The sequence below is a fragment of the Bradyrhizobium sp. 18BD genome (genome assembly GCF_054185225.1).
Genome location: NZ_JAVAYL010000007.1, coordinates 1 through 57,349 on the forward strand (window position 1 = coordinate 1; position 57,349 = coordinate 57,349).

Here is a 57,349-nt window from a genome sequence, read left to right on the forward strand (position 1 = left end):
TTGACCGACGTCTCAGGGTTCTGCTTCCACCCTTGCACGATCATCCCACTCACACTTCTTTCGGACGTCCGGGAGACAACCCTTCCTCATGCCTCCCCCCTTGACTTGGGACATAAGAGGATGACGGATCGGGTTAGCCCCATCGAACCCCCTCTCCCTCCACCGCGACCAATCACCGGGCGGCATCACCGCCCGGAGCCCTTCATGGACTGGACCTCGTACCTTTTCCGTTTCAACGGCCGCATCAACCGCGCTTTGCTGTGGCAGGCGCTGCTGATCGTTGCGGTACTGGCAGCGCTTCTCGGGGTGATCGGTCAGGTGATTCATCTCGTCAGCGTTGAAGGCGCGTTGAAGCTGTCGCTGAAGCTCGATTTCGACTTCGGTCTCGACGACCTGTTCAAGCTGGTCGATCCTCGGGCCTATCGTTCGCTGGCGTCCCTTGATCGCACCAATCTGATCCTGAAAGCGGTCGGCCTGTCGCTGTTCTTCTGGATCTATCTGGCGAGTACGATCAAGCGGCTGCACGATCGCGACAGGAGTGGCTGGTGGCTCGTTCCGTTCTTTTTCCTGCCCGGCCTCTACAGCCAGTTCTCGGACCTGCTCCCCGACCCCAACTGGATCTTTCCGTTCTACCTGGCGGCATCCGGCCTGTGGCTGTGGGGCATGGTCGAAATGTTCTGCCTGCCCGGCAGCACGGGCGATAACCGGTTCGGTTCTGATCCCTTGGCCAAGACCGAGGACAGTCCTTCCCCTGCGAAAAGCTGGGACCAGAGCCGCGAGCTCGAATTCGTGCCGCCCAGTGCTAGCCCACCCGGCGGCATGCATGTTAAGCGGGGCGCATGACCGATGCTCTCTCGATTGCCCGCGATCTCATCCGTTGCCCCTCCGTAACCCCGGCCGATGCCGGTGCGCTCGGGGTGCTTGAAACAGCCCTCACCGCGGCCGGCTTCACCTGCCACCGCGTGACGTTCTCCGAAGCCGGTACCGCCGACGTCGACAATCTCTATGCGCGGCTCGGCACCGAAGGGCCGCACATCACCTTTGCCGGCCACACCGACGTGGTGCCGCCCGGCGACGAGAGCGCCTGGAGTGTCGGCGCGTTCTCGGGCGAGGTGAAGGACGGCTTTCTGCACGGCCGCGGTGCGGTCGACATGAAGGGCGGTATCGCCTGCTCGGTCGCAGCTGTCCTGGAGCACCTCGCCGCCAATGGCGGCAAGCCGCGCGCCGACAGCAAGGGCTCGATCTCGTTCCTGATCACGGGCGATGAGGAAGACGTCTCGATCAACGGCACCATCAAGCTTTTGAAGTGGGCCGCCGAGCGTGGCGAAAAATTCGATCATTGCGTGCTCGGCGAGCCCTCCAATGTCGAGACGCTCGGCGACACCATCAAGGTCGGCCGCCGCGGCTCGCAATCCGGCACGCTCTATGTCGACGGCGTGCAGGGCCACGTCGCCTATCCGCATCGCGCCGCCAATCCGGTGCCAGACATTTCGCGGCTGATCGTTGCGATCTCCGACGAGCCGCTCGATCACGGCAGCGCGCAATTCCAGGCCTCCAATCTTGAGTTCACGTCCGTCGACGTCGGCAACAAGGCGAGCAACGTCATCCCCGGCGAGGCCCGCGCCAAGTTCAACATCCGCTACAACGACAACCATACGCAGGCGAGCCTGCGCGAGCTCGTCGAGACGCGTCTCGCCAGGGCCTGCGGCAACCGCATCAAGGCCCGCATCGTCTGGGAGCCGTCGAACTCGAACGTGTTCGTCACCAAGCCGGGGCCGTTCACCGATCTCGCGGTCTCCGCGATCGAGGAGGTGACGGGCCGCAAGCCGGAGCTGTCGACGTCAGGCGGCACGTCGGATGCGCGGTTCATTTCGAGCTATTGCCCGGTGATCGAGTTCGGGCTGGTCGGGCAGACCATGCACCAGGTGAACGAACGGGTGCCGGTGGTGGATCTGGAGAAGCTGACAAAAGTGTATCGCGGGATTCTGGCGCGGTATTTTGCGTAGGCGCCCAACCCTTCGCCGTCATGCCCGGGCTTGTCCCGGGCATCCACGTTCTTTGCCGCGGCCAACAAGAAAGATCGTGGATGGCCGGGACGGAGCCCGGCCATGACGATGCGGTGAGAGCTCGGCACGACCTACTGAACGATCGTGTCGTAGAGGTCCTTCCATTCAGGATTATCTCTGAGGATCAGCCTGACCTTCCACGTCCGCGACCAATGCTTGATGTTGTGCTCGCGCTGGATTGCCGTTTGGATGTCTTCATAGCGCTCGAAATAGACGAGTAGCTTGACGCCGTACTTCTTGGTGAAGCCAGGCACGAGCCCATTTCGATGCTCGTAGATGCGACGAACAATATCGCTCGTCACGCCGACATACAAAATGCCGTTCGCGGCGCTCGCCAGGATGTAGACCCATCCACCATGCATGGTCGCATGTTGACGCACGTGGATGGCCGGGACAAGCCCGGCCATGACGATGTGGCGACCTCAAGCGCTAATAATCCACCTTCATCAAATACAGCCCATCCGGCGGCGCAACGATGCCGCACGCGGCACGGTTGCGTGCGGCGAGTGCGGCGGAGAGATCGTCCCCGGTCCAGCGTCCTTCGCCGACCCAGACCAGCGAGCCCACCATCGAGCGCACCTGGCTGTGCAGGAACGAGCGCGCCGAGGTAACGATGGTGATCTCGCGGCCGTCGCGGAGCACGTCGAGCTGGTCGAGCGTCTTCTCCGGCGACTTGGCCTGACACTCGGTGTCGCGAAAGGTCGTGAAATCATGCTTGCCGAGCAGGCGCTGGGCAGCCGTATGCATCGCATCGGCATCGAGCCGGCGCGGCACGCGCCAGGCATGGCCGACGTCGAGCGCGAGATTGGCGCGGGTGTTGATCACGCGATAGCGGTAGTGGCGCTTCACCGCCGAGAAGCGCGCCTCGAAAGTGTCGGGCACGATCTCGGCCTCGAGCACCGCGATCGGATGCGGGCGCAGATGTGCGTTGAGACCATCGCGAAAACGGCCGGGTGGAAACTGCTTCTCAATGTCGACATGCGCAACCTGGCCGCGCGCATGCACGCCGGCATCGGTGCGGCCGGCGCCGTGCACGCGCAAATCCGCACCGGTCATCGCCTTCACCGCAGCCTCCAGCGCGCCCTGGACCGAGGGGAGCGTGTCCTGGATCTGCCAGCCGAAGAACGGCCTGCCGTCATATTCGATGGTGAGCTTGTAGCGGGGCATCAGGCGAGCCGCATCGGTGGCTCGACCTTCACACCGCGCAAAAAGTCCGCCGCCTGCATCCGGCCTTTGCCTTCGCGCTGCAGCTCGATGATGCGGATCGCGCCCTCGCCACAGGCGACGGTGAGTTGGTTATCGAGCACCTCGCCCGGCGCACCCGATCCTTTCGCCAGCTCGCAGCGCAGAATTTTGACGCGCGCATTCTCAAGCTCGGCCCAGGCGCCTGGAAACGGCGACAGGCCGTGAATGTGGCGCAGCACCTCGCGCGCGGGTTTGCTCCAGTCGATCCGCGCCTCGGCCTTGTCGATCTTGGCAGCATAAGTGACGCCGTCCTCGCTCTGCTTCCTGAGTTGGAGGCCGCCCCGCGCGAGCGCGGCCATCGCGCGCACCATGAGATCGGCACCTAACCGCGAGAGGCGATCGTGCAGGTCGACTGCGGTCATGGTGTCGGTGATCGCGAGACGCTCGGCCATGGCGACGTCGCCGGTGTCGAGACCGACATCCATCTTCATCACCATCACGCCGCTCTCGGCATCGCCGGCCATGATGGCGCGGTTGATAGGGGCCGCACCGCGCCAGCGCGGCAGGAGCGACGCATGCAGATTGTAGCAGCCGAGCTTCGGCGCATCGAGGATCGCCTGCGGCAGGATCATGCCATAGGCGACGACGACGGCGGCATCGGCGTCGAAGGCGCGAAATTCTGCGAGCGCTTCCTCGGTCTTCAGCGTCTTCGGCGTCAGCACGGGCACGCCGAGTTTTCGCGCGGCCTCCTCGACCGGGGTCGGCTGCAATTGCAGCCCCCGCCGCCCGCCCGGCTTCGGCGCGCGGGTGTAGACGGCCACGATCTCGTGGCCGTGCGCGACCAGCTCGAGCAGCGTCGGCACGGAGAAATCGGGCGTGCCCATGAAGATCAGGCGGAGGGGCATGTGACACGACAATCCTCGGAGGCGAGCAAGGTACTCGTCATGGCCGGGCTTGTCCCGGCCATCCACGTTCTTCTTGCTCGCGGCGGCAAAGAACGTGGATGCCCGGCACATTAGCTTGAAGACGCGCTCCGCGCTTTCGGCCGGGCATGACGGCGAAGGACGTGGCTACTCCGCGCGCTTGGCAGCTTTCTCGAACTTCTTCATCACGCGGTCGCGCTTGAGCTTGGACAGATAGTCGACGAACAGCACGCCGTTGAGATGGTCGATCTCGTGCTGGATGCAGGTGGCGTAGAGGCCTTCGGCGTCCTCCTCATGCACCTTGCCGTCGAGATCGGTGAAGCGCACGCGCACCTTCGCGGGACGTTCGACCTCCTCGTAATATTCGGGGATCGACAGGCAGCCTTCCTCGTAGACCGACAGCTCCTCGGACGAGGCGATGATCTCCGGATTGATGAAGACGCGCGGCAGCGGCTTGGTCTCGCCGTTCTCGTCGCGCTTGGCGAGGTCCATGGTGATCAGCCGCAGCGGCTGCGCGATCTGGATCGCCGCCAGCCCGATGCCGGGCGCGTCGTACATGGTCTCGAACATGTCGTCGGCAAGCTTGCGGATCTCCGGCGTGACCTTCTCGATCGGCTTGGAGACCAGACGCAGCTGCTTGTCGGGCAGGATGATGATTGCTCTGAGGGCCATGGCCGCGATTTAAGCCCCATGCCGGATGCGGTCAATGCGCCCAGGAACCCCGTTAACCCTCCGCTAACCATAAAACTTCAGGTTTCGTTAACCATAGAAATTAGGGGGCCGTTAACCGGTCGCGTTCCCTCTTCGTTCGCGCAACCCTGCGAATCGGCTAGAAGGACAGCCATGAACGAGATCATTTTCATGCTGGGCGACTGGCCGGTGCGCACCATCGATGCGCTGATCGGCTTCGGCGCCCTCGTCCTCATCCTGCTGGTAGTGATTGCGGTCGTGATCGCGCGATCCGGGCGGCGCGGCGCGGAACTCGCCATGGCGCACGCGATCCGGGCCGACGAGCTCGAGGAGCGCCTTGCCCAAGTGCTGCACGCCCAGAGCGAGGCCGCCGGCCGAGCCGACGCCATGACCCAGGCGCTGGCGGGACGCCAGGCCGAGATGGCCCGCGCGGTCAACGAGCGGCTGGATTCGGTCACCCATCGCGTCGGCCAGTCCATGGAACACTCGACCCGCAACACCATGGAGAGCCTGCGCGCGCTGCACGAGCGGCTTGGCATCATCGACAGCGCCCACAAGAACCTCACCGACCTCACCACGCAGGTGACGACGCTCCGCGACGTGCTCGCCAACAAGCAGTCGCGCGGCGCCTTCGGCCAGGCGCGGATGGAGGCGATCGTCCAGGACGGACTTCCTAAAGGGTCCTACGAATTCCAGTTCACGCTCTCGACCGGAAAACGGCCCGACTGCGTCGTGTTCCTGCCGGACCAGCGCCCGCTCTGCATCGACGCAAAGTTTCCGCTCGAGGCGATGACCGCGCTGCACGACGCCCGCACCGACGAGGAGCGGCGCGTCGCCACGCAGCGGCTGCGCGGCGACGTGATGAAGCATGTCAGCGACATCGCGGAAAAATATCTCGTCGCCGGCGAGACCCAGGAGATGGCGCTGATGTTCGTGCCGTCGGAATCGGTCTACGCCGAAATCCATGACGGTTTCGACGACGTGATCCAGAAGGCCTATCGCGCCCGCGTCGTGCTGGTGTCGCCCTCGCTCCTGATGCTCGCGATCCAGGTGATGCAGCAGATCATGAAGGACGCGCGCATGCGCGATGCCGCCGACCAGATCCAAACCGAAGTGATCAAGCTCGGCGACGATCTCGGCCGCCTGCGCGACCGCGTGGTCAAACTGCAGAAACATTTTTCCGACGCGAACGAGGACGTCCGCCAGATCCTGATCTCCGCTGACAAGATCGAGAAGCGCGCCGGGCGAATCGAAGAACTCGATTTCAGCAAGACCGACGCAACTGCCGAGGGCCCGCGGCTGGTGGCGGCCGACGCGCCGGAGCTGTTCCCGAGGAAGCTCCAGGCGGGGGAGTGACTTGCTTACCTCTCCCCGCTTGCGGGGAGAGGCCGGATTGCCCCCGGCGACGCGAAGCATCGTCCGGCGCAATCCGGGTGAGGGGGTACAGGTCTCGCGGCCGCCGCATGTGTGGAGAGAGGCCCCTCACCCCGCCCTCTCAGTGCGAGCGAAGCTCGTCGCGGCCCGTAAGAACGGGAGAGGGAGACGAGGCATCACGGCCAGAATCTGCTAACACCTCCCCATGACCGCACCCGACGCGACCTCCTCCGCCGCGACTTCCGCCCCTGCGACCTCATGGCGCGACAGCCTGGCTGTTTACCTGCAGCCGCGGGTGCTGATCGTGTTGTTCCTCGGCTTTTCCTCGGGGCTGCCGCTGGCGCTGTCGGGGTCGACGCTGCTGGTGTGGATGCGGGAGGCCGGGGTCGATCTCAAGACCATCGGGCTGTTTGCGCTGGTCGGCACGCCCTACACGCTGAAGTTCCTGTGGGCGCCGTTGGTGGATGCGCTGCATGTGCCGCTGTTCACCCGCGCGTTCGGGCGGCGGCGCGGCTGGCTGGTGTTCTCGCAATTGCTGCTGATCGTCGCGATCCTGCTGCTGGCGCTGACCGACCCCGCGCGTTCGCCGTTCTATGTCGCGCTCGGCGCGCTGCTGGTGGCGACGACATCGTCGACACAGGACATCGTGGTCGATGCCTTCCGCGTCGAGAGCCTGCCCGAGAGCGAGCAGGCCGCCGGCATGGCGGCTTACGTTGCCGCCTATCGCATCGGCATGCTGGTCTCGACCGCGGGCGCGCTGTTCATCGTCTCGGGTTTCGAGAGCTCCGGCATCACGCGCACGTCGGCATGGATGTGGGGCTATGTGGTGATGGCGTCGATGGTGCTGATCGGAACGATCACGGCGCTGGTCGCGACCGAGCCCGAACAATCCGCGCGCGCCGATGCCGCGACACACGCCGACAGCGCGTTCAGGCGCGTGCTGCACGCGGCGATCGGCGCCTTCTCGGAATTTTTGACGCGCAAGGATGCGCTCGTCGCGCTCGCTTTCGTCGTGCTGTTCAAGTTCACCGACGCCTTCTCCGGCACCATGACCGCGCCGTTCGTGATCGACCTCGGCTTCACCCGCAACGATTATGCGACGATCGTGAAGGGCGTCGGCCTCGCCGCAACGCTGATCGGCGGCTTTGCCGGCGGCTTCGTCGCGCGGCGCTATTCGCTGGCGACCTCGCTCTGGATCGGCGGCGTGGTGCAGGCGCTGGCCAATCTGTCCTTCTCCTGGCTCGCCGTGGTCGGCACCAACCAATGGGCGCTGGCGCTCGCCATCTGCGCCGAGAATTTCACCAGCGCCATCGGCACCGTGATCTTCGTCGCTTATCTCTCGGCGCTGTGCCAGAACCCGCTGCACACGGCGACGCAATACGCGCTGCTCACCGCGCTCGCGGCGGTGGGGCGAACCTATCTGTCGTCGGGTGCCGGTTTCGTGGCCGAGACGACCGGCTGGGCGGTGTTCTTTGTGATTTGCGTGCTGGTGACGATCCCGAGCCTGGTGCTGCTCGCCTGGCTGCAGAAGCGCGGGCACTTTGATGCGCTGGGGCCGGTGAGGGTGTGATCCCCGGTCTCGTAGGGTGGGCAAAGGCGCAACGCGCCGTGCCCACCATCACGCCATAAATTCGAAAGGCTCGTGGGCACGCTTCCGCCTTCGCTCTTCGAGCTACGGCGGACAGGTCGCTTTGCCCACCCCTACCGCAGCTCGCTCAGGCCTCTCCTTCGTCATTGCGAGCGAAGCGAAGCAATCCAGAAATCTCTCCGCGGAAGCAGTCTGGATTGCTTCGTCGCAAGTGCTCCTCGCAATGACGGCGGGGAGAGTTGCTTGCCCCCTACTGCTTCTTGATCAGGCTCCACTTCGTGATCACGGCCTCGCTCATCTGGCCGGGATCGCTGGCGCAGGCGACCTCATCGACCTTGACCGAGATCGCCTTGCCGACGAACGACTTCAGCTGCACGGCCTGCGCGTCGCTGGAGGTGACGAGCTGGAAGGTTTCAGGCCCGGTCTCGAGATTGCACAACCCGTTCGGCGCCGGCAGACGGCGCGGCTCGGAGGTGATCTGGTACATCGCAATCCGCTTGCCCGCGTTCTTGACGTCCCGCACCTTCATGGCGTTCAGCTCGCCCGAGAGCACGTCGCCATTGGCGATCGGCTTGCCGGGCTTCGAGGGCGGCGGCGCCCCGTCGTCCTGCTGGGCGGAGATGGCGGGGGTCCCCACTGCCATCATCATCGCCACCAAAGCCAGCCGTTTGGCGAATCGTTTCGTCATGTCGTCCGTTCCGTGAAGTCTGGATTGCTAGAACAGGGTCCGCTGCCGCATGGCGGCCGATAGCGTACCTTCATCAAGATAATCAAGCTCGCCACCGACCGGCACACCATGGGCGAGGCGGGTTACTTTTACGTTGGCGTCCTGGAGCAGGTCGGTGATGTAATGCGCCGTGGTCTGGCCGTCGACTGTCGCATTCAGCGCAAGAATGATCTCGTGCACCTCGGCCGCGTGGGCCCGCGCCACCAGCGCGTCGATGGTGAGGTCCTGCGGACCGACGCCGTCGAGCGGCGACAATGTCGCGCCCAGCACATGATAGCGCCCCTGGGTCGCATTGGCCCGCTCCAGCGCCCAGAGATCGGCGACGTCGGCGACCACGACGATGATGGCGGGATCGCGCTTCGGATCGGTGCAGACCGTGCAGGGATTTTGCGTGTCGATGTTGCCGCAGGTCTTGCAGACCTGAACCTTGTCGAGCGCGACCTGCAGGGCCGACGACAACGGCATCATCAGCGCTTCGCGCTTCTTGATCAGGTGCAGCGCCGCGCGCCGCGCGGAGCGCGGACCGAGGCCCGGCAGCCGTGCGAGAAGCTGCACCAGCCGCTCGATTTCGGGACCTGCAACCGCGCCCATCTTACTGGCCGAACAGCCCCGGCGGCAGGCCGAGCCCGCCTGTCAGCGACTGCATCTTTTCCTGCACCGCTGTCTCCGCCTTGCGGCGGGCATCGCCGAGCGCAGTGACCAGCAGGTCCTCCAGCACCTCGCGCTCTTCCGGCTTCATCAGCGAGGGATCGATCTTGATGCCCTTCACATCCATCTTGGCGGTCATGCGCACGGTGACGAGACCGCCGCCGGAGATGCCTTCGACCTCCACGTTGGAGAGCGCATCCTGCATCTCCTGCATCTTGGATTGCAGCTGCGCCGCCTGCTTCATCATGCCGAGAAAATCAGCCATGGGTGCTTGTCCTTGTTGGCGCCATAAGTCGTCATCGCGCCGTAGCTTGTTGTTTGAGCATGATCTGATCGGAAAACCGCTTCGCACTTTGCGCTACACGGCCCTTCGGGTCCGGATCATGCTCAGAGATCGTCCTCGGCGTCGGAACCGTCGGGCGGATCATCGCTGCCGTAGTCGGCGTTAATATTGGATTCCGGCGCCTCGGGGGCAAGCCTGCGGACCTCGACGACCTTCGATCCGGGGAAGCGCGACAGCACCTCCTGCACGCGCGGATCGGCCTCGGCGGTGCGCGCATGCTCCTGCTTCGCGGCCTGGTTCACCGAGCGCAGCGTCGGCTGGCCCTGCTCGTTGGAGACGATCACGGTCCAGCGGCGGCCGGTCCAGAGCTCGAACTTGCGCGCAAGCTCGGTGATCATGGTCTTGGAGGCGTTGGGCTCGAGCGCGACCTCGAGCCGGCCCTCCTCGAAACGAACGAGGCGCATGTCCGCCTCGAGCGCGCCCTTGGTCATGAGATCGCGCTTCTGCCCGGCAACAGCGACGAGCTGGGTGAAGCTGGTGATGCGGAGCTGGGGCGCGGCACCTTGCGGATCCGGCGCGGGCGCTGCCATCTGCGGACGGGCTGCGCCGCCGCCGAAGCCCGACGGCGGGCCTGGTGCGCGCACGGGCGCCGCAGAGCCAGCAGGCGCTGCGGAGCCCATCGGCGCGGCCGGCGCACTGCTGCGCGCGGCACTTCCGCCGGTCACGACCGGCGAGCCGCCTCCGTTCTGCTCCAGCATCCTGATCGCCTCGTCCGGCGTCGGCAGGTCGGCGACATAGGCGATGCGGACCAGCACCATCTCGGCGGCCGCCGCAGGGCGCGTCGCGGCCTGTACCTCGGTGATGCCCTTGAGCAGCATCTGCCACATCCGCGACAGCACGCGCATCGAGATTTTCGAGGCGAAATCCTTGGCACGGACGCGCTCGGTCTCACCATAAGCGACGTTGTCGGCGGTCGCCGGCACGATCTTCACGCGGGTGACGAAATTGACGAACTCAGCAAGGTCCGAAAGCACGACGATGGGATCGGCACCGACATCGTACTGGTCGCGGAACTCCTTGAAGGCGGCAGCGATGTCGCCGCGCGCCAGCGAATCGAAGAGATCGATGACGCGGGTGCGGTCGGCGAGGCCCAGCATCTGCCTGACGGCGTCAGCCTTCACCTGGCCCGCCGCATGCGCGATCGCCTGGTCGAGCAGCGACAGAGAGTCGCGAACCGAGCCTTCCGCCGCGCGCGCGATGATGCCGAGCGCCTCGGGCTCGATCTCGACGCTTTCCTTCGCGGCGATGTTGGCGAGGTGCTTCATCAGCACGTCGGCCTCGACGCGCCGCAGATCGAAACGCTGGCAGCGCGACAGCACCGTGACCGGAACCTTGCGGATCTCCGTCGTCGCGAACACGAACTTGGCGTGCTCCGGCGGTTCCTCCAGCGTCTTCAGGAAGGCGTTGAACGCCGCCGTCGACAGCATGTGGACTTCGTCGATGATGTAGACCTTGTAGCGGGCGCTGGCCGGCGCGTAGCGCACGCTGTCATTGATCTGGCGGACGTCGTCGACGCCGGTATGCGAGGCCGCGTCCATCTCCAGCACGTCCATGTGCCGGCTTTCCATGATCGCCTGGCAATGCACGCCGAGGGTCGGCATGTGGATGGTCGGCCCCTTCACCGAGCCATCCGGCATCTCGTAGTTGAGCGCACGGGCGAGGATGCGCGCCGTGGTGGTCTTGCCGACACCGCGGACGCCGGTGAGGATCCAGGCCTGCGGAATGCGCCCGGTCTCGAACGCATTGGAGACGGTGCGGACCACGGCCTCCTGGCCGATCAGGTCGTCGAAGGAAGAGGGGCGGTATTTGCGCGCCAGCACCCGGTAGGGCGTGTTGCCGGCCTGGCCGGCGCTATCGGGGTTCGGAGGGGCGCCAGCGTCGGTCATCGGTCGATCCGCAATGAAATGTCTCTCGGCCGGCTTTTGCGGAAAGGAGCGCGCTGGCGGGAGACCCGCCGGCGCAATTCGCTCGAAAAAACAGGTAGGAGACTGACGAGCGACCCGATCCGGACCTCGTTAGGGCTGCTTCCTTCCGGACCTGACCCGGTTGGCGAGTGGCTCGTCCACCGCCAATCTCCCGGTCCCTATTTGGGGCCAAAAGGTCGGGAAAGCAAGCGGGTATCCACCGATCCCGTCCTCCCCCGGAGGGACGACCGCCGGCCTGTTCGGATGGCAGAAGGCGCCTCAGCGCCGGCCGCCTGGAACTTCCGTGATTCGCGCAAATCGCTTGCGGTACTCGGCAGGCGTCACGCCGACATGGCGATGGAATGCCCGGCGCAGCGTGTCGGCATCGGCAAAGCCACAATGCAGCGCCACCTGCTTCGGTGCTTCATTACCGAACTCCAGCAGCCGCCTCGCCGCATTGACGCGGGCTTCCTCGACCCAAGTCGCGGGCGTGACGCCGACCTCGGCGCGGAACAGCCGGGCGAAATGCCTGGGGCTCAGCTCCATGCGCGTCGCCAGGCCTGCAACGCTGTGATCGAGCCCTGGATTGGCGGCGACCCAGCGCTGCAGCTCCTGCAACGCAGCGCGGCCGGCCGGAACAGCCTCGCCCTTGCGGGTGAACTGCATCTGCCCACCGGGGCGCTTGAAGAACATCACGAGCTGGCTTGCGACCTTCATGGCGGTGTCGCGCCCGAGATCTTCCTCGACCAGTGCCAGCGCGAGATCCAGCCCCGCGGTCACGCCCGCGGCGGTGCGGAGCTTTCCGTCGGTGACGTAGAGGGCGTCCTTGTCCACCGTGACCGAGGGGAATTTCCGGGCCAGCATGTCCGCGACAGCCCAATGCGTCGTGACCCGCCTGCCATCGAGAAGACCGGCGGCGGCAAGGAAGAAGGCCCCACTGCACACCGAGCCGAACCGGCGGGTCCGCGACGCCCGCCGCCGCAGCCAGTCGATCACGATGCCATCCGCCGGGACTTCGGCGGCGTTCGGGCATCCCGCCACCAGCAAGGTGTCGATCGGCTCCTGGAAATCGCGATCGACGATACGATCAGGCATCAGCCGAACGCCTGAGGAGCTGCGGATCGGCCCCGGCTCCGCGCCCGCCACGAACAGCGCGTAGGCGGGATAGCCGGCCTGCAAATTCGCCTCGGCGAACACATCGAGTGGTCCGGCAACGTCGAGCAGCTGCACCCCGGGCAGCGCGACGATCACGACCGTTCTTGGTTTTGGCTTCGCGCCCATGTCCGCTCCAATCCGGATTTGTCCGTTTTTGATGTATTACGTCGATTCAAGACAAACTAGCCGAAATCTACGATGTAGGCGACCTCAATTTCAGGAGCTGCTCATGTCGAAGATCACCGAAGCCGCCATCATTCCCGACAGCAAGCTGGCGCGTGCCATCACCGAATACATCCGCGATACCGAGACCGACCTGCTGTTCAATCATTCCAGCCGCGTCTACCAGTTCGGCGCGATGGCCGGCGTCCGCCGCGGACTGACATTCGACTGCGAACTGCTTTACGCCGGCGCGATGTTTCACGACATCGGCCTGATGCCGGACCATGGCAGCAAGCACGAACGGTTCGAGGTCGACGGCGCGCATGCCGCGCGCGACTTCCTGCGCAGCCACGGCATTTCGGAGGCGGACGCCTACACGGTCTGGACCGCGATCGCCCTGCACACGACACCTGGCGTACCCCAGCATATGCACCCCGTCGTCGCGCTGGTGACCGCGGGCGTCGAGATGGACGTTCTCGGGCTCACCTACGGCGAATATTCCGACGCGGAGCGCGAGGCGGTCGTGACGGCGTTTCCGCGCACGCCGCACTTCAAGGAAGACATCATCCAGGCCTTCTACGACGGCATCAAGTATCGGCCGGATACGACGTTCGGCAACGTCAAGGCCGACGTCATCGCCGACAAGGAGCCGCATTTCCATCGCGGCAATTTCTGCAGCGTCATCCGCAACTCCCATTGGCACGGCTGAACGCGAGTTCGTGCCCGCTGCAAATCCCTTCTTCAATCATCGACCAGGAATCACGACATGAGCGACAAACGCCAGCATCTGACGCACGCAACGGGAGCACCCGTCAGCGACAATCTCAACATCATGACCGCCGGCCGCCGCGGCCCCGCCTTGTTGCAGGACGTCTGGCTGATCGAGAAGCTCGCCCATTTCGACCGCGAGGTGATTCCCGAGCGGCGCATGCACGCCAAGGGATCCGGCGCCTTCGGAACCTTCACGGTCACGCATGACATCTCCCGCTATACCAAGGCGAGGATCTTCTCGGAGATCGGCAAGGTCACGTCGATGTTCGCACGCTTCTCGACGGTGGCCGGCGAGCGCGGCGCAGCCGACGCAGAGCGCGACATCCGCGGCTTTGCGCTGAAGTTCTACACCGAGGAAGGCAATTGGGACTTGGTGGGCAACAACACGCCCGTGTTCTTCTTCCGCGATCCCTTGCGCTTTCCCGACCTCAATCATGCGATCAAGCGCGACCCCAGGACCGGGATGCGCAACGCCGACAACAATTGGGACTTCTGGACGCTGTTGCCGGAAGCCCTGCACCAGGTCACCATCGTGATGAGCGAGCGCGGCATTCCGAGAAGCTTCCGGCACATGCACGGCTTCGGCAGCCATGCCTACAGCCTCATCAATGCCAGTAACGAGCGGTGCTGGGTGAAGTTTCACTTCCGGACGCAGCAGGGCATCGAAAACCTGACCGACGCCGAGGCCGAGGCCCTCATCGGCAAGGACCGCGAGACCCACCAGCGCGACCTGTTCGACAGCATCGAGCGCGGCGATTTCCCGCGCTGGACGATGTTCGTGCAGATTATGACCGACGACCAGGCCAAGGCGTTTGCCTTCAACCCGTTCGACCTCACCAAGGTCTGGCCGAAGGCGGACTTCCCGCTGATCGAGGTCGGCTATTTCGAGCTGAACCGCAATCCGGAAAACGTCTTCGCCGAGGTCGAGCAGGCCTCCTTCTCGCCGGCCCATGTGGTCCCGGGGATCGGCTTCTCGCCCGACAAGATGCTGCAGGCGAGGCTGTTCTCCTACGGAGACGCGGCGCGCTATCGCCTCGGCGTCAACCACCATCTGATCCCGGTCAACGCGCCGAAATGTCCGTATCACAGCTACCATCGCGATGGCGCGATGCGGACCGACGGCAATCTCGGGGGCACGCCCACCTATTTCCCGAACAGCCGCGGCGAGTGGACCGACCAGCCTGATCTCAACGAGCCGCCGCTCGAGATCGATGGGGCGGCGGCACATTGGGATCACCGCATCGATGACGATCATTACCGGCAGCCCGGCGACCTCTTCCGCAAGATGAACGCTGCCCAGCGGCAGGCCCTGTTCGACAACACCGCGCGCGCCGTGGGAGCGGCGGCCGTCCCGATCCAGGAACGGCACGTCGCCAACTGCAGCAAGGCCGATCCCGCTTACGGCGCCGGCGTCCGCGACGCGCTGACGCGGCTTGCGACGGTCCGCGCCGAGGCCGCGGAATAGGATCAGGACCAACCTCTTGTCGTCTCTTGCGAACGGCGCCGATCAGGTGCCGTTCGCCTGACGCCCCCGACCACGGGCGACCGCTCGCATTTTTAAAGCGAGCTGCCGAAGCCTCTCAATTTCTTCGCGAAATAGCCGCTCGCCGACCCGCTTGCGCCGCCGCGCCTGACGCATCGCCGCCGTACGCCCGCTGCGGCGCGCGGACGCAGACGTTCGCCTCGGAAAGCGTCATCGCCGATAGGCTTCGTGCCCATCTTCGAGGCCACGCACATCCCTGAGGCAATCGAGTCTTGACAGGGCCCGCCCGGCAGCGCCTTGCTATCAAAATCCCGCCAGAGGCGAAACAAAGGGTGCGCGAAAATCCGATCCAGAGCATTTTTCAGCCGGCTGACGCCGATTGACGGGTGAAATTTTTCGCACGAGATCAACCACACACCTTCATCCAACCAGAAAAGCGATTCCTCAAAATGGTTACACGTCGTGATGTCGCATCGATTGTCGGACTTGGCGCGATGACTGCCGCCGCACTGGCTGCCCCGGCTGTCGCGCAGACCGCGGCCGATCCCAACGAATCGACCTTCGCCCGCATCCGCCGCACCAAGAAGATGCGCATCGGCGCGGTCGGCGGCGGCGCGCCCTATTACATGAAGGACCTCGCCAGCGGCCAGTGGAAGGGCTTCTACATCGACATCGCCAAGGGGCTCGCCGACGACATGGAGGCCGAGCTCGAGATCACCGAGACCACCTGGGGCAATTCGGTGCTCGATCTGCAGTCCAACAAGATCGACATCTTCTTCGGCCTCAACCCGACGCCGAAGCGCGCGCTGGTGGTCGACTTCTCGGTGCCGGTGTTCAACAACGCCTTCGGCATCCTCTGCAAGAAGGACTTCAAGCCGAAGAGCTGGGCCGAGCTGAACTCGCCCGACATCAAGATCGCGGTGGACCAGGGCTCCTCGCATGACCAGGTCGTCAGCCGCCTGACCCCGAAGGCGCAGATCTCGCGGCTGAAGACCGCCGACGATGCCACCGCCGCGCTGCAGACCGGCCGCGTCGACGCGCAGTGCCTGATCACCATGCTGTCGCTGACCGTGCTGAAGAAGAACCCCTCGCTCGGCCAGTTCGTACTGCCGACGCCGATCTTCGCGACCACGTCGAATGCCGGCTTCCGCCGCGAGAACGACAAGACCTTCCGCGACTACGTCAATACCTGGATCGACTTCAACAAGGGCCTCGGCTTCATCCGCAACGCGATCATCACCAACATGGAGCTGGTGGGCGTGACCGAGGCGGACATTCCGCCGGGCGTTTCGTTGTAAGAGCGCTTCGCGCATCCGCACCGTCATGGCCGGGCTTGTCCCGGCCATCCACGTCTGACCCGCGGCACCAAGAACGTGGATGCCCGGGACAAGCCCGGGCATGACGACGAGTTTCTGAACTGACATCGGGTACGAGTTAAACACGCATGTATCAGTGGGACTTCGGCATCCTCTGGAGCTATCGCTGGCTCTTTCTCAACGGGCTCGGCGTCACCGTCGGCTTCACCGTGGTCATCGTCGTGCTGGGCCTCGTGTTCGGCCTGTTCGGCGCCTTCGGCAGCCTGTCGCGCTTTAGGACGGTGCGCCTCACCGCCCTCGCCTTCATCGAGGCGTTCCGCTGCACGCCGATCCTGGTGCAGCTGATCTGGTTCTATTACGCGCTGCCGATCCTCGCCGGCGTCGAGATGACACCGATCACGGCCTCGGCGCTGGCGCTCTCGCTCTATGGCGGCTCGTTCTATTCCGAGATCATCCGCGGCGGCATCATCTCGATCGACAAGGGCCAGTCGGAAGCCGGCGCCGCGCTCGGCATGACGCCGGGTCAGAGCATGCGGCGCATCGTGCTGCCGCAGGCGATCAAGCGCATGATCCCGGCGCTGATGAACCAGTCGATCATCCAGTTCAAGAACACCTCGCTGGTCTCCGTGCTGGCGGTGCCTGATCTGGTCTATCAGAGCCAGGTCGCGGCCCATGACAGCTACCGGCCGCTGGAGACCTATACTGCGGTTGCGGTCGCCTATGCGGCGATCCTGATCCCGCTCACCATCATCGTCCGCCGCGGCGAGAAGCGACTGGCGGTCAGCGAATGAGCGAGACGCAAAAGATCGAGATCCGCAGCCTTCGCAAGAGCTTCGGTAGCAACGAGGTCCTCAAGAACATCAATCTCGACGTCGCCAAGGGCGGCGTGGTCGCGCTGATCGGCCCGTCGGGCTCGGGCAAGTCGACGCTGCTCCGCTGCATCAACCTGCTGGTCGTGCCCGACGGCGGCAGCGTCCGCGTCGGCGATACGCGCTTTGCATTTGGCGACGGATCAAAACTCCCCGACGTGAAGACACTGGCAAAATTCCGCGCAACCACCGGCATGGTGTTCCAGCACTTCAATCTGTTCCCGCACATGACGACGCTTCAGAACGTCATGGAGGGACCGGTCACGGTGCGGCGCATGGCCAAGGCGGATGCCGAGAAGCTCGCGCGGGCGCAGCTTGCCAAGGTGGGCCTCGCCGAGAAGGCCGACCAATATCCGGCGACGCTCTCCGGCGGCCAGAAGCAGCGCGTCGCGATCGCGCGTGCACTCGCGATGGAGCCGGATGTGATGCTGTTCGACGAAGCAACCTCGGCGCTCGATCCCGAGTTGGTCGGCGAGGTGCTCAACGTGATCCAGCAACTTGCCTCCGAGGGCATGACCATGGTGATCGTGACCCACGAGATCGCCTTCGCCCGCGAGGTCGCCGACCGTCTCATCTTCATGCGCGACGGTGTCGTGGTCGAGGAAGGCCCCGCACGGCAGGTGATCGACAATCCCAAGGAAGCCGCGACGCGCGCCTTCCTCAGCCATTTCCACCGCACCGGCGCGCTGCCGCCGGCCACCACAGCATCCTGATGTCCAATATCAATCGTGTCTATCTCGTCACCGGCGCCGCCAGCGGCATCGGTCGCGCCACCGCAAAGCTGCTCGCCGCACCCGGCACGGCACTGCTGCTGCATACGCGTTCCAACGCAGAAGGTCTCGACGCCACCGCGACGGAAGCCGAAGCGAAGGGCGCCGTGGTGGCAAAGTGCCTCAGCAATCTCGCTGAAGACACCGCGGCCGCCGCTGCCATTGCCGCTGCGCAGGCCGCATTCGGCCGGCTCGACGGACTTGTTCTCGTCGGCGGCCACGCCCGCCGCGGCAGCGCGATCGGCACGCCGGCGGATCAATTCCGGCAGGCGATGGATGAATCGGCACTGGCGTTCACGCGGATGGTCGAAGCTGCGCTGCCGCTGCTGCGCGCGGGGCAAGACGCGCGGATCGTCGCGGTGTCGTCCTTCGTGGCGCACGCTATCCGCCCCGAATTCGCGCCGTTTGCGGCGACAGCCGCGAGCCGTTCCGCGCTCGAAGCTCTGGTCCGCCTCACCGCGATCGAGCTCGCCAAAGACGGCATCACCGTCAATGCGGTTGCGCCCGGCCTCATCGTCAAAGACAAGCCGAGCGAGAGCCGGTTGTCGCCCGAGCAGATCGCCGCGACCGAGGCGCTGATCCCGATGCGCCGCCGCGGGCGGCCGGAGGAGGTCGCCGAGATCATCGCCTTCCTGGCATCCCCGAAGGCGTCTTACGTCACAGGCCAGGTCTGGCACGTCAATGGAGGCCTGACATGACCGAAGCGACCATCGAACGTATCCGCCTGTTCCTGATCGAAAGCCCGATCAAGATGGCGCGCCTGCAGGGCGTCGGCAACGTCAAGGGCACGGTGAAGCGCGTGCTGATCGAGCTGACGTCGAGCGACGGCGTGATCGGCTGGGGCGAAGCCGCGCCGTGGGAAGTGTTTACGGGAACGCCGGAAGCCGCGTTCTCCGCGCTGGACATTTACTTGAGGCCGATCGTGCTCGGCAAACCCGTGCGCCGCATCCGCGCGCTGATGGCCGAGCTCGACCGCGCATTGGTCGGACATGCCGAAGCCAAGGTCGGAATCGAGACGGCGCTGCTCGACATCGTCGGCAAATCGTCGGGGCTGTCGGTCGCCGACCTGCTCGGCGGCCGCGTGCGCGACACCATCCCGCTGTCGTTCTCGATCGCCGATCCGGATTTCGCCGCCGATCTCGAGCGCATGCGGAAAATGGTTCCGGAAGGGAACGTCATCTACAAGGTCAAGACCGGTGTCAAACCGCATCGTGAGGACCTCGACCATCTCGCAGCAATCCGGAAAGAGTTCGGCGACAAGGTCGATCTGCGCGTCGACTACAACCAGGCGCTGGCGCCGTTCGGCGCCATCAAGATTTTGCGCGATGTTGAGGAATTCGCGCCGACCTTCATCGAGCAGCCGGTGCCGCGCAAATTTCTCGACGTGATGGCGCAGCTCACCGCGGCGCTGGAAACGCCCGTGCTCGCCGACGAAAGCTGCTTCGACCGCCGCGATATGATGGAGGTGGTGCGCCGCGAGGCGGCCGATGCCGTCTCGATCAAGCTGATGAAGGCCGGCGGCCTGTTCGAGGCGCAGGCGATCATGGCGATCGCCGACATTGCCGGCCTGCCCGGCTATGGCGGCACGCTGTGGGAGGGCGGCATCGGCCTTGCCGCCGGCACGCAATTGATCGCGGCCACACCGGGCATCTCGCTCGGCTGCGAGTTCTATATGCCGCACCACGTGCTGACCGAGGACGTGCTGGAGGAGCGCGTTGCCAACCGCGCCGGTCACGTTGTCGTGCCCGATGGCCCGGGGCTCGGGATTAGCGTCAGCGAAGCCTCGATCCGCGCCAATGCGCGGGTGCTGGCGGAGGCGTAGTTGCCGTCATTCCTGGGCGCGCGCAGCGCGAGCCCGGAATCCATAACCACAGGATCGAGTTTGGCGAGGACTCGGAGCCGCCAGCTCGCGCAATAGCTATTCCCTGTGGTTATGGGTCGCCGCCCCCGTGCGCAATTGCGCACTAGGCGGGGACGATGATCGAGTATGCATAAGCAGCGGAGCCCCAACCTTCCCCTCGCCAAATCCGTATCGTATGGTCGGACCAAACGAGCCCCGTTCCCGCGCGGGCCATCCGGAAACGCATATGCCTGAACCCGCCTGGTCGCTGCACTCCCGCCTGAAAGAGGACACCATCGACATCGGCGATCTGCCGCTGTCGAAGGTGCTTGTCATCAAGGACGCACATTATCCCTGGCTGTTGCTGGTGCCGCGGCGCGCCGATGCCGTCGAGATCATCGATCTGGATGAGGTGCAGCAGGCGCAATTGATGACGGAGATATCCCGCGTCTCGCGCGCGCTGAAAGAGATCACCAAATGCGACAAGCTCAATGTCGCGGCCCTCGGCAACCTCGTGCCGCAGCTTCACGTCCACATTATCGCGCGCCGCACCGGTGATGCCGCCTGGCCGCGGCCGGTCTGGGGCGTGATGCCGCCGTTGGCGCACGATGCCGCCGAGGTGCAGAATTTCATCAGCGCGCTTCGCAAAAAGATCTGGTTGGGTTGAAAGAACAAGAAATGTCAGCATTCGACTCGTTTCCGCTGGGGCAGCCGGCCTTCGTCACCAACGTCCTCGATCGTGCCGCGCATCTGCGCCGCGACGACGAAAAGCTGTTCGCGCTCGAGCAGAAATCATCCTCCCGCGCCTACGTCGTGTACCGCGACTCGCTGCTGGTGAAGCGCGAGGGCGACAAGGTGCGCGCGCTGCTCTCGATCGACGAGGCGCTGAAATGCGGCGCTAATCCCGGCACGATTTTCCTCGGCCTTCGCGACGGCGCGGCCCTGTTCGGCATGGGCCTGGCGCAGGCCGCGGCCGAGAAGCTGGTCGGGCGCGAGGACTACACCGTCACCGAGCTGCGCGGCATGGCGATGCAGGGCGCGATCCCGCCCGAGGAGCTGTCGGCGATCGCGATGGCGAAGTCGATGGTCGGCTGGCATCAGCGCCACGGCTATTGCGCCAATTGCGGCGCCCGCAGCGGGATGAAGGAAGGCGGCTGGAAGCGCGAGTGCCCCGCCTGCAAGGCCGAGCACTTTCCGCGCACTGATCCGGTCGTGATCATGCACGTGGCATCCGGCGAAAAGTGCCTGCTCGGCCGCCAGAAGCAGTTTCCGCCGGGCATGTATTCCTGCCTTGCCGGCTTCGTCGAGGCCGCCGAGACCATCGAGGACGCGGTGCGCCGCGAGATCTTCGAAGAGTCCGGCATTCGCTGCACCGACGTGCAGTACTACATGACCCAGCCCTGGCCCTATCCGTCGTCGCTGATGATCGGCTGCAGCGCGCGGGCGCTGAGCGAGGACATCATCGTCGACCACTCGGAGCTGGAGGATGCGCGCTGGTTCACGCGCGAAGAGGCGGCCCTGATGCTGAAGCGGACGCATCCGGACGGGCTCGCCGGCCCGCATCCGTTCGCCATCGCGCACCATCTGCTCGGCCGCTGGGTGCACAGCAAGAGCTGACCGCCGATGGCGCTATCCGGGACCGCGCCGCGCATCCTCTGCATCGGCATTCCCGTGCGCGACCTCACCTTTCGGGTCGAGGCCGTGCCGGAGCGCGGCAGCAAGGCCAACGCCACGCATCTCGCCGAGATCTGCGGCGGCAATGCCCTCAATGCCGCAATCGCGATGGCGCGGCTCGGCGGCCGCGTCTCGTTTGCAGGACCGATGGGCGATGCGCGGGAGACCTCGAGCGGGTTCATTCTCGAGCGGATGGCCACCGAGGGGATCGATATCAGCCATATCGTGCGCATGGGGGGGGCGGCCACGCCGGTTTCTGCGATCATCATCGACGCGGCCGGCGAGCGGACGCTGACGATCTATCGCGATCCCGCATTGTGGAGTGTGACGCTGCCTGACGCCGACGAGCTGCTCGCCGATTGTCAGGCTGTCCTGGTCGAGAGCCGCTGCGGCGCCTTTTGCATCGATCTCTGTGCCGAAGCACGCCGGCGCGGCATTCCCGTCATCGTCGGCGTCGATCGCGCAATGGCGCTGAACGACAGCCTGCTCACCGCCGCCTCGCATCTGCTGTTCTCAAGCGAGCAGGTGCAGGAGACCGCCGGCGTCGCCGAGGACGGTGCCGCGTTGAAGCACCTCGCCGGGTTGACGCCCGCCTTCCTCGCCGCGACCCGCGGCCCGCGCGGCACCATCTGGCTGAACGAGGCCGGCGCGCTGGAGGAGACGCCCGCCTTCCCCATCGAGGCCGTCGATACGCTCGGCGCCGGCGACGTCTTCCACGGCGCCTTCACGCTTCGGCTGGCCGAGGGTGGCGAGGTACGGGAGGCGCTGCAATTCGCCGCGGCTGCCGCAGCCCTGAAATGCAGTCGCCATGGCGGCGGTCAAGCCGCGCCGCAACGCATTGAAGTTGAAGGGTTTTTACAAGACAGGCTTTAGAGCCATTCTGCTCGGGCGCCGAGATTATGGGCTTGCGGTAGAAGATTTTCCTCTATACGACGGAAATCAGCCCTCATATTGGAACAAAGTTCTTCAAATGACCGACGTCGCTGTCCAGATCCCCGAGACCAACCGCCGCCTCGACGCCATCGACCGCAAGATCCTGATGGTGCTCCAGGACGACGCCTCCCTGTCCGTCGCCGAGATCGGCGACCGCGTCGGCCTGTCCTCGACCCCCTGCTGGAAACGTATCCAGCGCCTGGAAGCCGACGGCGTGATCCTAAAGCGGGTGGCGTTGGTCGATCAGAACAAGATCGGGCTCGGCATCTCCGTGTTCGTCTCGGTGGAGAGCTCGGATCATTCCGACGCCTGGCTGAAGAAGTTCGCCGAGGCCGTCAGCGCCATGCCGGAGGTGATGGAATTCTACCGCATGGCCGGCGACGTCGACTACATGCTGCGCGTCGTGGTCGCGGACATGCAGGCCTATGACATCTTCTACAAGAAGCTGATCAGCGCCGTGCCGCTCAAGAACGTCACCTCGCGCTTCGCGATGGAGAAGATCAAGTCGGTCACCGCGCTGCCGATCCCGGCCGTGGTGGCGGCGTAGCCTTCACCTCTCCCCGCTTGCGGGGAGAGGTCGGATTGCGAAGCAATCCGGGTGAGGGGGTACAGGTCTCGCGACATGCGCATGCGCGGAGAGAGGCCCCTCACCCCAACCCTCTCCCCGTAAGAACGGGGCGAGGGAGCCCCCGCCAATGACGCGGCGGATCGCCTCCAATCAAATCGTCTGATTGTACTCGCCGACTTCCGGATGGTTACGCAGCACGCCGTTCACCATCTCGAACATGTCGTGCATGCGCTGCTCCGAGACCGGGCTCTCGACCACGACGACGAGCTCCGGCTTGTTGGAGGACGCCCGCACCAGGCCCCAGCTGCCGTCCTCGACCGTGACGCGCACGCCGTTGACGGTGACGAGATCGCGGATCGACTGACCGCCGATCTTGGCGCCCTTGGCTTGCAGGCCTTCAAAATGCTTCACCACCTTGTCGATGACGCCGTACTTGGTCTCATCAGCGCAATGTGGCGACATGGTCGGCGACGACCAGGTCTTCGGCAGCGCGATCTTCAAGTCCGCCATCGACTTGCCCGGCGCGCGGTCGAGCATGTCGCAGATCGCGATCGCGGAGACGAGGCCGTCGTCATAGCCACGGCCATACGGCTTGTTGAAGAAGAAGTGGCCGGACTTCTCGAAGCCCGCGAGCGCGCCGGTCTCGTTGGTGCGGCGCTTCATGTAGGAATGGCCGGTCTTCCAATAAGCGGTCCTGGCGCCCTGCTTCTGCAGCACCGGATCGGTGATGAAGAGGCCGGTCGATTTCACGTCAACGATGAAATGTGCGTCCTTGTGGATCGCCGACATGTCGCGCGCCAGCATCACGCCGACCTTGTCGGCAAAGATCTCCTCGCCGGTGTTGTCGACGACGCCGCAGCGGTCGCCGTCACCGTCGAAGCCGAGACCGACATCGGCCTTGTGCTGCAGCACCGCGTCGCGGATGGCGTGCAGCATCTCCATGTCTTCGGGGTTCGGATTGTATTTCGGGAAGGTGTGGTCGAGCTCGGTGTCGAGCGGGATCACCTCGCAACCGATCGCCTCCAGCACCTGTGGCGCGAACGCGCCGGCGGTGCCGTTGCCGCAGGCCGCGACGACCTTGAGCTTGCGCTTGAGCTTCGGACGATTGGTGAGGTCGGCGATGTAGCGCGCCGGATAGTTCTCGTGGAACTGGTAGGAGCCGCCGGCCTTGTTCTTGAAATCGGCGTTGAGCACGATCTCCTTCAGCCGGGTCATCTCGTCGGGGCCGAAGGTCAGCGGGCGGTTGGCGCCCATCTTCACGCCGGTCCAGCCATTGTCGTTATGCGAGGCCGTGACCATGGCGACGCAGGGCACGTCGAGATCGAACTGCGCGAAATAGGCCATCGGCGTCACTGCGAGCCCGATGTCGTGCACCTTGCAGCCCGCCGCCATCAGGCCGGAGATCAGCGCATATTTGATCGAGGCCGAATAGCCGCGGAAATCGTGGCCGGTGACGATCTCCTGTTTGACGCCGAGCTCGGCGATCAGCGCGCCCAGGCCCATGCCGAGCGCCTGCACACCCATCAGGTTGATTTCCTTCTGGAACAACCAGCGCGCGTCGTATTCGCGAAAACCGGTGGGCTTCACCATCGGCTCGGATTCGAAGGCGTAAGTGTTCGGCAGCAAAACGGATTTCGGCTTGGGAAACATTGAGACGTCTCGTGAAAAGGGCAGGAATTGATGCAGCCTTAGCGAATGCCGGGCCGCAGCGGAAGGCGGGAATGAAGGCTTGTGGCCGATAATTGCGGCCGTTTGGTAACAGGAAAACGTGACCTGCAGCGGGGCTCGCTCAGGGCAATATCAAATTATCGAGCCGTAATCCGCCCGAATTTACTGCTCCAGCACCATCTGGCCGTTGGCGTACTCAAAACGCTTGAGGCGGGACAGGAAGGAGAGGCCGAGCAGGTTCTCCGACAGCGCCTCGTCGGGCAGCACCATCGCATCGACGTCGCGCACGATGAGGCCGCCGACATCCAGCATCGCGATCCGGGTGCGGGCGGCCTTGATGGTGCCGTTGGCGGTCGAGACCGTGGCGTTGTACTCGCCGCGCGAGGGGCGCAGGCCAAAGCGCGCGGCCGAGGTCTCGTTCAGCGCCACCACGGAGGCGCCGGTGTCGATCATGAAGCCGATGCGCTGGCCGTCGATCCGGCCCTCGGTCTGGAAGTGGCCGCGCCCGTCGCGGGGGATGTTGAGGCTGCGGCCGCCGGCCGGCGCGGTAGCCGCGACTGCGACCGTCGTGCGCGGCGCCGATGTCGCTGAAGCGGAGCTCATCTTGTCCGCCATCTGCGCCATGAAGGTGCCGAGGCCCATCATGACGGCCGCGATGATCACAATGTTACGCATCACACCATTTCCGAGCCGAACGCCCGATTTCACCACGCGACACGCCGGGCCGCGAGCGATGCCGCGATCAGCGCGGTGCTATTTTGACGAAAAGGATGAGTGAACGGTTAATCGGGCTTCACGTCCCGCGCGGCTTGGCCCGCCGGGTCGGCGCCGCGCTGGCGGGATCGTCCGGCCAGGGATGGCGCGGGTAGCGGCCGCGCAGGTCGGAGCGCACAGCAGCGTAACTGCCGCGCCAGAAACCGGGGAGATCGCGCGTCACCTGCACCGGGCGCTGCGCCGGCGACAGCAATTCCAGCACCAGCGGCACCTTGCCCGCCGCGATCGACGGATGGGTGTTGAGCCCGAACAATTCCTGCAGCCGCACCGCGATGGTCGGCCCCTGTTCGGCCTCGTAGTCGATCGCCAGCACGCTTCCCGTGGGCGCCTCGAAATGCGTCGGCGCTTCGCGATCCAGCCGCGCGCGCATCTCCCAGGGCAGCAGCGCCATCAGCGCGTCGGAGAGATCGCCGGGCGAGATATCCTTCAGCGCGATCTTGTCGTAGAGCGCCGGCACCAGCCAGTCGTCACGCCGCGCGATCAGCCCGTCGTCCGTCAGATCCGGCCAGCTATCGCCTTCGGCCTTGCGCAAGAACATCACGCGGTCGCGCCACTGCTTGGCCGCCTTCGACCAGGGCAGCCGGTCGAGACCTGCGGCGATCAGCCCATCGGCAAAAATGCGCGCAGTGTCCTCGGAGGGCGACACGGCAAGCGTCGCTTCGGACAGCGTGATCGCATGCAGCACGCGTTTGCGCCGCGCGCGCAGTGCCATCGCGCCGCGATCGAAGGAGATCTCGTCGACGCTCTCGATATGCTCGGCGAAGTGACGTTCGATCTCGTCCTGCGTGATCTGCGCGGCGAGCAGGATGCGGCCGCTCGCCGCCGTTCCGGTCATCTCGCCGATCGCAATGTAGGGCGCGCGGGCAAGCGACGAGGTCTGCTCGACGGCAGCGCCGCGGCCGTTGGCGAGCACAAAGCTGCCATTGCCGCGATTGCGCGCGACGCGGTCCGGGAAGGCGTAGGCCAGCATCAGGCCGGTGGAGAGATCATCCGGCTGCCCCGCCTTCTCCGACGCCGCCACCTGCGAGGCCCAGCGCCGGGCGAGATCGCGCGCGCTCGCGGCACGCGGCGAGCGATCGCGGCGGAACTGGTCGCGCCGATGCTCGAGATCGACGCTGTCACCGCCGAGCCCGCGCTCGGTGATGATCGCCGCGATCTCGGCCGCGGCTTCACCCTCGCCGGCGCGGTGCGAATCCACGATCATGCGCGCCAGCCGCGGCGGCAGCGCCAGCGCACGCAGGCTTTTTCCCTCGGCGGTGATGCGGCCGTCGCCGTCCAGCGCGTTGAGCTCTGACAGCAGGCTCTTGGCTTCCTTCCAGGCCGGCTGCGGCGGCGGGTCGAGGAACGACAGCGCGGCAGGATCGGCGACGCCCCATTGCGCGAGATCGAGCACGAGCGAGGACAGGTCTGCGCTCAAAATTTCCGGTTGGGTATAGGGCGCAAGCGAAGCGGTCTGCGGTTCGTCCCAGAGCCGATAGCAGACACCGGGCTCGGTACGGCCGGCGCGGCCGCGGCGCTGGTCCACCGCAGCGCGTGCGGCGCGCACGGTCTCGAGCCGGGTCAGGCCGATGTCGGGTTCGTAGCGCGGCACGCGGGCGAGACCGGAATCGACCACGATGCGCACGCCCTCGATGGTGAGCGAGGTTTCCGCGATCGAGGTCGCGAGCACCACCTTGCGCATGCCTTTGGGTGCGGGGGAAATGGCGCGATCCTGCACGGCGGCGTCGAGCGCACCGAACAGCGGCACGATCTCGATGCTGGCATCCTGCACGCGTTCGCCGAGGAAATTCTGGGTGCGGCGGATTTCGGCGGCGCCCGGCAGGAACGCCAGCACCGAGCCGCTGTCGGCACGCAGCGCCGAGGCAATCGCATCCGCCATCTGCCGCTCGATCGGCGCATCCGCCTTGCGACCGAGATAGCGCGTCTCGACAGGAAAGGCCCGGCCCTCGCTCTCGACGACGGGCGCCTCGCCCAGCAGCTTTGCGACGCGTGCGCCATCGAGCGTCGCCGACATCACGAGGATGCGCAGGTCCTCCCGCAGGCCCGTTTGCGCATCGCGCGCCAGCGCAAGACCCATGTCGGCATCGAGCGAGCGCTCGTGGAATTCGTCGAACAGGATGGCGGCGACGCCGGAGAGCTCGGGATCGTCGAGGATCTGGCGGGTGAAGATGCCCTCGGTCACCACCTCAATGCGCGTCGCGCGCGAGATCTTCGAGCCGAAGCGGACGCGATAGCCGACGGTTTCGCCTGCGCGCTCGCCCAGCGACTTGGCCATGCGGTCGGCGCTGGCCCGCGCCGCGATGCGCCGCGGCTCCAGCACGATGATCTTCTTGCCCTTGGCCCAGGGAGCATCGAGCAGCGCCAGCGGCACGCGCGTGGTCTTGCCCGCGCCCGGAGGCGCCACCAGCACGGCCGCGTTATGCGCCTCCAGCGTGCGCGAGAGGTCGTCGAGCACGGCATCGATCGGGAGGGGCGTGTCGAAGGTAAGGGGCAAGTATTTATCCGTTCGTCATGCCCGAACAAAAGCGCGAAGCGCCTCTCCACACAATGGTGCCGGGCACCCACGTTCTTTCACCCGCGAGTGAACAAGACGTGGATGGCCGGGACCGAGCTCCGCGAGTGCTTCGCCGGGCTTTACAGAATCGGGCCGGCGAAGCCTAGGCGAAGACCGCAAGCCCGGCCATGACGGAATCATGCGCGATAGTGGATCGTCAGCCCTGGGCTGGCGGGCGGCCGACGCTCTCATAGGTGAAGCCGGCGGCAGCCATGTCTTCGGGGCTGAAGATATTGCGCAGATCAACGACGACGGGCTGCGCCATGACGCTCTTCAGCCGGCCGAGATCGAGGCCGCGGAACTGCACCCATTCCGTGACGACGACGAGAGCATCGGCGCCTTGAGCGCAGGAATAAGCGTCCTCGCTATAGGCGATGCTGGGCAGCTCACTCTTGGCCTGCTCCATACCGACGGGATCGAAGGCCCTCACGTTCGCGCCCATGTCGAGAAGGCCCGTCACCAGCGGGATCGACGGCGCATCGCGCATGTCGTCGGTATCGGGCTTGAAGGTGAGGCCGAGCACGGCGATGGTCTTGCCCCGCAGCGAGCCGCCGAGCGCCTGGCTCACCTTGCGCGCCATCGCGCGCTTGCGGTTCTCGTTGACCGCGAGCACGGATTCGACGATGCGCAAGCTCACATCATAGTCCTGCGCGATCTTGATCAGCGCCTTGGTATCCTTCGGAAAGCACGAGCCACCGAAGCCGGGACCGGCATGCAGGAACTTGGTTCCGATGCGGTTGTCCAGGCCAATGCCGCGCGCGACTTCCTGCACGTTGGCGCCGACCTTCTCGGAGAGGTCGGCGATCTCGTTGATGAAGGTGATCTTGGTGGCGAGGAAGGCGTTGGCGGCGTATTTGATCATCTCGGCGGTGCGGCGCGCGGTGAACATCAGCGGCGCCTGGTTCAGCGACAGCGGGCGATAGATGTCGCCCATCACCTTGCGGCCGCGCTCGTCGGAGGTGCCGACCACGACGCGATCAGGAAACTTGAAGTCGCGGATCGCGGCGCCCTCGCGCAGGAATTCGGGATTGGAGGCGACGACAACGTCGGCCTTCGGATTGGCTTCGCGGATAATGCGCTCGACCTCGTCGCCGGTGCCCACAGGCACGGTCGACTTCGTCACCACCACGGTGAAGCCGGTGAGCGACTGTGCGACCTCCTTGGCGGCGGCGTAGACATAGGAGAGATCGGCATGGCCGTCACCGCGACGCGAGGGCGTGCCGACCGCGATGAACACGGCGTCCGCATCCGCGACCGGCTTCGACAGGTCGGTGGTGAAGTCGAGCCGCTTGGCCTTCACATTGGTCGCGACCAGTTCGTCGAGGCCCGGCTCGTAGATCGGGATCTCGCCGCGATGAAGCGCCGCGATCTTCTTCTCGTCCTTGTCGACGCAGGTGACGTCGTGACCGAAATCCGCAAAGCAGGCTCCGGACACCAGTCCCACATAGCCCGTTCCGATCATCGCGATGCGCATGGAAAACCCTGTTTTAGCTTGGTTAACGAAACCCCAATCCTGAGGTCGGTTTAGCATTTTCCCCGTGGAAGGGAACCGTCAGCATCGCAAAAACCGGCACGCGAATTGAACCGGTAAAGAAGTCGGAAACCGCAAGGCTTCAAACTGCCCCACGCCCAGACAGGGCCGGGCGGAACATGGCTCGAAAAGGGACACCATGGCCTCATCAGGCACAATCGCTGCGGGCGGGCTTTCCAGGGGCCCTGCTGCCGCGCGTGTCGACTGGGTCGACTATGCCAAGGGCATCTGCATCGTCATGGTGGTGATGATGCATTCGGTGCTGGGGGTCGAGCTCGCCGCCGGCGAGACCGGTTTCATGCATGTTCTGGTGGCCTTCGCAAAGCCGTTCCGGATGCCGGATTTCTTCCTGATCTCGGGCCTTTTCCTGCCGCTCGTGATCGACCGCGACTGGCGAACCTATCTCGACCGCAAGGTGGTGCATTTCGCTTATTTCTATGTCGTCTGGGTGACAATCCAGTTCGGCTTCAAGGCCCCCGCTTTCGCGGCGGAATCGAGCTGGCGCGATGCGGGCCTGCTGTATCTGGAATCCTTCATGGAGCCGTTCGGCACACTCTGGTTCATCTACCTGCTGCCGATCTTCTTCGTCGTCACAAAATTGACACGACGAATCCCCGCGCCGGCGATCTGGTTCGTGGCGGCCGCGCTGGAGACGGCGCGCATCACGACCGGCTGGACCGCGATCGACGAGTTCTGCGCGCGCTTCGTCTATTTCTATTCGGGCTATCTGTTCGCACCTTACGTGTTCGCGCTGTCGGATCGCGCGCGCAATTATCCGGCGCTCGCGCTTGTTGCGCTTGCGGCCTGGGCGCTGGTCAATGCCGGTCTCGTTTCGCTTGGCGTCAGCGAATGGAAGATCGCGTCGCTCGTGCTCGGCTTTGCCGGCGCCTGCGCGATCATCACGATGGGCACGCTGCTCGCGCGCGCACATTGGCTGAACTTCTTCCGCTTCTGCGGCGAGCATTCGATCGTGATCTATCTCGCCTTCTTCCTGCCGATGGCGGCGACGCGCTTGCTGCTGCTGCACACCGGCATCATCCCTGACATCGGCACGGTGTCGCTGATCGTTACCGTCGTCGGCGTGATCGGATCGCTTGCGATCTGGCAGGCCGCGTTGCGGCTCAATGCGCACTTCCTGTTCGAGCGGCCGGATACATTCTGGATCGCGCCGAAGAAGGCCGGGCCGGTGTTGCAGGCGGCGGAGTAGCTCCATTCTCGGTGTCGTCGCCCGGCGACCGGGCGCCCAGTACGCCGAGGCGCCAGTGACTGAGCCGAGAAGCCGCGGCGTACTGGATTCCCCGTTTCGCCGGGAATGACAGCGGGGATGTGGAGAATGACAGTGGGGATAGTGGCGCCAGCAAGCCAAAAATCCCCGTCCCAAGGCTGTCAAAACCCGCAAAAATTCATACATTGCGGCCATGCCCAAAACATCCCCGAAGACCTCCGCCAAAGCTGACACCAAGGCTGCCGTCGACGCCAAACCCGCCGCGGCGACAGCTGCTGCCAAACCGGTTGCGGCGAAGGCGGCCGGCAAGGGTGACCACATCTTCCTGGTGGACGGTTCCGGCTACATCTTCCGCGCCTATCACGCTCTGCCGCCTTTGAACCGCAAGTCCGACGGGCTGCAGGTCAACGCGGTGCTCGGCTTCTGCAACATGCTGTGGAAGCTGTTGCGCGACATGCCCGCCGACAACCGGCCGACGCATCTGGCAATCGTGTTCGACAAGTCGGAAGTCACCTTCCGCAACAAGATCTATCCCGAGTACAAGGCGCACCGGCCGCCGGCGCCTGACGATCTGATCCCGCAATTCGCGCTGATCCGCGAGGCGGTGCGCGCCTTCGACCTGCCCTGCCTGGAACAGGGCGGCTTCGAGGCCGACGATCTCATCGCAACCTATGCGCGGCAAGCGAGCGAGCGCGGCGCCACAACGACCATCGTGTCCTCCGACAAGGATCTGATGCAGCTCGTGAACGACAAGATCTTGATGTACGACACCATGAAGGATCGCCGCATCGGGGTTCCCGAGGTGATCGAGAAGTTCGGCGTGCCACCGGAGAAGGTGGTCGAGGTCCAAGCACTCGCCGGCGATTCCACCGACAACGTGCCTGGCGTGCCCGGCATCGGCATCAAGACCGCTGCGCAATTGATCGTCGAATATGGCGACCTCGAGCAGCTCCTGTTCCGCGCCACCGAGATCAAGCAGCCGAAGCGGCGCGAAGCGCTGATCGAGAATGCCGAGAAGGCGCGGATCTCGCGCCAGCTCGTGCTGCTCGACGACAAGGTCGAGCTGGAGGTGCCGCTGGACGATCTCGCCGTCCACGAGCCCGACGCGCGCAAGCTGATCGCCTTCCTGAAGGCGATGGAATTTTCCACGCTGACGCGCCGTGTGGCCGATTATTCGCAGATCGATCCATCCAATGTCGATGCCGATCCCGGCTATGCGAGCGGCGCCAGCGTATTCTCGCCGCTGCCGCCCTCGGACGTCGTGCCCGCACCGGGCGCCAGCACACCGGCGCAGGCCCGGCCGGGCGAGCGCAACACATCGGCAAGCAAGGAAGAGAAGGCCGCGAGTCCGAAAGGCGGGCCGGTCTCCCTCGCGGCTGCGCGTGAGGAAGTGCTGCGCAAGCTTCCTGTCGATCGCAGCAAATATCAGACGATCAAGTCGCTGAAGGAACTCAACGCCTTTATCGCCCGCATCCATGATGCCGGCCACGTTGCGATCGAGATGCGAGGAAACTCGATCGATCCCATGCAGGCCGATTTCTGTGGCCTCGCGCTGGCCGTGGCGCCGAACGAGGCCTGCTACGTGCCGCTGGCACACAAGCAATCCGGCGGCGGCGCTGGCCTGTTCGACGCCGGTCCTGCGCCCGACCAGGTCAAGCATGCCGATGCCATCGAGGCGCTGCGGCCCGTGCTGGAATCGACGGGCATCCTCAAGATCGGCTTCGACGTCAAATTTGCCGCCGTGATGCTGGCGCAGCACGGCATCACTCTGCGTAACGTCGACGATGCGCAACTGATCTCCTACGTGCTCGATGCCGGGCGTGGCTCGCACGCGCTGGAATCGCTATCCGAGCGCTGGTTCGGCCACGCCATGCTGAAGGAGAGCGAGCTGCTCGGCAGCGGCAAGGGCAAGATCACCTTCGACCAGGTCCCGATCGACAAGGCTGCGCCGCTGTCAGCGGAAGGCGCCGACATGGCTCTGCGCGTCTGGCGCGTGCTGAAGCCGCGCCTGGTCGCCGAGCACATGACCACCGTCTACGAGACGCTGGAGCGGCCGCTCGTCTCCGTGCTCGCGCGCATGGAGCGGCGCGGCATCTCGATCGACCGCCAGGTCCTGTCGCGTCTCTCCGGCGACTTCGCCCAGACCGCGGCGCGCGTCGAAGCCGAGATCCAGGAGATCGCCGGCGAACCCGTCAATGTCGGCAGCCCCAAGCAGATCGGCGACATCCTGTTCGGCAAGATGGGATTGCCGGGCGGCAGCAAGACCAAGACCGGTGCGTGGTCCACCACCGCGCAGGTGCTCGATGACCTCGCCGAGCAGGGCTACGACTTCCCGAAGAAGATCCTGGAGTGGCGCCAGGTCTCGAAACTGAAATCGACCTACACCGACGCCCTGCCGACCTACGTCAATCCGCAGACCCATCGGGTGCACACGACCTACGCGCTGGCCGCGACCACTACGGGCCGGCTGTCGTCGAACGAGCCGAATTTGCAGAACATCCCCGTGCGCACCGAGGACGGCCGCAAGATCCGTCGGGCGTTCATCGCGACGCCTGGGCACAAGCTCGTCTCCGCCGACTACTCGCAGATCGAGCTGCGGTTGCTGGCGGAGATCGCCGACATTCCTGTGCTGAAGCAGGCGTTCCGCGATGGCCTCGACATTCACGCCATGACGGCGTCCGAAATGTTCGGCGTGCCGATCGAGGGCATGCCGAGCGAAGTCCGCCGCCGTGCGAAAGCGATCAATTTCGGCATCATCTACGGCATCTCGGCGTTCGGCCTTGCCAACCAGCTCGGCATCGCCCGCGAGGAAGCCTCCGCCTACATCAAGAAGTACTTTGAGCGCTTCCCCGGCATCCGCGCCTATATGGACGAGACGCGCGATTTCTGCCGGCAGCACGGCTACGTCACCACACTGTTCGGCCGCAAGTGCCACTACCCCGATATCAAGGCGTCCAATGCCTCGGTGCGCGCGTTCAACGAGCGCGCCGCGATCAACGCTCGACTTCAGGGCACCGCCGCCGACATCATCCGCCGCGCCATGACACGTGTGGAGGATGCACTCGCTGCGAAGAAGCTCTCGGCGCAGATGCTGCTGCAGGTGCACGACGAACTGATCTTCGAAGTGCCGGACGCCGAGGTCGAGGCGACGCTGCCCGTCGTGCAGCACGTCATGCAGGACGCGCCGTTCCCGGCCGTGCTGCTGTCGGTGCCGCTGCATGTCGACGCCCGCGCGGCGAAGAATTGGGACGAGGCGCACTGATCTTCTTACCTCGCCCCGCTTGCGGGGAGAGGTCGGATCGCATCGTCAGATGCGATTCGGGTGAGGGGGTACAGGTCTATCGACAGACAACGCTAGCGGAGAGAGCCCCTCACCCCAACCTCCTCAGCGCGAGCGAGGCTCGTCGTGCCCCGTAAGAACGGGGCGAGGGAGTGCATCGGCGCGAGAAGGCAGAGCTGCGCCCGGGACACGAGAGCTGAATTGTCCTCCGAGCAATTGCGCGATGGCCCGGCGCAGCCGCACCTATTAGAACCGGCGCGTCTCCCGCATTGGTTCAATCATGCCTCACACCCCCGCCTTGCTCGGCTTTGCCCTCGTCTGCCTTGGTCTCGTGCTCACGCCCGGGCCGAACATGATCTATCTGATCTCGCGCTCGATCACGCAGGGACCTGCGGCAGGAATCGTCTCGCTCGGCGGCGTGGCGCTGGGCTTCGTGTTCTACATGCTGTGCGCAGCGTTCGGCATCACGGCGCTGCTGCTCGCGATTCCCTTCGCCTATGACGCGCTGCGCTTCGCTGGCGCCGGCTACATGCTCTGGCTCGCCTGGCAGGCCGTGAAGCCGGGCGGACGTTCGCCGTTCCAGGTGAAGCAGGTCGCGATCGACAGCCCGTCCAAATTGTTCGCGATGGGGCTCGTCACCAATCTGCTCAATCCGAAGATCGCGATGCTGTATCTGGCGCTGCTGCCGCAGTTCATCGATCCCGCCGCCGGCAGCGTGCTGACGCAGTCGGTGGTGCTGGGCGCGATCCAGATCGCGATCAGCGTCAGCGTCAACGCGATCATCGCGCTCGCCGCAGGATCGATCGCGCTGTTCCTGGCGAGCCGGCCGAGCTGGATGCTGGTGCAGCGCTGGCTGATGGGCACGGTGCTGGCCGGGCTCGCCGTGCGGATGGCGGTGGAAGCGAAGAAGGTGTGACCGAGGTCGCGCGCCGCGCGCTCGTGTCCCGGACGCGCTGCAGCGCTCTTGCGCTGCTGCGCAGAGCCGGGACCCAGAAGGTTAAGAACGAGATCACAGGGGCGGGCATGGGCCCCGGCCCTGCAGCGCACCGCTTACGCGCTGCGCTGCGTCCGGGGCACGAGGCGGCGGGCTAATCCAGCTTTGCCTCCATGCCCCGCTTCACGGCCGGGCGCGCCATCAGGGCGTCGTACCAGCGCTTGACGTTGGGGAAGTCGGCCAGATCAACCTTGTGGCGAGGGTGGCGCCAGGCCCAGCCCAGGATGGCAAAATCGGCGACCGAGAGGTCACCTGCGACGAAGTCGTGGTCGGCGAGCCGGCGGTCCAGCACGCCATAGAGCCGGCGCGTCTCGGCCATGTAGCGCTTCAGGCCGTAGGCGCGGTCCTGCTCATTCTCGAGTGCAATGAAATGATGGACCTGGCCGGGCATCGGGCCGAAGCCGCCCATCTGCCACATCAGCCATTCGTAGACGGGGACGCGGGCGCCGAGCGATTTCGGCAGGAATTTGCCGGTCTTTTCGCCGAGATAGAGCAGGATCGCGCCGGACTCGAAGATACCGACGGGCTTGCCGTCGGGGCCTTCCGGATCGAGGATCGCCGGGATCTTGTTGTTCGGGGACAGCTTCAGGAACCCGGGCGCCATCTGCTCGCCCTTGGTGATGTTCACCGGGACCACCCTGTAGGGCAGCCCCATTTCCTCCAGCGCGACCGAGATCTTGCGGCCGTTCGGCGTGTTCCAGGTGTGCAGCTCGATGGTCATGCCAGTTTCCTTGCCGAGTTTCTTTGCCCGATTTCCTTGCTTCCGTCCCCAACGGGAGGCCCCTCCACTACTCCAGAAGGTTGCACCCCCACAACCGGCGGACCGGGATGGCCGATCCCTGTTGACGGGAGATGCCCCCTCTGGAATGTCGCGGCGGTCGCGGATAAATTCCGCCACCTTCAAGAACGCTCCCGAGGGACCGCCGTGTCGAAATCTGCCTCCCGCGCCCGCCTGTTCGAAATCATCCGCCGGCGCTCTTTCGGCCGCGGCGAGGTGACGCTCGCGTCGGGCCGCAAGAGCGATTTCTACTTCAACCTCAAGCCGACCATGCTCGACCCCGAGGGCGCGACGCTGCTGGCCGAGCTCACCTACGAGGCGCTGAAGGACGACCAGCTCGATTTCATCGGCGGGCTCGAGATGGGCGCGGTGCCGCTCGCCGGCGCGCTGGCGCAAATCTCCTGGATCAAGGGCCATCCGATCGCGGCCTTCTTCGTGCGCAAGAAACCGAAGGAGCACGGCGCAAAGCTCGCGATCGAGGGCCTGCCCAAAGGCGAGACGCTTGCCGGCAAGCGCGTCGTGATCGTGGAGGATGTCACCACAACGGGCGGCTCGGCGATGAAGGCGGTGGAATCCGTACGCGAGACCGGCGCCGAAGTCGTGCTGGTGCTGACCATGGTCGATCGCGAGGAAGGCGCCACCGACACATTTGGTGCGGCCGGGTTGCCGTTCCGCTCGCTGTACAAGGCGTCGGAATTCTTGAAGGCGTGATCTCATCGCAAGCGGGGCGAGGTGAAGCCTCAACCGCTCATTTACCATCCCGCTCTATGGTGAAACATGTGCTGAGACCTGACGGTCCCGGCCGGTTCAGTAGCGTCGGGTGGAGTAAGCGTTGCGTACAATCATGTTCCATGCGCGGCGGCGGCGTCGCGCGATGCTTGTGGCCGCCACCCTCGCAGCACCGCTGCTGGCAGCTCCCGCTCCGGCTTCGGCCGAAGGCCTGTTCGACTTCTTCTTCGGCGGCATGCAGCAGCAGCGCCCGCAGCGCGAGGTGCCGCAGCAGGCGAACTCCTACGCCGATCCCTTCACCGGCCAGCAGAATGCCGCAACCCCGCAATATGTGCCGCCGACGCGTGCGGCGGCGGCGGGGGGCTCCGGCCCGGCCTTCTGCGTGCGCAGCTGTGACGGCAAATATTTTCCGCTGATGCGCGGCCTCGCCTCGCCGGCCCAGATGTGTCAGGCGTTCTGTCCCGCCACCGCGACCAAGGTCTTCTTCGGCTCCTCAATCGAGGGCGCCTATGCACAGACCGGCGAGCGTTACGCCGACAGCGAGAACGCGTTCGCCTATCGCAAGGCGCTGCGCTCGGACTGCACCTGCAACGGCCGCGAGCCGGTCGGCCTTGCCCCGGTCGATCTCGCGCTCGACTCCTCGCTGAAGGCCGGCGACGTGATCGCAACCAGCGACGGTCTCGTCGCCTATACCGGCGTTCGCCTCGGCAACGACCAGACCGCGGAGTTCACTCCGGTCGCCTCCTATCCCGGCCTCACCGCGCAGGTCCGCGCGCGCCTCGGCGAGATGAAGGTCGCGCCGGTGCGGGCGGAGACGGTGTCAGCGGATGCGCCGGCGTCAACTGAGATCGTGCGCGAGGCACTGCCTGATGTGACGGTGCCGAAGACGACGGCGCAGAAATCGGCGAAGCGGGCGGGCTTGGATTAAGCCAGAACTGCAACCAGGTCGTCATTGCGAGCGAAGCGAAGCAATCCAGAAATGCCTCCGCGGAGACACTCTGGATTGCTTCGTCGCCAGCGCAAAATTGCTTCGCAATTTGGTCGCAGGCTCCTCGCAATGACGGAGGATGGCGCGCTATCTCCCGATAATCACCCCGATCACATTCGGCGCAGCCATGTACTTCTCCTCGATCGCCGCGCGCGCGGCGGCGCGATTTTCGGCGGTCAGCAAGCCACGCTTCTCGGCCAGGATCATCCAGCAGAAACCCCACCAATCGGTGAGCATGCCCGCCTCGCCGATGAGGTCGTAGCCCTGCTCGGCCGCGAAGATGCGCGCATTCGCCTCGTCGAGCGTGTCCAGGAACAGATGGTCCTCGGTCGAGAACAGCTCGTCGCTGATGTCGTCGATGGTGTAGCCCCAGATCGACTGGCACACCGCGTTGAACTCGCGGTCGAACTGGTCGTCATCGATCCTCTGGCGCCGCGCCGCCTGGTGCAGCCGCGACAGCGAGCGCGCGAAATCGGCGATCCGGGTGAGGGCGAATTGATCGAAGGCAATGGTGGACATGTAGTCCTCGCAAAGTCTGACAGACGCTAGATATTGTGTCGGCAACGCACCGAATCACAATGATATATCAAAGACTTGCTAAAGTGTTCTTAATTTGTTCCGAAGAGTTAACAACGCTTCACGCCGCCCCCATTTGCGAATTGCCGGAATCGAAAGGGGCCGCCTCGCGGCGGCCCCCTGCCGGTTACAATCATTGTTCGGGATGAGAAATTCCAGCCCCGGCAGGATCAAGGCTAGAGCCAACACCAGACTTGGGCGATTCCGGACAACTACTGAACGTAGTGCTGTCCCATTTCCGCCTCGCAAAGGTTCCAATTGGGCCGACTCAGCGCGCGGCGGACCTCAATAACAGCGCGAGGCCGCAATGGCGTGGACGCGCCGGTCGCCAAGCAGATGCGCGACAAATCCGTTCTTCGGAAAGATTTTTGCAAAGGCCGCGTCGCGGATGCTGAGGCCGCCGGCATAGGCGCCGAAGGCCGGCATCACCGCGTGCATTCCATCACTGGCGAAGCAACGCCGCTCCATCGAACGGCCGCGCGCGGAGACGCGCGCCTTGGGATGCAGATGGCCGGCGATCTCGCCATGCGCACCGGTCGGCTCGTGGCGGAAGGTGATCGGCCCGATCGCAACTTCGTCCGCGATGGTGCCGCCGAGATCGCGCGGCAGCATCGGATCGTGATTGCCGGAGATCCAGATCCAGTCGCGTCCGGCCTGGAGCACGGCGACGGCGTTGCGATCATCCTCCGACAGTCGCTCATGCGCGGTGCGATCGTGAAAGCTGTCGCCGAGTGCGATGACGGTTTTTGGGGCATGGCGGGAGATGACAGCAGCGAGGCGACCGAGCGTTGCCAGCGTGTCGTAAGGCGGCAGCAGCACACCGCGCGTGGCGAAGCTGGAGCCCTTTTCCAGATGCAGATCGGAAACGACGAGCAGGCGTTGCTCTTCCCAGTACAGCGCGCCGGAGAGATCGGCGGCGAAAGTCACATCGCTGATGGTGACCCTGGATACGCGCATGTCCTCGACATCCCCCGAAATCAGCGCGCCCAACGTCACGTCAAAACCTGCTTCTATCCCATCGCCTCTTTGACGAGCTCGTCGGCGGCCTCGGCCAAAAGCTCGTCTGCAGCTTCGCCATAGACTGACTCGCGGCCGATTTCCAGCATTACGGGGACGGCGAGCGGGGAGACGTGGTCGAGTTCCTGATGGGTGATGCGGCCCTGGATGCGGGCGAGCATGCCGCCGAGACGGCGCAGATCGAGCAGGCCGGCGGCGGCATCGGCGCGCGCGGCGCGCAGCAGCACGTGGTCGGCCTGGTGCTTGCGCAGCACGTCATAGACGAGGTCGGTCGAGAACAGCACCTGGCGGCGGCTCTTGTCCTCGCTGGTGAAGCGGCGCTCGATCAGGCCGGAGATCAGCGCACAATTGCGGAAGGTGCGCTTCATCAGCGCGGATTCGGCGAGCCAGGCTTCGAGATCATCGCCCAGCATGTCCGGGTTGAACAGCGCATCGAGATCGAGCTCGCCATTGCGGATCATGAAGGAGGCATCGCCGAGCCCCCAGATCGCCACCGCATATTCATTGGCGACGAAGCCGAGCGGCCGCGCGCGGGCGCGCTCGAGCCGGCGCGTCAGCAGCATGCCGAGCGTCTGGTGCGCGAGCCGGCCCTCGAAGGGATAGCAGATGAGATAATGCTTGTTGCCGCGTGGAAAGGTCTCGACCAGGAGTTCGCGAACGCCGGGCACTCTGCTGACGTCTTTTTGCAGCGACAGCCAGTCACGCACCTGCTCGGGCAGGCCATTCCAGGCGCGCTTGTCGTCGAGAATGCGGCGCACGCGCTCGGCCAGATAGGTCGAGAGCGGAAACTTGCCGCCCATATAGGACGGCACCTTGGGGTCCTTGTCGTTGGCGCGGGAGACGTAGACCTGGTCTTCTGCCAAAGCTTCGTAGCGCACGACCTCGCCGCCGAACACAAAGGTGTCGCCGGCGGTGAGGCCCTCGATGAAATATTCCTCGATCTCACCCAACACCCTGCCGCCGCGCGCAATGGCGCCGGTGGCGCCGCTGCCGGTGGAGCGCCCCCGCACCAGCCGCACCTTCAGCATCGGCTCCTCGACGATGGTGCCGACATTGAGGCGATAGCTCTGCCGCACCTTTGGATTGGCGACGCGCCAGCGGTCCTGCTTGTCCTGCTTGATGCGGGCGAAGCGCTCATAGGTTTTCAGCGCGTAGCCGCCGGTGGCGACGAAATCGACGACATCGTCGAAATCCTGCCGGGCGAGGTCTGCGTAAGGCGCGGCGGTGCGGACCTCGTCGTAGAGATCGTCGTTGAAAAACGGTTCGCCGCAGGCGCAGCCGAGCACATGCTGGGCCAGCACGTCGAGCGCGCCGGTGCGAAGCGGCGGCGTGTCCTGCGCATTCTCGGCGATGGCATCGATCGCGGCGCGGCACTCCAGCACCTCGAAACGGTTCGCGGGCACCAGCACCGCGCGCGAGGCTTCATCGAGGCGGTGATTGGCGCGGCCGATGCGCTGCATCAGGCGCGAGGAGCCCTTGGGCGCGCCGATATTGACGACGAGATCGACATCACCCCAGTCGATGCCGAGATCGAGCGAGGAGGTGCAGACGACGCCGCGCAGGCGCCCTGCCGACATGGCTTCCTCGACCTTGCGGCGCTGCGCGACATCGAGCGAGCCGTGATGCAGCGCGATGGCAAGGCCATCGTCGTTCATCCGCCAGAGATCCTGGAACAGCATCTCGGCCTGGCTGCGGGTGTTGACGAAGACCAGCGTGGTCTTGTTCTGCTTGATCAGCTCGTAGACTTCGGCGAGGGCATGACGCGCGCCGTGGCCGGCCCAGGGCAGCCGCTCGCGCGTGTCGAGCATCTCGACCTGCGGCGGCGCCGCGCCGCCGGCGAGGACGATGTCGGCAGCGGCTTCGTTGCCACCCGGCTGCGGCACCAGGAAGCGCGCGAGCTGGTCCGGCTCGGCCACGGTCGCCGACAGGCCGATCGCGCGTATCTGCGGCGCCAGCCGCCACAGCCGCGCCAGCCCAAGCGACAAGAGATCGCCGCGCTTGGACGTCACCAGCGCATGCAGCTCGTCGAGCACAATGCGTTTCAGGGAGGAGAACAGGAACGGCGCGTCGTCGGAGGACAGCAGCAGCGCGAGCTGCTCCGGCGTCGTCAGCAAGATGTCCGGCGGATAGCGCCGCTGCCGCTGGCGCCGCGACACCGGCGTGTCGCCGGTGCGGGTCTCGACCTTGATCGGGAGGGCCATCTCGGCGATGGGACGCTCGAGGTTGCGGGCGATGTCGACGGCGAGCGCCTTGAGCGGGGAGATGTAGAGCGTGTGCAGACCGCCGCTGCGCTGCACGGCGCGGCCGGTGGAAACCACGGACTTCGCGGGTGATGCCGGTGCAGAACTCAGCTCCACCAGCGTCGGCAGAAACCCCGCCAGCGTCTTGCCGGCGCCGGTGGGCGCAATCAAAAGGGCCGAACGATCCTCGCGCGCCTTCTCCAGCAGCGCGAGCTGATGCTCGCGCGGCGACCAGCCGCGGGCCGCAAACCACGCCTGGAAGCGGTCGGGCAGCAGCGCGGCCGGCTCGGCCGATATTTTGAGGATGCGGGGCGGCACGGCATCACAGGTAAGCCGTGCGGGCGGGTTCGTCGAGGGGTGGGCTCTTCGCCTCGCCCCGCTTGCGGGGAGAGGCCGCCGCGAAGCGACGGATGAAGGGGAGCCTCCGCGAGGGCAACTGTCACCGTCTCCGCGGAGACTCCCCCTCACCCTACCCTCTCCCCGCAAGCGGGGAGAGAGAAAGAGGCAGCGTCGAGCCCCTTACTCCGACATCGGCTTGTCGGAGATGTCCCAATCCTTGCCGCTGAAGGTGGAGATGAAGAGCGTCTTCATCGGCGTGTAGTCCTCGGGCGTATAGTCGTAGGTGACGCCGTCGAGGAAATAGGGCGAGTGGAAGCCCTTGAGGTTGGACGCCTGCTTCAGCACGTTGGCGCGGGTGAGCTCGTCGCCGCAGCGGCGCAGGATCTCGCCCATGGTCACCGCCTGGCCGTAGCCGGCAAAGGCGATGGTGTTGTCGGGGTCGATCGCCGGCATGTACTTCTTGCGCAGTTCCTCGAACGCCATCACGTCGGGGTCCTTCTCCCATTTGGGCAAGCCGACTTCCTTGTTGTAGCGGATGGCGACGATGCCGGTGGCGTTCTCCAGGCCCGCGGCATTGAGGATCGAGCGGCCGGTCGAGCCCGCCGACAGAAGCTGCAGCGGCTTCCAGCCGAGTTCGGCGACTTTGCGGATCGACTGCGACGTCGCCTTGCCGGTGGTGATGTTGTAGAAGACGTCGGCGCCCGATTTGGAGAGATTGATGAGCTGGGAATCGACCGTCGGATCGGTGAGATCGTAGGTCTGCTCCATGATCACCTGCGCGGTGCCGCCAGCATCCGCCAGCACTTTCTTAAACGGACCGAGGAAGTCGCGGCCGAAATCGTCGTTCTGGTAGAGGATGCCGATCTTCGCATTCGGCTTCACGGCAACGACGTGCCGCGCCAGGATGCGCGCCTCGGTCGGATAGAGCGGCAGGCCCGCCATCGTCCACTTGAACTCTTTCGGGTTATTCCACTTCGACGCGCCGGTGTTGAGCAGCAGCTGCGGCACGCCCTTGGAGTTCAGGTATTTGTGCACGGAGGTCTGCGGCGCGGTGCCGAGCGAGCCGTACAGCGCGAGCACCTCCTCCTGCTCGACCAGGCGCCGCGTCGCCTCGACGCATTTCGGCGCGCTGTAGGCATCGTCCATGGTCAGGAACTTGACCTTGCGTCCGTTGATGCCGCCCTTCTCGTTCAGCATCTGGAAATAGGCTTCGCCGATGCGGCCGAGCACACCATAGAGCGAGCCGGGACCGGAATGCGGCACGGTCTGTCCGATCTTGATCTCGGTGTCGCTGGCGCCCGCATCATATTTCTTCTCCGCGGCCCAGACATACGGCGCGGGCAGAGTGGATGCAGCGATGGTAGCGAGCGCGCTGGCGCTGAAGTCGCGCCGCGATGGATTCCTGGCCATTATTTGTTTCTCCCTAGTGCGCGCATTGTGCTGGGAAGGCAGCACGGCTCGCAAGTAGGAAGTCGTCGCTTTGCGACGCAATGACGCTTAATTAAAGGGTGTTTAGCGCCTAGACTCAAGTTTTCTCAGCGACGACGACAAGGCCGCGCACCGGCTCGTTGTTCTCGTTGCGCGGCGAGGCCGGCTCCAGCGTCAGCAGCTTGAGTCCGGCCCTCGCAATGGCGCCGCGGACATATTCCGCCGAATGGGCATAGCGCAGACCTTCGCCGAGCACGATGCCGCTGCCGTCATGCGTCTCCAGCGTGAAGGCGAGCACACCGCCGGATGCGAGCACGCGCTTCGCCTCGGTCAGTACCGGCGCGAGATCGGAGAGATAGACGAACGCATCCGCGGCGACGACGAGGTTCGCGCTCGCATCAGCCTTGCTGCGCAGGCCCTCGATCATGTCGGCGACTTCGAGCTCGGCATAAAGCTCGGTGGCGCGCGCTTCCTTGATCATGCCGGGCGACAGATCGATGCCGATGAAATGATCGACCTGTTTCGCGAAGGCGGCGGCGGCGAGGCCAGTGCCGCAACCGAGATCGATGGTGCGCTTGAAGAAGGTCGGCTTCTTCGCGGCGACGCGCGCGGCCAGCACTGCCTTGAAGATCAGCGCGGGCGCGCGATAACCGAGATCGTTGATCAGCGCGTGCTCGAAGCGCGGCGCGTATTGATCGAACAGCGCCTGCACATAGGCCTTGGGCATTTCCGCCATCTCTGCGCCGCCGAGCCGCATGAGATGCAGGCCGGCGCCGTGCTGGTCCTCCGGGTCGGAATCGCGCGCCTTGCGGAAGGCTTCGATCGCCTTGTCACGCTCACCGAGCTGCTGACGGATCTCGCCGAGAGTGAACCAGGCCGAGGTAAAGTTGGGCGCGAGCTCGATCGCCTGCTCGATCAGGTCGGCAGCGGCGGGCAGGTCGCCCTTGAGCTGGAGGTCGCGCGCGAACTCGAAACGGCGGTCGGCCATGAGATCGCCGGAGGTCAGAAACAGGCGGAGGGGCATCGGGAACCAGGAAGCGAAGCGGGTGGATGACTCGAAGATGCAGTGACGCGACCTATATAGCAGGCATGCGCCCGCAAGACATCCTGCTGCCAACTGCTGACGGCCTGTGCTGCAAGCCCGGCGGCTTCCACATCGATCCTGTCCGCCCGGTGGAGCGGGCCGTGATCACCCACGGCCATTCCGACCATGCTCGCGCCGGCCATGGGGCCGTGCTGGCGACGCAGGAAACGCTCGACATGATGCGGCTGCGCTATGGCGAGAATTTTGCCGGATCGACGCAAGTCATCCGCTATGGCGAGGAAATCCGGCTCGGCGACGTCACCGTCAAATTCCACCCGGCCGGCCACGTGCTGGGCTCGGCGCAGATCGCGGTGACGTGCAAGGATACCTGCATCGTCGCTTCCGGCGACTATAAGGATGCACCCGACCCGACCTGCGCGCCGTTCGAGCTGGTGCCCTGCGACGTCTTCATTACCGAGGCCACGTTCGGCCTGCCGGTGTTCCGGCACGGCGATGCCGCGGACGAGGTGAAGAAGCTGCTGGCGTCCGTGGCGCTGTTTCCGGAGCGCGCGCACCTCGTCGGCGCCTATTCGCTCGGCAAGGCACAGCGCGTGATCGCGCTGCTGCGCCAGGCCGGTCATGACGCGCCGATCTACCTGCATGGCGCGATGGAGACGATCACCGAGTATTATCAGAGCCGCGGCATCGCGCTCGGCGAACTCAGGCCCGTGATGGGCGTGAAGAAGGCGGCGCTGGCCGGCACCATCACGCTGGCGCCGCCCTCGGCCACCTCCGATCTCTGGACGCGACGTTTTCCCGATCCCGTCACCGCATTCGCCTCAGGCTGGATGCGCGTGCGCGCCCGCGCGCGACAGCGCGGCGTCGAGCTGCCGCTGGTGATCTCCGATCACGCCGACTGGGACGGTCTCACCGCGACCATCGCAGCGACCGGCGCCGGCGAGATCTGGGTCACGCACGGCCAGGAAGATGCGCTGGTGCATTGGTGCCGGAGTAAAGGCCTGCGGGCGCAGCCGCTCGATCTCGTCGGCTATGGCGATGAGGAGGAAACCGAGACGCCGCTTCAAGACGAGGCCGAGGCATGAACCGCTTCGCCGAACTCTTGGACCGCCTCGCCTACGAGCCCGGCCGCAACAACAAGCTGCGGCTGATCACCAGTTATTTTCGCGAGATCGGCGATCCCGACCGCGGCTATGCGCTGGCCGCGCTGACGGGCGCGCTGAGCTTCAAGCACGCCAAGCCGGCGTTGATCCGCGATCTCATCGCGTCGCGCACTGACGAGGTGCTGTTCGGATTGAGTTACGATTACGTCGGCGATCTCTCGGAGACGGTCGCGCTGATGTGGCCGAGGCGGATGCTCGTTACCAACGAGTCTTTTCCGAGCCACCCCTCTCCCCCGCCCTCCCCCGCAAGGGGGGAGGGAGCGCAGTTGCGCATGCCGCGGCAGACGGGCTCGGCAGCCGAGATCGATTTAGCGAGTGATGGACGCACCACCCTCTCCGTCCCCTCCCCCCTTGCGGGGGAGGGTCAGGGAGAGCGGGACCGCGGGCGAGATGCCAATGAGTCCGCCCACCCAAGCAACCACAACAACCCACCGCCCCCCACCCTCACCGAGGTCGTCACCACGCTCCGCACGCTCGGCAAGACCGAGCTGCCAAAGCAGCTCGAACGCTGGCTCGACGAGTTGGATGAGACCGGCCGCTGGGCGCTGCTGAAGCTCGTCACCGGCGCGCTACGCATCGGCATCTCCGCGCGGCTGGCGAAGACTGCCGCGGCTGCACTGGGTGACAAGGACCCTCACGAGGTCGAGCTGATCTGGCCAGGGCTTGCGCCGCCGTATCTCGATCTGTTCGCCTGGCTGGAGGGCCGCGCCGAAAAACCGGTCAATCGCGATCCCGCACCGTTCCGCCCGGTGATGTTGGCGCATGCGATCGAGGACGGCGATTTCGCGAGCCTCGATCCCGCTGATTACGTCGCCGAATGGAAATGGGACGGCATCCGCGTGCAGGCGGTCGCAGGGCGCGACGACCACGGGCACATCATCGCGCGACTCTATTCGCGCACCGGCGAGGACATCACGGGGAGCTTTCCGGATCTCGTGCCGTCGCTGCGGCTGCCTGGTGCAATCGATGGCGAGTTGCTGATTCTGCGCGAAGGCCGCGTGCAAAGCTTCAACGTCCTGCAGCAGCGTCTGAACCGCAAGGTCGTCTCGCCCAAGCTGATCAAGGAGTTTCCGATCCATCTGCGCGCCTACGACCTGCTCGGCGACGACGAGAACGATCTGCGCGAGCTGCCGTTCGCGGAACGGCGCGAGCGGCTAAAGAGCTTCGTCCAGAAACTCGACGATCCCCACATCGATCTGTCGCCGACCGTTCCCTTCGCAAGCTGGGATACGCTAACCGCGGCGCGCGCCGATCCGGCAAGCGCAGGCGCGGGCGAGGATGCCGACGCGGTCGAGGGCGTGATGCTGAAACGGCGCGATGCGCCTTATCTGCCGGGCCGGCCGAAGGGCCAGTGGTGGAAATGGAAGCGCGATCCGCACATCATCGACGCCGTGCTGATGTATGCGCAGCGCGGCCACGGCAAGCGCTCGTCCTACTATTCCGACTACACCTTTGGCGTCTGGACCGAGACCGAGAGCGGCGAGGAGTTGGTGCCGGTGGGAAAGGCCTATTTCGGCTTCACCGACGAGGAACTGCTGCAGATCGACCGCTTCGTCCGCCGCAACACCACGGAAAAGTTCGGCCCCGTTCGCCACGTCGTGCACGAGAGCGACAAGGGCCTGGTGCTGGAGGTGGCGTTCGAGGGCCTGCAGCGCTCGCCGCGGCACAAATCCGGCGTCGCGATGCGCTTTCCCCGCATCAGCCGCCTGCGCTGGGACAAGCCGCCGCGGGAGGCCGACCGGCTGGAAACACTGGAAAAAATGCTGAAAGCGGACGAATCCCTACCAACAATTAAGGTTGCGGCGTCCGCCGACAGCCATTGACGCATCTCAGCGGGTTCCCCATGTGCCCCGCCGTGACTTATAATCGGGGCGAATCCCCGCGAGGAGTTTTTTGAGATGGCCCAAGACGTCAGAGATTTGCCGGCCGGCCGCAGCGATGGGCTGAACCGCTTTCTCGGTGGCTCGCCGCTGGCGGTCGCGTTTCGCCTGGTCCTGCTCTCGATCCTGGTCGGCGTCGTGCTCGCCGCGATCGGCTTCGATCCATGGAATATCATCTACAGCATCCGCCTGCTGTTCCAGCGGCTCTGGGATCTCGGCTTCGATGCCGTGAACTGGCTGTGGCGCTACTTCCTGCTTGGCGCTGTCATCGTGATCCCGATCTGGTTGCTCTCGCGCGTGTTTGGCGCGCCGCGCCGCTAAGCCCGGATCATACTCAGGGAGCCCGCAGCCGATGCAACTACGCTTTGTCGGCTGCGGTGACGCCTTCGGCTCCGGCGGCAGGCTCAACACCTGCTTCCATGTCTCGGGGCGCGAGACCAACTTCCTGATCGATTGCGGGGCGTCGGCCCTGCCGGCGCTGAAGCGGCTCGAGATCAACCGCAACGAGATCGATCTCATCCTCATCACGCATTTCCACGGCGACCATTTCGCCGGCCTGCCGTTCTTTCTGCTCGACGCGCAATTCTCGAAGCGGACAAAGCCGCTGACGATCGCCGGCCCCGAAGGCATCGAGACGCGGCTGACACAGGTGATGGAGGCGCTGTTCGAGCATTCCTCCAGGACCAGGCAGCGCTTCGAGCTCGACATCATCGCGCTCGCCCCGGAGCAAAGCCGCACATTCGGCGCGGTGAATGTGACCCCTTACCCTGTCATACACGGCGATTCCGGCGGGCCGTTCCTGGCCTATCGCGTCGAAGCCGAGGGCCGTACGCTCGCCTACAGCGCCGACACCGAATGGACGGAGGCACTCATTCCGCTGGCGCATGGCGCGGACCTTTTCATTGCGGAAGCCTATATGTACGAGAAGGTGGTCAAGAACCATCTCAGCCTGAAGACCTTGGAACAGCATCTGCCAGTCATCGGCGCGAAACGCCTCGTCCTCACTCATATGAGCGACGACGTGCTGACGCGCCTGGATGAGATCGACCATCTCGCCGCCGAAGACGGCATGGTGCTCGTGTTCTGACATGCACGCGCCCGTACCCCTCAAGATCGGCTCCCGCCAGGTGTTCGCCATCGCCGGTCCCGCGATGGTCGCGAACCTGACGACGCCGCTGATCGGTGTGGTCTCGACCACCGCGATCGGCCGGCTCGACGATGCCGCCCTGCTCGGCGGCGTCGCGATGGCCTCCGTGATCTTCGACTGCCTGTTCTGGCTGTTCGGCTTCCTGCGCATGAGCACGCTCGCCTTCACCGCACAGGCGCTCGGCGCCGGCGAAACGCGCGAGCAGACCGTGGTCCTGGTGCGCGGCTTCATCGTCGCCGGCCTGATCGGCGCGGCCCTGATCGTGCTGCAATTGCCGCTCGCCGCCGCACTGTTCGACCTGATGGGCGGCAGCGAGGGCGTCACCCATGCGGCAAAAACCTATTTCATGATCCGGATCTGGTCCTCGCCATTCGCCTTCGCCAATTATGTCATCCTCGGTTGGCTGGTCGGCCAGGCCCGCGCCAATCCGGCGCTCGCGCTCCAGGTCGTCATCAACCTCGTCAACATGGCGGCGACGATTCTGCTGGTACTGGTCTACGACACCGGCATCGCGGGCGCGGCGATCGCCGCGCTGCTGTCGGAGAGCATCGGCTTCGTGCTCGGCGTCATCGTCTGCCGGCGCAATGCCGCGGGCGGCTTCAAAGTGCCGCGCGCGACGCTGTTCGACCGCGAAAAACTGATGCGGCTGCTGGCGGTGAACACCGACATCCTGATCCGCACCGCGGCGCTGATCGCGGTCTTCCTGTTCTTCACTGCCAAGGGCGCGCGCGCCGGCGACGTTACGCTCGCCGCGAACTCCGTGCTCAACAACTTTCTGCTGGTCAGCGCCTTCTTTCTCGACGGCCTCGCCAACGCAGCCCAACAGCTCTGCGGCCGCACCTTTGGCGCGCGCGACGCCAGGGGTTTTGCCGATTCGACCCGGCTGGTGCTGCTGTGGGGCCTCGGCTTCGCGCTGGTCGTCGCGGTGCTGTTCGCGCTGTTCGGGCCTGATATCATCAATTTCATGACGGCGAGCGAGAACGTCCGTCGCGCCGCGCGCGAATTCCTGCCGTTCATCGTGCTCGCGCCCATCCCCGGCGTGTTCGCCTTCGGCTTCGACGGCATCTATGTCGGCGCCACCTGGGCGCGCGAGATGCGCAATCTGATGCTGGCTTCGCTTACGATCTTCTTCGGTATCTGGCTGGCGCTGCAATCGTTCGGCAATGCCGGGCTCTGGTGCGCGCTGATCGCGTTCTACATCGCGCGCGGCGGCCTGCAGGGCGCGCGGTATCCGGCGCTGTACCGGGCGACGTTCTCGAAGTCATAGAAGAGTCGTAGCCCGGATGGAGCGTAGCGTAATCCGGGGCCCTCATGCCCGCCGATCGAATCCCGGATTGCGCTGCGCTCCATCCGGGCTACGAGACCTTCTTACATCCCCGGCCAGTCTTCCGCCGTCAGCGTCGCGGCATCCGCACCGACGATCTCGGAGAGCGAATCCCGCCCCGTACGCAGCAGCGTCGAGGTGAGGTCGCGCTTGATCTCGTCGACGAGGCCGAGACCCTTGTAGACCAGCGACGAATAGAGCTGGATCAGGCTCGCGCCCGCCCGGATCTTCGTCAGCGCCGCACCGCCGGAATCGACGCCGCCGACGCCGATCAGCGGGAACGCACCCTCGACGCGCACATAGGTCTCCGCGACCATGCGCGTCGACAGGCGGAACAGCGGCCGGCCGGACAGGCCGCCCTGCTCCTTCGCCCGCATCTCCTCGCGCAGCGTGCTCGGCCGCGCGATCGTCGTGTTCGACACGATCATGCCGTCGACCCGGCGCGCGCGCGCGACTTGGACGACATCGTCGAGCTGGGCGAGGCTCAAGTCCGGCGCGATCTTGAGCAGCACCGGCGTATCGCCGGCCTTCTGCCTGACATGCTCGCGCGCATCGATCACCCTGGCGAGGAGATCGTCGAGCAGTGCGCCTTCCTGCAGGTTGCGCAGGCCCGGCGTGTTCGGCGAGGAGACGTTGACGGTGAAATAGCTCGCGACCGGCGCAAAGGTCTCGATCAGCTTGACGTAATCGGCGACGCGGTCCGGCGAATCCTTGTTGGCGCCGACATTGACGCCGACGATGCCGCCATGCTGCGCGCGCGCGGCGAGCCGGCGCAGCGCGACCTCCGCGCCGTCATTGTTGAAACCCATGCGGTTGATGACGGCTTCGTCGCGCTCGAGGCGAAACAGCCGCGGCCGCGGATTGCCGGCCTGCGGCCTTGGCGTCACCGAGCCGATCTCGACGAAGCCGAAGCCGAGCCGCAGCAGTGCGTCCGGCACCTCCGCACTCTTGTCGAAGCCGGCGGCCATGCCGATCGGGTTGGGAAAGTTGAGCCCGAAGGCGCGCACCGCGAGCTTGGGATCATCGGTGCGCGGCTTGACCGGCGGCAGGAAGCGCAGGCCCTGGATCGCGAGGCGATGGGCATCCTCCGGATCGAGCCAGCGCAGCACCGGCAGCGAGAAGGCGTCGAAAGCGCGAATCACGGGGCAAGCTCCGGTGTGTCGTGCCCACCATCGGAGCGTATGTTGAGATTCATCACCGCGAGCACTGCGCCGAGATCGAGCTCGCCATAGAGATGCGGGAACAGCTCTTCATTGCGCGAGCGCTCCCAGCGTAGCTCGCTGCCGAGCGCATCGGCGTCGACCTCGACAAGGAACAGCGCGCGCTGGCCGAAATAATGCTTTCGCAGGGTCTCGGGAACCTGGGCAGCGGTCGAGAAATGGATGAAACCGTCGCGCGCATCGTCCGCGCTGCCCTGGTACACGCCCTGCCGCTCCGCCTCGCGCCAGGCCGAGGCCGGACAGATTTTGTAGATCTTGACCACCGCTACCGCAGCCCTGTTTGCTCTTTGAGTCTTTTGGGTTTTTTCGACTGTTGCGGGTCCCAGAAACCCGGCGCGACCGTAAAGGCCGCCCCCTCCGAACTCAAGACCCAGAGCCATGTCCATTCCGACGAAATCGAAGCCGGGCTCCAAATTCCTGTTTTGACGCAGTTTCCCTGCGCGAGGCGGTATCCGCTCCGCCTGACAACGCCGTTCCCGTCGCCCCTTGCGCCAAAAGCGAAAAACCGGTTGATTTGAGGACAGTTTTCCTGAGTTGCGACGGGCTGGACCTTCCATGGTCAAACAGGCCAAAGCGCAGAGGATACTGACTCACGACCAGATCTGGGTCGCACTGGATCGGCTGGCGGAGCGTGCCGGCCTGTCACCATCAGGCCTTGCCAAGCGGGCCGGGCTCGACCCGACCACCTTCAACAGATCCAAGCGCGTGACGCCCGACGGCCGCGAGCGCTGGCCATCCACCGAATCGATCGCAAAAGCGCTGGCGGCAACCGGCGCCTCGCTCGACATCTTCGCCGGGCTGATCAGCGACGATTCCACCGACAACCGCTCCGTGCCGCTGCTCGGCCTGGAACAGGCGGGCATCAGCGGCGCATTCGACGAGGCCGGCTTGCCATCCGGCAAGGGCTGGACGGAATTCGCGCTGCCGACCGCCGAGGACCATCACAGCTTTGCGCTGGAGATGTCCGGCGACGCATTCGCGCCGATCTATCGCGACGGCAGCGTCATCCTGGTCTCACCCGGTGCACCGGTCCGCAAGGGAGATCGCGTGGTCGTGAAAACCAGAACGGGCGAGGTGACGGTCGCGACGCTGAAACGCCGGACGGCCAAGGTGCTGGAATTGCAGCCGCTCGATCCATCGCAGACCGAGCGTACGCTGGCGGCGAGCGACGTCGGCTGGATCGCGCGGATCGTGTGGGCGAGCCAGTGATCGCGTCGCGACCGGACCATGACACCGTTCGCGCGACGTCCGGCGCACGATCGCCATTGCGACTCACTATCCCTCTCGCCTAGGTTGCGCGCGCATTGCCAATCGAATTCATCTGAGGGGGAATATGATGAATCGCCGTCACGCATTGAAAGCGCTCGCGGGTCTCGCGCTATGTCCGGTGTGCAAGCCGGGCTTCGCCGCCGAAGGCGTGCACTGGAGCTATGAAGGTGCCGGTGCGCCAGCCAAATGGGGCGATCTCGACGCGGCCAACAAGGCCTGCGCCGTCGGCCTGCAGCAATCCCCGATCGACATCGAGTCGGCCGTAAAATCGCAATTGCCCGCGCTGAAGCTGCGCTGGGGCAAGAGCGCCGACACCATCGTCAACAACGGGCATACGATCCAGCTCAACTTCGCCGAGGGCAGCACGCTCACGCTCGGCGACGTCAAATACAAGCTGCTTCAGGTGCATTTCCACCGGCCGAGCGAGCACATGATCGGCGGCAAGAATTTTCCGATGGAGGCGCATTTCGTCCACCGCAACGAGGCCGGCGGGCTCGCCGTGGTCGGCGTGCTGATGACGGAAGGCAGGCCGAACGCAGCCTTCAGCAGGATCGTCAAGACCATGCCGGCCGCGGAAGGCCCCGCCGTGAAGGCCGACGCGGGCATCGATCCCCACGCCATGCTGCCGCACACACTCAGCTACTTCCGCTATCCCGGCTCGTTGACCACGCCGCCCTGCTCGGAAGTGGTGGAATGGCTGCTGCTGACCGCCCCGATCCAGGTGTCGGCCGCCGACGTCGCCGCGTTCGCAAAGCTCTATCCGATGAACGCGCGCCCGGTGCAGAAGGACAACCGCCGTTACGTGCTGCGCTCGATCTGAGCTGCGCTCTGGTTTAAGGTCTGCTCGCCGAAGCGAGCAGACCAAGCCGGATCAGGCTTTCGGCAGTCGCAACGATGGAGTCCTCTCTCGTTCTCGGCGACCAGCCGAGCAGACGCGTTGCCTTCTCGCTCGTCGCATTCATGTTGACGCCAAGCAACGGCACCATTCCCTTGATCGCCGGATCGTGAGCGCGAGCAGACGCATCAACCAATTGGGCAACTCCCGCGCAGGTACCTTGCTGGCCGCCGTCCCCACGCGCTGACGCAGCACTTTTGCGACCTCCACCATCCACATGCTTTCGCCTGAGATTGCGAGAAAGCGTTCGCCGTTCGCCGCGGGATCGACCATGGCGCGAAGATGCAGATCCGCGACGTCGCGCACATCGACAAAGCCGGAATTGACCTTTGGGCATCCCGGCTGTCCGTCCATGAGCGTTTTGATGAGCCGGATCGAATGCGAGTAGTCGGCGCCGAGGGCTGGCCCGAGAACGGCGACCGGATTGACGGCTGACAGTTCGAGCCCGCGTCCTTCCTTCGCAACAAAATCCCACGCTGCGCGCTCGGAGAGCGTCTTGGATTTCTGATACGGCGCGACGTTGCCGGTCAGATCGCTCCAATCGGTTTCATTGAACGGACGCCGGTGGTTCGGCTTGTGCCCGACTCCAATGGCGCCGAATGCCGACGTCAGCACGACGCGCTTGACGCCGGCGGCGCGCGCGGCGCGCAAGACCCGCAGATTTCCTTCGACAGCGGGCCTGACCCAGTCCTCCTTTCGCACCTGGTCGCCCGAAGGCGTCGGCGACGCGCCGTGCAGCACATAGGTGCAGCCGGCAGCAGCCTCTGCCCAACCCTGGTCAGCGGTGAGGTCGGCGACTACGAATGAAAGGCGATCACCGGGATCAGCTCCGCCAGCCCTGAGGTTGGCGCGCACCTCCGCTTCCCGCGTCATTGAACGAATTGTGGTCCGCACCCGATATCCGGCATTCAGCAGCGCCAGCATGCAATGCTGCGCGATGAATCCGGTCCCTCCGGTAACGAGGACGATTTGATCGGGCACGGCTTGATCTCCAGTCTGGTCGCGCAGCGCGCTTGGTCCGGACCGATTGCAGTCCGCGAGCAACCCTGAAATGGCCACGAGCATCCGGATTTTGAATGCTTGAAAGTCCAATATTCTTACTCAATAGTCCGGAAATGGACACCGATCCCCTTTCAGACATTCTCAGGCTGGCAAACGTCACCGCCCTGTTGACCGGCGGCTTCACGGCCGGCGGGCCTTGGGCGATCCGGTTTCCGGCGCGCGAGAGAATCCAGTTCTTCGCTGTCGTGAAGGGGCGCTGCTGCGGCCAGTTCGATGGCGAGGATCAATCAATCTGGTTCGAAAACGGAGACATAGGTCTCCTCGTCGAACCGCACTCTGTGGTTCTTGCGAGCGATCCGGACGTCGCTCCGGTCAAGGGAGAGGATCTTTTCGCGGGCGGCCGGACGATGGCGACCATCGGCGACGGCAGTGAATTCGCCTATATCGCCGGTCACGTCGATTTCGATCAGGCGGGACGACGGTTGCTCGCGGACGTGCTTCCGATCTGGATTCATGTGCGGCCGAAGCCGTCCACCGCAATGATTTTCCGCTGGCTGCTCGACCGCATCGTTGAAGAACAGGCTGCGGGCTTACCCGGGTCAAAGATCGCCTCGGCGCAACTCATGCAGCTTCTCTTCATCGAGATCCTGCGTGCTCACCTTGAAACACGCGATGTCATGCCGGCCGGCTGGCTGCGCGTGATGGCCGATCCGCATCTCGCGCCGGCGCTGCGCTTGATGCATGGCGAGCCCAGTCGCTCATGGCATCTCGAGGAACTTGCCAGGGCAGCCGCGATGTCCCGCACGACCTTCGCCGAACGCTTTCGCGCGGTTGCAGGCGTTGCGCCGCTGACCTATCTCACGGAATGGCGCATGCGGCTCGCCGAGCGAGCCCTGCACGAAGAGAGGACGCCCGTGGCGGCGATTGCGCGATCGCTCGGTTACGGCTCGGAGAGCGCGTTCAGCAACGCATTCAAGCGCGTCACCGGCCAGTCGCCGAGGGCCTGTCGCGATGCGGCGCGGCGTTCGGGGCTGACGACAGCTCCGTAGCCCGGATGGAGCGTAGCGCAATCCGGGCTACAGTTTTCTCACGCACTCCGCGCCAGCGCGCCGTCGATCATGTTGACCGCGTTCTGCACGCCATACACGGCGACGAAGGAGCCGAAGCGCGGGCCCTTCTCCTGGCCGAGCAGCACCTGGTACAGCATGTTGAACCAATCGAGCGTGACGCCGGGGCGGCCGTCCTTGCCCTTCTTGACCTGGTCGAGGAACGGTTCGCGGCGGCCGATCTCGTAGACGACGTTCTGGATGTCCTCGGCCGAGGCGTCCTGCGGCAACTGCGACAGCGCATCGCGCAGATCCTGCAACGCGGCGCGCTCGGTGTCCGTGGGCACGCGGAACTGCTTCGTCGGCGCGACGAAGTCGCGGTAATAGTTGATGGCGTAGCCGACCATCGCATCGAGCTTGGGATGCGTCTGCGGGCTCACGCCGGGCCGATAGCGGCCGATGAAGCCCCACAGCGTCTCGGCATTCTCCGCGTTCGACGACGACACCAGCGTCAGCAGGAGCTGGAACGTGACGGGCATGTCGCCCTGCGGCGGCTTGCCGGTATGGATATGCCAGACCGGATTGCCGAGCTGTTGCTTGCCATCCTGCCTGGCAAAGCCGTCGATGAACTGCTGGTAGTCGTCGACGTTGCGCGGGATGACGTCGAAATACAGCCGCTTGGCCGCCTTCGGCTCGCGATACATGAACAGCGACAGCGATTCCGGCGAGGCATAGCGCAGCCACTCGTCGATGGTGAGGCCGTTGCCCTTCGACTTCGAGATCTTCTGGCCCTTCTCATCGAGGAAGAGCTCGTAGTTGAAACCTTCCGGCGGCGTTGCGCCGAGCGCCTTGGCAATCGCACCCGAGAGCTTCACGGAATCGATCAGATCCTTGCCGGCCATCTCGTAGTCGACGCCGAGCGCGACCCAGCGCATCGCCCAGTCGGCCTTCCACTGGCATTTGACATTGCCGCCGGTGACGGGTGTTTCGACTTCCTCGCCACTGTCGGGATCGACATAGGTCACGGTGCCGGCGGCGACGTCACGGCGGATCATCGGCACCTGCAGCACCACACCGGTGGTCTTGCTGATGGGGAGGAACGGCGAATAGGTCGCGCGGCGATCGGGTCCGAGCGTCGGCAGGATGATCGCCATGATCTGATCATAGGCGGCGAGCATCTTCAGCAAGGTCGCATCGAAGCGGCCGGACTTGTAGTAAACCGTCGAGCTCGCGAACTCGTAGTCGAAGCCGAAATGATCGAGGAAGGCGCGCAGGCGCGCATTGTTGGCGTCGCCGAACGAGGGATATTCGTTCGAGAAGGGATCGGGCACGGCCGTGAGCGGACGGCCCAGATATTGCGCGAGCAGATCCTTGTTCGGCACGTTGTCCGGCACCTTGCGGAAGCCGTCCATGTCGTCGGAGAACGCCAGCAGGCGCGTCTTGATCTTGTCCTCGGTCAGCACGCGGAACGCATGCCGCACCATCGAGGTGCGCGCAACCTCGCCGAACGTGCCGATATGCGGCAGGCCGGACGGACCGTAGCCGGTCTCGAACAGCACCTCGTCCTTCGGGTTTTTCTTCAGCCGCGCGACAATGGCCTTCGCCTGCTCGAACGGCCAGGCGTTGGATTGTTCGGCGAGCGCGCGCAGGTCGCTCGGGTTCGCGGCAAGATCGATAACGGACATCAGGGCCTCCGGGCCGCGGAAAATAGCGATTTCCGGGCAGAATGCAATTTTGTGGGGCGACGCCGCCGCCTCCACCGTCATTGCGAGCGAAGCGAAGCAATCCAGAATCTTTCCGCGGAAACAGTCTGGATTGCTTCGTCGCTGCGCTCCTCGCAATGACGATGGAGGGGCAGCGAGAAATCTAGAACGGGCTCACCGAGAAATACCGCAGCCACAGATCGGTGTAGCGGCCTTTTTCCCAGACGCGGAACAGGGCCCAGTTCAGGGCCTGGCGCAGCACGTCGTTGCCCTTGCGCACGGCGATGCCGATGCCCTCGCCGAAGAAGCGACTCTCGACGAAGGGGCCGCCGGAGAAGGCGCAGCAATCGCCGGAATCGGTGCCGTTGATCCAGAACGCCAGCGAGATGGCATCGCCGAAGATGAAGTCGACCTCGCCTTTGCGGAGCGCGGTGCGCAGCGCATCGTCGTTGGGATAGGGGTGCAGCTCGGCGTCGGTGAACATCGCCTTGAGGTAGGCTTCATGCGCCGAGCCGGCGATGACCCCGACCTTCTTGCCCTCGAGATAT

At 65.1% G+C, this 57,349-nt stretch carries 51 protein-coding genes, 1 other RNA gene and 1 pseudogene (1 of these 53 cut by a window edge); 28 read left to right on the plus strand and 25 right to left on the minus strand.

Translation table 11 applies throughout. The features are described from left to right. Positions 1-204 precede the first annotated feature (204 nt). Both RAD16_RS14385 and dapE read left to right on the plus strand, forming a co-directional pair. Positions 205-843 carry a DUF805 domain-containing protein gene (locus RAD16_RS14385; protein WP_458158548.1) on the plus strand — a complete coding sequence of 213 codons (639 nt, stop codon included), beginning with the start codon at positions 205-207 and terminating at the stop codon, positions 841-843. Beyond that, complete coding sequence (gene dapE, locus RAD16_RS14390) at positions 840-2,006, plus strand: succinyl-diaminopimelate desuccinylase (protein ID WP_458158549.1); 1,167 nt, start codon at positions 840-842, stop codon at positions 2,004-2,006. The genes RAD16_RS14385 and dapE overlap by 4 nt, the downstream gene beginning before the upstream one ends. 131 nt (positions 2,007-2,137) lie before the next feature. Here dapE and RAD16_RS14395 read toward each other — a convergent pair whose 3' ends face one another. From RAD16_RS14395 to def, 4 genes are all read right to left on the minus strand, one after another. Beyond that, entirely contained in the window at positions 2,138-2,473 is a 336-nt protein-coding gene (locus tag RAD16_RS14395) for a GIY-YIG nuclease family protein (protein ID WP_458158550.1), read from the minus strand. 22 nt (positions 2,474-2,495) lie between these two features. Then, positions 2,496-3,233, minus strand: a complete 738-nt coding sequence (gene truA, locus RAD16_RS14400) for a tRNA pseudouridine(38-40) synthase TruA (protein ID WP_458158551.1) — start codon at positions 3,231-3,233, stop codon at positions 2,496-2,498. Continuing rightward, complete coding sequence (gene fmt / locus RAD16_RS14405; protein ID WP_458158552.1) at positions 3,233-4,156, minus strand: methionyl-tRNA formyltransferase; 924 nt, start codon at positions 4,154-4,156, stop codon at positions 3,233-3,235. Before fmt ends, truA begins: the two co-directional genes overlap by 1 nt. A 165-nt stretch (positions 4,157-4,321) precedes the next feature. Beyond that, the gene (gene def, locus RAD16_RS14410; protein WP_458158553.1) at positions 4,322-4,846 is read right to left on the minus strand and encodes a peptide deformylase; all 525 of its coding nucleotides are present in this window, start codon (positions 4,844-4,846) and stop codon (positions 4,322-4,324) included. A 171-nt stretch (positions 4,847-5,017) separates the two neighbouring features. On the opposite strand from def, the gene RAD16_RS14415 reads away from it, so the two are divergent. Beyond that, complete coding sequence (locus tag RAD16_RS14415) at positions 5,018-6,220, plus strand: DNA recombination protein RmuC (protein ID WP_458158554.1); 1,203 nt, start codon at positions 5,018-5,020, stop codon at positions 6,218-6,220. A 223-nt stretch (positions 6,221-6,443) separates the two neighbouring features. After that, positions 6,444-7,808, plus strand: a complete 1,365-nt coding sequence (locus RAD16_RS14420; RefSeq protein WP_458158555.1) for an AmpG family muropeptide MFS transporter — start codon at positions 6,444-6,446, stop codon at positions 7,806-7,808. 268 nt (positions 7,809-8,076) lie between these two features. Here the strand turns inward: RAD16_RS14420 and RAD16_RS14425 are convergent, their stop codons facing one another. From RAD16_RS14425 to RAD16_RS14450, 6 genes are all read right to left on the minus strand, one after another. Beyond that, a complete protein-coding gene (locus RAD16_RS14425) occupies positions 8,077-8,514 on the minus strand; it encodes a hypothetical protein (protein WP_458158556.1) in 438 nt (145 codons plus the stop codon). A gap of 27 nt (positions 8,515-8,541) precedes the next feature. After that, positions 8,542-9,144 carry a recombination mediator RecR gene (gene recR, locus RAD16_RS14430; RefSeq protein WP_027561562.1) on the minus strand — a complete coding sequence of 201 codons (603 nt, stop codon included), beginning with the start codon at positions 9,142-9,144 and terminating at the stop codon, positions 8,542-8,544. Between the two features lies 1 nt (position 9,145). Continuing rightward, positions 9,146-9,466, minus strand: coding sequence for a YbaB/EbfC family nucleoid-associated protein (locus RAD16_RS14435; RefSeq protein WP_458158557.1), 321 nt, complete (start codon positions 9,464-9,466; stop codon positions 9,146-9,148). Positions 9,467-9,588: 122 nt separating this feature from the next. Then, on the minus strand, positions 9,589-11,430 hold the full coding sequence (locus RAD16_RS14440; protein WP_458158558.1) for a DNA polymerase III subunit gamma/tau: 1,842 nt from the start codon (positions 11,428-11,430) through the stop codon (positions 9,589-9,591). A 94-nt stretch (positions 11,431-11,524) separates the two neighbouring features. Further along, positions 11,525-11,621: signal recognition particle sRNA small type (gene ffs, locus RAD16_RS14445), an RNA gene on the minus strand. A gap of 106 nt (positions 11,622-11,727) precedes the next feature. Then, positions 11,728-12,729: a GlxA family transcriptional regulator gene (locus tag RAD16_RS14450; protein WP_458158559.1), complete on the minus strand. Its 1,002-nt coding sequence runs from the start codon at positions 12,727-12,729 to the stop codon at positions 11,728-11,730. Positions 12,730-12,832: 103 nt separating this feature from the next. Between RAD16_RS14450 and RAD16_RS14455 the strand changes: the two genes are divergently transcribed. From RAD16_RS14455 to RAD16_RS14505, 11 genes are all read left to right on the plus strand, one after another. Beyond that, entirely contained in the window at positions 12,833-13,474 is a 642-nt protein-coding gene (locus tag RAD16_RS14455; RefSeq protein WP_458158560.1) for an HD domain-containing protein, read from the plus strand. A gap of 57 nt (positions 13,475-13,531) precedes the next feature. Continuing rightward, on the plus strand, positions 13,532-15,001 hold the full coding sequence (locus tag RAD16_RS14460; protein WP_458158561.1) for a catalase: 1,470 nt from the start codon (positions 13,532-13,534) through the stop codon (positions 14,999-15,001). Between the two features lie 467 nt (positions 15,002-15,468). Next, positions 15,469-16,317 carry a transporter substrate-binding domain-containing protein gene (locus RAD16_RS14465; RefSeq protein WP_458158562.1) on the plus strand — a complete coding sequence of 283 codons (849 nt, stop codon included), beginning with the start codon at positions 15,469-15,471 and terminating at the stop codon, positions 16,315-16,317. A 146-nt stretch (positions 16,318-16,463) separates the two neighbouring features. After that, positions 16,464-17,126 carry an amino acid ABC transporter permease gene (locus RAD16_RS14470; protein ID WP_458158563.1) on the plus strand — a complete coding sequence of 221 codons (663 nt, stop codon included), beginning with the start codon at positions 16,464-16,466 and terminating at the stop codon, positions 17,124-17,126. Next, positions 17,123-17,917, plus strand: a complete 795-nt coding sequence (locus RAD16_RS14475) for an amino acid ABC transporter ATP-binding protein (RefSeq protein WP_458158564.1) — start codon at positions 17,123-17,125, stop codon at positions 17,915-17,917. Before RAD16_RS14470 ends, RAD16_RS14475 begins: the two co-directional genes overlap by 4 nt. Then, positions 17,917-18,672: an SDR family NAD(P)-dependent oxidoreductase gene (locus tag RAD16_RS14480; RefSeq protein ID WP_458158565.1), complete on the plus strand. Its 756-nt coding sequence runs from the start codon at positions 17,917-17,919 to the stop codon at positions 18,670-18,672. The genes RAD16_RS14475 and RAD16_RS14480 overlap by 1 nt, the downstream gene beginning before the upstream one ends. Next, positions 18,669-19,796, plus strand: coding sequence for a muconate cycloisomerase family protein (locus tag RAD16_RS14485; protein ID WP_458158566.1), 1,128 nt, complete (start codon positions 18,669-18,671; stop codon positions 19,794-19,796). The genes RAD16_RS14480 and RAD16_RS14485 overlap by 4 nt, the downstream gene beginning before the upstream one ends. Positions 19,797-20,061: 265 nt before the next feature. Continuing rightward, positions 20,062-20,481 (plus strand): HIT domain-containing protein, encoded by a 420-nt coding sequence (locus tag RAD16_RS14490; protein ID WP_188103091.1) that lies wholly within the window; start codon positions 20,062-20,064, stop codon positions 20,479-20,481. A gap of 11 nt (positions 20,482-20,492) precedes the next feature. Then, positions 20,493-21,431: an NAD(+) diphosphatase gene (nudC, locus tag RAD16_RS14495; RefSeq protein ID WP_458158567.1), complete on the plus strand. Its 939-nt coding sequence runs from the start codon at positions 20,493-20,495 to the stop codon at positions 21,429-21,431. Positions 21,432-21,437: 6 nt separating this feature from the next. Then, a complete protein-coding gene (locus RAD16_RS14500; protein WP_458158568.1) occupies positions 21,438-22,361 on the plus strand; it encodes a sugar kinase in 924 nt (307 codons plus the stop codon). Between the two features lie 97 nt (positions 22,362-22,458). Continuing rightward, positions 22,459-22,968 (plus strand): Lrp/AsnC family transcriptional regulator, encoded by a 510-nt coding sequence (locus RAD16_RS14505; protein ID WP_458158569.1) that lies wholly within the window; start codon positions 22,459-22,461, stop codon positions 22,966-22,968. A 171-nt stretch (positions 22,969-23,139) separates the two neighbouring features. On the opposite strand, the gene RAD16_RS14510 is transcribed toward RAD16_RS14505, so the two are convergent. The 4 genes from RAD16_RS14510 to RAD16_RS14525 form a co-directional block, all read right to left on the minus strand. Continuing rightward, complete coding sequence (locus tag RAD16_RS14510) at positions 23,140-24,639, minus strand: phosphomannomutase/phosphoglucomutase (protein ID WP_458158570.1); 1,500 nt, start codon at positions 24,637-24,639, stop codon at positions 23,140-23,142. A 180-nt stretch (positions 24,640-24,819) separates the two neighbouring features. After that, positions 24,820-25,332, minus strand: a complete 513-nt coding sequence (locus tag RAD16_RS14515) for a TIGR02281 family clan AA aspartic protease (RefSeq protein ID WP_458158571.1) — start codon at positions 25,330-25,332, stop codon at positions 24,820-24,822. A gap of 118 nt (positions 25,333-25,450) precedes the next feature. Then, on the minus strand, positions 25,451-27,925 hold the full coding sequence (gene hrpB / locus RAD16_RS14520) for an ATP-dependent helicase HrpB (protein ID WP_458158572.1): 2,475 nt from the start codon (positions 27,923-27,925) through the stop codon (positions 25,451-25,453). Between the two features lie 217 nt (positions 27,926-28,142). Beyond that, positions 28,143-29,459, minus strand: a complete 1,317-nt coding sequence (locus RAD16_RS14525) for a UDP-glucose dehydrogenase family protein (protein WP_458158573.1) — start codon at positions 29,457-29,459, stop codon at positions 28,143-28,145. A 196-nt stretch (positions 29,460-29,655) separates the two neighbouring features. Here RAD16_RS14525 and RAD16_RS14530 point away from each other — a divergent pair, with 196 nt between their 5' ends. The 3 genes from RAD16_RS14530 to RAD16_RS14540 all read left to right on the plus strand — a co-directional run bounded on the left by RAD16_RS14530 (position 29,656) and on the right by RAD16_RS14540 (position 34,937). Then, positions 29,656-30,723 carry an acyltransferase family protein gene (locus RAD16_RS14530; RefSeq protein ID WP_458158574.1) on the plus strand — a complete coding sequence of 356 codons (1,068 nt, stop codon included), beginning with the start codon at positions 29,656-29,658 and terminating at the stop codon, positions 30,721-30,723. A 211-nt stretch (positions 30,724-30,934) separates the two neighbouring features. Beyond that, complete coding sequence (gene polA / locus RAD16_RS14535) at positions 30,935-34,003, plus strand: DNA polymerase I (protein ID WP_458158575.1); 3,069 nt, start codon at positions 30,935-30,937, stop codon at positions 34,001-34,003. A gap of 298 nt (positions 34,004-34,301) precedes the next feature. Beyond that, positions 34,302-34,937, plus strand: a complete 636-nt coding sequence (locus tag RAD16_RS14540) for a LysE family translocator (RefSeq protein ID WP_458158576.1) — start codon at positions 34,302-34,304, stop codon at positions 34,935-34,937. 172 nt (positions 34,938-35,109) lie between these two features. On the opposite strand, the gene RAD16_RS14545 is transcribed toward RAD16_RS14540, so the two are convergent. Further along, entirely contained in the window at positions 35,110-35,736 is a 627-nt protein-coding gene (locus tag RAD16_RS14545; RefSeq protein WP_458158577.1) for a glutathione S-transferase family protein, read from the minus strand. A gap of 204 nt (positions 35,737-35,940) precedes the next feature. Here RAD16_RS14545 and pyrE point away from each other — a divergent pair, with 204 nt between their 5' ends. Together pyrE and RAD16_RS14555 are read left to right on the plus strand one after the other, a co-directional pair. Further along, positions 35,941-36,504 carry an orotate phosphoribosyltransferase gene (pyrE, locus tag RAD16_RS14550; RefSeq protein ID WP_018647906.1) on the plus strand — a complete coding sequence of 188 codons (564 nt, stop codon included), beginning with the start codon at positions 35,941-35,943 and terminating at the stop codon, positions 36,502-36,504. 163 nt (positions 36,505-36,667) lie between these two features. Then, positions 36,668-37,450, plus strand: a complete 783-nt coding sequence (locus RAD16_RS14555; protein WP_458158578.1) for a DUF2865 domain-containing protein — start codon at positions 36,668-36,670, stop codon at positions 37,448-37,450. Positions 37,451-37,597: 147 nt separating this feature from the next. Here the strand turns inward: RAD16_RS14555 and RAD16_RS14560 are convergent, their stop codons facing one another. The 5 genes from RAD16_RS14560 to RAD16_RS14580 form a co-directional block, all read right to left on the minus strand. Further along, a complete protein-coding gene (locus RAD16_RS14560; protein ID WP_458158579.1) occupies positions 37,598-38,029 on the minus strand; it encodes a hypothetical protein in 432 nt (143 codons plus the stop codon). A 342-nt stretch (positions 38,030-38,371) separates the two neighbouring features. Beyond that, positions 38,372-39,043: a ligase-associated DNA damage response endonuclease PdeM gene (gene pdeM / locus RAD16_RS14565; protein WP_458158580.1), complete on the minus strand. Its 672-nt coding sequence runs from the start codon at positions 39,041-39,043 to the stop codon at positions 38,372-38,374. A 53-nt stretch (positions 39,044-39,096) separates the two neighbouring features. Further along, on the minus strand, positions 39,097-41,661 hold the full coding sequence (locus RAD16_RS14570; protein ID WP_458158581.1) for a ligase-associated DNA damage response DEXH box helicase: 2,565 nt from the start codon (positions 41,659-41,661) through the stop codon (positions 39,097-39,099). A gap of 201 nt (positions 41,662-41,862) precedes the next feature. Next, positions 41,863-43,092 carry an ABC transporter substrate-binding protein gene (locus RAD16_RS14575; RefSeq protein WP_458158582.1) on the minus strand — a complete coding sequence of 410 codons (1,230 nt, stop codon included), beginning with the start codon at positions 43,090-43,092 and terminating at the stop codon, positions 41,863-41,865. A gap of 115 nt (positions 43,093-43,207) precedes the next feature. After that, the gene (locus RAD16_RS14580) at positions 43,208-44,134 is read right to left on the minus strand and encodes a methyltransferase domain-containing protein (protein WP_458158583.1); all 927 of its coding nucleotides are present in this window, start codon (positions 44,132-44,134) and stop codon (positions 43,208-43,210) included. Between the two features lie 65 nt (positions 44,135-44,199). Between RAD16_RS14580 and RAD16_RS14585 the strand changes: the two genes are divergently transcribed. The 5 genes from RAD16_RS14585 to RAD16_RS14605 all read left to right on the plus strand — a co-directional run bounded on the left by RAD16_RS14585 (position 44,200) and on the right by RAD16_RS14605 (position 49,609). Further along, positions 44,200-45,237, plus strand: coding sequence for a ligase-associated DNA damage response exonuclease (locus tag RAD16_RS14585; RefSeq protein ID WP_458158584.1), 1,038 nt, complete (start codon positions 44,200-44,202; stop codon positions 45,235-45,237). Further along, positions 45,234-47,138: an ATP-dependent DNA ligase gene (locus RAD16_RS14590; protein ID WP_458158585.1), complete on the plus strand. Its 1,905-nt coding sequence runs from the start codon at positions 45,234-45,236 to the stop codon at positions 47,136-47,138. Before RAD16_RS14585 ends, RAD16_RS14590 begins: the two co-directional genes overlap by 4 nt. Before the next feature lie 75 nt (positions 47,139-47,213). Continuing rightward, positions 47,214-47,516: a DUF6460 domain-containing protein gene (locus RAD16_RS14595; protein ID WP_458158586.1), complete on the plus strand. Its 303-nt coding sequence runs from the start codon at positions 47,214-47,216 to the stop codon at positions 47,514-47,516. A gap of 31 nt (positions 47,517-47,547) precedes the next feature. Continuing rightward, positions 47,548-48,282, plus strand: a complete 735-nt coding sequence (locus RAD16_RS14600) for an MBL fold metallo-hydrolase (protein WP_458158587.1) — start codon at positions 47,548-47,550, stop codon at positions 48,280-48,282. Between the two features lies 1 nt (position 48,283). Continuing rightward, on the plus strand, positions 48,284-49,609 hold the full coding sequence (locus tag RAD16_RS14605; protein WP_458158588.1) for an MATE family efflux transporter: 1,326 nt from the start codon (positions 48,284-48,286) through the stop codon (positions 49,607-49,609). A gap of 101 nt (positions 49,610-49,710) precedes the next feature. On the opposite strand, the gene RAD16_RS14610 is transcribed toward RAD16_RS14605, so the two are convergent. Continuing rightward, on the minus strand, positions 49,711-50,808 hold the full coding sequence (locus tag RAD16_RS14610) for a quinone-dependent dihydroorotate dehydrogenase (RefSeq protein WP_458158589.1): 1,098 nt from the start codon (positions 50,806-50,808) through the stop codon (positions 49,711-49,713). Further along, entirely contained in the window at positions 50,805-51,149 is a 345-nt protein-coding gene (locus RAD16_RS14615) for a DUF952 domain-containing protein (RefSeq protein ID WP_458158828.1), read from the minus strand. Before RAD16_RS14615 ends, RAD16_RS14610 begins: the two co-directional genes overlap by 4 nt. 292 nt (positions 51,150-51,441) lie before the next feature. On the opposite strand from RAD16_RS14615, the gene RAD16_RS14620 reads away from it, so the two are divergent. Both RAD16_RS14620 and RAD16_RS14625 read left to right on the plus strand, forming a co-directional pair. Then, a complete protein-coding gene (locus RAD16_RS14620) occupies positions 51,442-52,095 on the plus strand; it encodes a S24 family peptidase (protein WP_458158590.1) in 654 nt (217 codons plus the stop codon). Positions 52,096-52,222: 127 nt separating this feature from the next. Next, a complete protein-coding gene (locus RAD16_RS14625; protein WP_458158591.1) occupies positions 52,223-52,975 on the plus strand; it encodes a carbonic anhydrase in 753 nt (250 codons plus the stop codon). A gap of 13 nt (positions 52,976-52,988) precedes the next feature. Here the strand turns inward: RAD16_RS14625 and RAD16_RS14630 are convergent. Beyond that, positions 52,989-53,974 (minus strand): annotated as a pseudogene (locus tag RAD16_RS14630) (SDR family oxidoreductase). Between the two features lie 191 nt (positions 53,975-54,165). On the opposite strand from RAD16_RS14630, the gene RAD16_RS14635 reads away from it, so the two are divergent. Next, the gene (locus RAD16_RS14635; RefSeq protein WP_458158592.1) at positions 54,166-55,101 is read left to right on the plus strand and encodes an AraC family transcriptional regulator; all 936 of its coding nucleotides are present in this window, start codon (positions 54,166-54,168) and stop codon (positions 55,099-55,101) included. 38 nt (positions 55,102-55,139) lie between these two features. Here RAD16_RS14635 and RAD16_RS14640 read toward each other — a convergent pair whose 3' ends face one another. After that, a complete protein-coding gene (locus RAD16_RS14640) occupies positions 55,140-56,783 on the minus strand; it encodes a lysine--tRNA ligase (protein ID WP_458158593.1) in 1,644 nt (547 codons plus the stop codon). Between the two features lie 181 nt (positions 56,784-56,964). Then, positions 56,965-57,349, minus strand: the final stretch of a protein-coding gene (locus tag RAD16_RS14645; protein WP_458158829.1) for a transporter substrate-binding domain-containing protein. 578 nt of this gene lie beyond the right edge of the window; 385 of the gene's 963 nt are visible here — the last part of the coding sequence; the start codon falls outside the window, past its right edge — the gene reads right to left on this strand; its stop codon occupies positions 56,965-56,967.

Coding starts and splice junctions, on each gene's coding strand:
- RAD16_RS14620 (WP_458158590.1), top strand. CDS start 51,442: ATGGTCAAACAGGCCAAAGCGCAGAGGATACTGACTCACGACCAGATC.
- truA (WP_458158551.1), bottom strand. CDS start 3,233: ATGCCCCGCTACAAGCTCACCATCGAATATGACGGCAGGCCGTTCTTC.
- RAD16_RS14595 (WP_458158586.1), top strand. CDS start 47,214: ATGGCCCAAGACGTCAGAGATTTGCCGGCCGGCCGCAGCGATGGGCTG.
- RAD16_RS14590 (WP_458158585.1), top strand. CDS start 45,234: ATGAACCGCTTCGCCGAACTCTTGGACCGCCTCGCCTACGAGCCCGGC.
- RAD16_RS14415 (WP_458158554.1), top strand. CDS start 5,018: ATGAACGAGATCATTTTCATGCTGGGCGACTGGCCGGTGCGCACCATC.
- RAD16_RS14555 (WP_458158578.1), top strand. CDS start 36,668: ATGCTTGTGGCCGCCACCCTCGCAGCACCGCTGCTGGCAGCTCCCGCT.
- fmt (WP_458158552.1), bottom strand. CDS start 4,156: ATGCCCCTCCGCCTGATCTTCATGGGCACGCCCGATTTCTCCGTGCCG.
- RAD16_RS14420 (WP_458158555.1), top strand. CDS start 6,444: ATGACCGCACCCGACGCGACCTCCTCCGCCGCGACTTCCGCCCCTGCG.
- RAD16_RS14470 (WP_458158563.1), top strand. CDS start 16,464: ATGTATCAGTGGGACTTCGGCATCCTCTGGAGCTATCGCTGGCTCTTT.
- RAD16_RS14605 (WP_458158588.1), top strand. CDS start 48,284: ATGCACGCGCCCGTACCCCTCAAGATCGGCTCCCGCCAGGTGTTCGCC.
- RAD16_RS14515 (WP_458158571.1), bottom strand. CDS start 25,332: ATGCGTAACATTGTGATCATCGCGGCCGTCATGATGGGCCTCGGCACC.
- recR (WP_027561562.1), bottom strand. CDS start 9,144: ATGGGCGCGGTTGCAGGTCCCGAAATCGAGCGGCTGGTGCAGCTTCTC.
- RAD16_RS14625 (WP_458158591.1), top strand. CDS start 52,223: ATGAATCGCCGTCACGCATTGAAAGCGCTCGCGGGTCTCGCGCTATGT.
- polA (WP_458158575.1), top strand. CDS start 30,935: ATGCCCAAAACATCCCCGAAGACCTCCGCCAAAGCTGACACCAAGGCT.
- dapE (WP_458158549.1), top strand. CDS start 840: ATGACCGATGCTCTCTCGATTGCCCGCGATCTCATCCGTTGCCCCTCC.
- def (WP_458158553.1), bottom strand. CDS start 4,846: ATGGCCCTCAGAGCAATCATCATCCTGCCCGACAAGCAGCTGCGTCTG.
- RAD16_RS14395 (WP_458158550.1), bottom strand. CDS start 2,473: ATGGCCGGGCTTGTCCCGGCCATCCACGTGCGTCAACATGCGACCATG.
- RAD16_RS14440 (WP_458158558.1), bottom strand. CDS start 11,430: ATGACCGACGCTGGCGCCCCTCCGAACCCCGATAGCGCCGGCCAGGCC.
- RAD16_RS14560 (WP_458158579.1), bottom strand. CDS start 38,029: ATGTCCACCATTGCCTTCGATCAATTCGCCCTCACCCGGATCGCCGAT.
- nudC (WP_458158567.1), top strand. CDS start 20,493: ATGTCAGCATTCGACTCGTTTCCGCTGGGGCAGCCGGCCTTCGTCACC.
- RAD16_RS14480 (WP_458158565.1), top strand. CDS start 17,917: ATGTCCAATATCAATCGTGTCTATCTCGTCACCGGCGCCGCCAGCGGC.
- RAD16_RS14465 (WP_458158562.1), top strand. CDS start 15,469: ATGGTTACACGTCGTGATGTCGCATCGATTGTCGGACTTGGCGCGATG.
- RAD16_RS14600 (WP_458158587.1), top strand. CDS start 47,548: ATGCAACTACGCTTTGTCGGCTGCGGTGACGCCTTCGGCTCCGGCGGC.
- RAD16_RS14580 (WP_458158583.1), bottom strand. CDS start 44,134: ATGCCCCTCCGCCTGTTTCTGACCTCCGGCGATCTCATGGCCGACCGC.
- RAD16_RS14525 (WP_458158573.1), bottom strand. CDS start 29,459: ATGCGCATCGCGATGATCGGAACGGGCTATGTGGGACTGGTGTCCGGA.
- RAD16_RS14500 (WP_458158568.1), top strand. CDS start 21,438: ATGGCGCTATCCGGGACCGCGCCGCGCATCCTCTGCATCGGCATTCCC.
- RAD16_RS14385 (WP_458158548.1), top strand. CDS start 205: ATGGACTGGACCTCGTACCTTTTCCGTTTCAACGGCCGCATCAACCGC.
- RAD16_RS14575 (WP_458158582.1), bottom strand. CDS start 43,092: ATGGCCAGGAATCCATCGCGGCGCGACTTCAGCGCCAGCGCGCTCGCT.
- pdeM (WP_458158580.1), bottom strand. CDS start 39,043: ATGCGCGTATCCAGGGTCACCATCAGCGATGTGACTTTCGCCGCCGAT.
- RAD16_RS14455 (WP_458158560.1), top strand. CDS start 12,833: ATGTCGAAGATCACCGAAGCCGCCATCATTCCCGACAGCAAGCTGGCG.
- RAD16_RS14460 (WP_458158561.1), top strand. CDS start 13,532: ATGAGCGACAAACGCCAGCATCTGACGCACGCAACGGGAGCACCCGTC.
- RAD16_RS14545 (WP_458158577.1), bottom strand. CDS start 35,736: ATGACCATCGAGCTGCACACCTGGAACACGCCGAACGGCCGCAAGATC.
- RAD16_RS14505 (WP_458158569.1), top strand. CDS start 22,459: ATGACCGACGTCGCTGTCCAGATCCCCGAGACCAACCGCCGCCTCGAC.
- RAD16_RS14485 (WP_458158566.1), top strand. CDS start 18,669: ATGACCGAAGCGACCATCGAACGTATCCGCCTGTTCCTGATCGAAAGC.
- RAD16_RS14640 (WP_458158593.1), bottom strand. CDS start 56,783: ATGTCCGTTATCGATCTTGCCGCGAACCCGAGCGACCTGCGCGCGCTC.
- RAD16_RS14435 (WP_458158557.1), bottom strand. CDS start 9,466: ATGGCTGATTTTCTCGGCATGATGAAGCAGGCGGCGCAGCTGCAATCC.
- RAD16_RS14425 (WP_458158556.1), bottom strand. CDS start 8,514: ATGACGAAACGATTCGCCAAACGGCTGGCTTTGGTGGCGATGATGATG.
- RAD16_RS14510 (WP_458158570.1), bottom strand. CDS start 24,639: ATGTTTCCCAAGCCGAAATCCGTTTTGCTGCCGAACACTTACGCCTTC.
- RAD16_RS14490 (WP_188103091.1), top strand. CDS start 20,062: ATGCCTGAACCCGCCTGGTCGCTGCACTCCCGCCTGAAAGAGGACACC.
- RAD16_RS14585 (WP_458158584.1), top strand. CDS start 44,200: ATGCGCCCGCAAGACATCCTGCTGCCAACTGCTGACGGCCTGTGCTGC.
- RAD16_RS14635 (WP_458158592.1), top strand. CDS start 54,166: ATGGACACCGATCCCCTTTCAGACATTCTCAGGCTGGCAAACGTCACC.
- RAD16_RS14475 (WP_458158564.1), top strand. CDS start 17,123: ATGAGCGAGACGCAAAAGATCGAGATCCGCAGCCTTCGCAAGAGCTTC.
- RAD16_RS14540 (WP_458158576.1), top strand. CDS start 34,302: ATGCCTCACACCCCCGCCTTGCTCGGCTTTGCCCTCGTCTGCCTTGGT.
- RAD16_RS14450 (WP_458158559.1), bottom strand. CDS start 12,729: ATGGGCGCGAAGCCAAAACCAAGAACGGTCGTGATCGTCGCGCTGCCC.
- RAD16_RS14530 (WP_458158574.1), top strand. CDS start 29,656: ATGGCCTCATCAGGCACAATCGCTGCGGGCGGGCTTTCCAGGGGCCCT.